This window comes from Massilia sp. UBA6681 (genome assembly GCF_002454935.1).
Classification (GTDB): domain Bacteria; phylum Pseudomonadota; class Gammaproteobacteria; order Burkholderiales; family Burkholderiaceae_D; genus Telluria; species Telluria varians.
On sequence record NZ_DKJX01000069.1, the window covers coordinates 57672 to 112994 of the forward strand.

The window sequence follows — 55323 nt, forward strand, 5'->3', positions numbered from 1 at the left end:
CGGTGACGAGGACCTCGGTGCCGTTCGCGAAGCGCCGCACCGAGAAGGCGGTGCCGACCGCCTTGATGCGCGCCGCGCCGGCTTCGACCACGAAGGGCTTCGTCTTGTCCTTGGCGACCTCGAACCAGGCTTCTCCCTTGCGCAGGTTGACGGTGCGCTGCTTGTCGGTGAAGGCGACCTCGATCTGGCTGCCGCTGTTGATGGTGGCGACCGACTTGTCCTGCAGCGGCACCTTGCGGAATTCGCCCTTGGCCGTGGTGAGGACGCGCTCCTCGCGCAGGACCTGCAGGCTGACGGTTCCCACCGCCGCCACCAGGCAGGCGGCCATGGCGCCCACCCTGAACCAGGCGCGCCGGCTGCGGCGCTGCCGCCGCGCCATGGAGAGCTCGGGCGACAGCGATTGCGGCGCGCTGGCGAGATTGATCGCATTGTAGATGGCCATGGCGCGCACGTAGGCGCCCTGGTGCCGCACATCGGCGGCATACCATGCGTCGAATTGCGCGCTCTCGTGAGCGCTCAGGCCGCGTGCGAGCTTGCGCGCCACCCACTCGAAGGCTTCGTTATCGATCGTTGACATTCTGTTTCTTGCTGACGCGTTTCTTTGCGGGGGACGGGATGGCGCCGGTTTCCTGGTTCATGCCGTGACTGGCAATCATCTCCGACATCAAGCGCATCCCTTTCATCATTTCGTGTTCGACGACACCGTCGGTCAGGCCCAGGCTCTGCGCTGTTTCGTGCTGCGACAGGCCGTGTATCCGGCGCGCCCGGAACACCGCCTTGCAGCGGTCGGGCAGCTGCGAGACGAGCCCGATCACCCATTTCAGTTCCGCGCGGGCGAACACCACGCGCTCGGGCGAGGGCGCCGAGTCGGCGATGTCGAGGTCTTCCAGGTTGGCCATGGCTTCGATCCTGACCACCGCGTCGCGCTTGATGCGGTCGAGGACCAGGTTCTTGGCCGTGCGGAAGACGAAGGGCTTGGGATCGCGGATGCCGTCCAGGCTGGCCATCGACAGGATCCGGTAACAGGTCTCCTGCACCACGTCGTCGATTTCGGCCGGGCTGCTGCAGACGCGACGCAGCATCCTGCGCAAATCGGCCTCGTGCGGCAGAAAATTTATTGTCAGCCAGTCAACTACTTCAGTGTCCATACGCTCGCCCGTTCGTGCTTCCCCCTTGGTAAGACGAACACGGGAATGTTTTCCTCAAGGTTTTGCTCATTATTTTTCACTCAGTCACGCCAATGAGAATTTGCCGCTGTGAGGCGATGCAGGGCGAGGACGTCTCTTATTATCTGCCGAAACAATGCTGGGGAGACGATTATATGAAGAAGACCTGCATGCCCATCCTGCCGGCTTGGGTGCTGCTGGCGCTCGCGGCGTTCGCCACGGGAGCGCGCGGCGAGCAGGCGCAAGCGTACAAACCGGGCGTCGAGGTGGCGCGTCCGAACCTGGCCGGGCAGGTGGCGCGGCCGCTGCGCTACCGTCCCGAGGGCGAGGACTTCGTCATCGAGAACGGCGGCGAGTTCTTCAACCGCCCCCTGTATGGCGGGACTACCGCCTTCCGTGTCGACAGCGGAGACCGACCCGAGTTTTCGCTCTACCTGCCCGGGCGCGGCGGCAATGTCCGCCTGGGCGTCAAGACGCCCGCCGGCGTGCTCTGGCTGCATGCGGCGCGCCGCATCGTGACGCGCTACCGGCCAGGCGAGCTGCATTACGAGATCGCCGATCCGCTGCTGGGCGAAGCCGGCCGGATCCACCTGGCCGCGATCGCCTATGCGAGCGTGGAAGGACTCGGGCTGAGGGTAGCGGGCCAGTCGCTGCCTGAGGCGGCCGAACTGGTGTTCGCCTTCGCCCCCGGCAATGGCGCCCAGGGGCGCCGCGGCGGCGATATCGGGACCGAATTAGCGCCGATCAGCCGGTATTTCCAGTTCGCGCCGGAATATGCGCGCGGCAGCAGCGTCGAGCTGCATGCCCAGGGATTCACGGTCAGCAACGACAGGGCGGCGATCACGGCGACCGCCTCGCGGCCCCTTGCCGTGCGCCGCGCCGACGCCGCCGCATGGGAGGACCTGGCCGCCTTGCTGGGCCAGGACGCCGGCAAGGATGGCCAGGTCGCGCTCGGCCGGCTGCCATTGGACGGGGAAGCCATCCACCTGGCTTTCCAGGTCACGCGCAGCAAGAAGGCGCCCGAGCTGGAGGTCTACCGCGAGGCCGGCAGCACCCTCGACGCCCGTCCGGCGGCCGCGCGCAGCCGCGCGCCCGCCTTCCGGCCGGAGGAACTGGCGGAACGCTTCGCGCAGGCCGGCGGCCACTTCGCGCGGCTGCGCGGCCAGGTGCAGATCGACACGCCCGACCCTTACATCAACGCCGCGGTGGGGGCATTGAACGTCGCCCTGGATGCCGTATGGGACGAGGAGCAGGGCGCCATCATGCACGGGGCAATCGCCTGGCGCACCAAGCTGCTGGGCTGGCGCGGGCCCTACGCGCTCGACGCCCTGGGCTGGCACGATCGGGCGCGCCGCAACCTCGACGAATGGACGGCGCGCCAGGATACGTCCCCAATCCCGGCGCGCCTGCCGCCGGCCGACCGCGACACCAACCTGGCGCGCAGCGAAGCCGGCCTGCACAGCAACGGCGACATGAGCAAGTCGCACTACGACATGAACATCGGCTTCATCGACGCGCTGCTGCGCCACCTGCTGTGGACCGGCGACCGTGCCTATGCCCTCGCGGTATGGCCGGTGCTGGAGCGCCACCTGGCCTGGGAGCGGCGCCTGTTCCGGCGCGAGTACGGGCCCGACAAGCTGCCGCTGTACGAAGGCTATGCCGCGATCTGGGCCAGCGACGACCTGTACTACAACGGCGGCGGGGCGACGCATACCTCGGCCTACAACGCCTGGCACAACGCGATGGCGGCGCGCATCGCGGCCATGATCGGCAAGGACCCAAGGCCGTACCGGATCGAGGCCGAGCGCATCCGCGCGGGCATGCGGCGCCACCTGTGGATGCCCGAGCGCGGCGCCTTCGGCGAATACCGCGACCTGCTCGGGGCCCGGCTGCTGCACCCCAGCTATGGCCTGTGGAGCTACTACCACGCCCTCGATTCAGGAGTGCCGAACCGGCTGGAAGGCGCGCGCATGGTGCTCGACCTGGCGCGCCAGCGCCGCACGATCCCGGTCGCGGGGCCGGGCGTGCCTGCCGACCGTCCTTATCGCGTGCTGCCGACCACCGACTGGATGCCGTATTCCTGGTCCACCAACAACGTGGTGATGGGCGAGGTGCTGCACACGGCGCTCGCCACCTGGCAGGCCGGGGATGGCGAGCGCGCCTTCGACCTGGCCAAGGGGGCGCTGCTGGCCAGCCTCTACATGGGGATCTCGCCGGGGAATATCGGCAGCATGAACTACCTCGACGTCTACCGCCGCGAAGCCCAGCGCGACTTCGCGGACGGCTCGGGCGTGATGGCGCGCACGCTGGTGGAGGGCTTGTTCGGCGTGCGCCCGGATGCGCTCGACGGGACGCTGCTGGTTCGTCCGGGCTTTCCGCGCGACTGGCGGCATGCGAGCCTGCGCCACCCGGGCGTGGCGCTGGCGTTCCGCCGCGATGGAAGGGAAGAGCGCTGGACGATCGAACAGCCGGCCGCGGTCTTCGCGCGCCTGGTGCTCGAGCTGCCGGCGGCGAGCGATGCCGTGGCCTCGGTCCTCGCCGATGGCAAGCCGGTGCGCTGGCGCGCCGGCAGCGACGACGCCTTCGCGCCGCGCCTGCGGATCGAACTGCCCTTCGGGCGCAAGACCGAGCTCACGATCCGGTGGCGCGGACAGCCGATCGGCGCCGCTGCGCGGGTGCTCGCAAAGACGGCGGCGCACGAGGGCCTGCGGCGCGTGCGCCAGGGTGCGTTTACCTGGTGGAAGGCTGTGGATGCGCCGCAGGATGTTCCACAGGCGGTCTGCGGTCCCCGCGCCGCGTCGTGGACAACGGGGGCGCCGGTGAATCCGCGCCATGTCGACCTGACGCCGCGCTTCAACGACCGGGTCACCGAGCTGTTCAAGCCCGGCAAGTATCTGTCGCCGCGCTCGCCCTTCGTCTCGCTGTCCTTGCCCGCGCAAGGCATCGGCGCCTGGGCCGGGCACGTGAACGCCATGGCCACGGTCGACGACAGCGGCCTGCGTGCCCAGGGCGGCGTCCTGCGCCTGCCCAAGGGCCTGAGCTTCGCCACGCCATCGGGCCCGGGCGCGCGGAACGTGCTGTTCACCTCGCAGTGGGACAACTATCCGAAGCAGGCCAGCGTGCCGCTGCAGGGCCGGGCCGGCCGCGCATTCCTGCTGATGGCCGGCTCCAGCAATGCGATGCAGAGCCGCATCGACAACGGCGAGGTGGTGGTGAGCTACGCGGACGGCAGCCGCAGCCGCCTGGCCCTGCACAATCCCGACAGCTGGTGGCCCATCGAGCAGGACTACTTCATCGACGACTACCAGTTCCCGTACTGCGGATCCGTGCCGGTGCGGGTCGACCTGAAGACGGCCAAAGTGCGGGTGCTGGACCCGGCGACCCTGCCGCAGGACCTGCGCGCGCAGATCGACGGCGGCTCGGCCACCGTGCTCGAGATGCCGCTCGAGCGCGGCAAGGACTTGAAGAGCCTGGAGCTGCGGACCCTGGCCAACGACGTCGTGATCGGGCTGATGGGGGTGACGCTGGACTGAGCGGCCCTGGCGCGGGCGGTACAATCTCGCCTCCGCACCATCAACCCGACCCTGGATGAGCATGACCGGCGACACCACTTTCAAGACCATGGCTTCAATGACACCGGAATGCATCTGGGACGTCGGCGCCCACCTGGGCGAGGGCGCGCTCTGGCACGCCGCCACGCGTTCAGTCTGGTTCGTCGACATCAAGGGCCGGCGCATCCACCGCTGCGCCGCCGATGGCAGCGAGCGGCGCAGCTGGGAGGCGCCCGGCCAGCCCGGCTTCGTGGTCCCGGCATCCGGCGGCGCCATGGTCTGCGCGCTGGAAGACGGTCTGTACCGCTTCGATGACGCCGGCGGCGAATTCGCGCCGCTGCGCAAGGTCGAGGACGACGTGCCGGGCAACCGCTTCAATGATGGCCACGTGGACGTCGGCGGCAACCTCTGGTTCGGTTCGATGGACGACGGCCAGCTCGCGCCGAGCGGCGCACTGTACCGCCTTGGTCGGGATGGCGTCCTGTCGCGCGCCGACGCCGGCTACATCATCACCAACGGCCCGGCCATCAGCCCGGACGGCCAGACCCTGTACCACACGGACACGCCGCTGCGCCGCGTGTACGCCTTCGAGCTGCGCGAGGACGGCAGCCTGGCCGGCAAGCGGGTGTTCCTGCAACTGCCGGAAGGCAGCCGCCCGGACGGCATGGCGGTCGATCGCGAAGGGCACCTGTGGATCGCCCTGTTCGGCGCCGGCCGGATCGAGCGCTACACGGCGGCGGGGCGGCTGGTCGGCAGCGTCGGGTTCCCGTGCACGAACATCACCAAGCTGGCCTTCGGCGGCGCGGACCTGCGCACCGCCTATGTGACCACCGCCTGGAAAGGGCTGACGCCGGCGCAGCGCCGCGAGCAGCCGCTGGCGGGCGGCCTGTTCGCCTTCCGCATCGACACGCCGGGATTGCCGCACACGGTGCTGGCGCTGCCTTGAACCGCTGCCTTACAGGCGGATGGTTATCTCGATCTTCTCGGAAGCTATGCCAAGGGAGTCGGCCAGCTTGCGCTTGGCTTCGGCGATGGCGTTGGTAAAGCTTCCTGCCTTGCTCCGGCCCGGATCGGCGGCGCCGGCGGACAGGACAGGCGCATCGGCCAGCTGTAGCTGGACCGGGCCCGGCTTGGTCATGAAAGGCTTCCAGGCCAGCTCGTCCGGATTCAGCGCCAGCCTGGTGAACAGGTCAGCGGTTTCCATGTAGGCGACAGGAAAACGCTGACCCTTGGCCAGCAGTTGCCAGGCATCGGGGATGTCGAGCAAGGCATAGCTGTCGAATTCAATCGTGATCCTCGCCGCGTGCATCGAAGGCTTGGTGCCGGTAATTTTCGCAATCAGGAAAGCCACGCCATGCTCGTGGTCCATCGCGGCCCATTGCTCGCGGCGGTTGCGTACGCACACCAGGTACTGGGCTGCCTCCACGCGGATCGGGCTGGCGGTCCAATGGCCGCAGCCGCCTTCCTCCCGCATCCGGCGCAAATCCTTCCCTGTGTAGACGATGACACTTTCCATTAGCTTTCCGACATCCTTTGGCTCGACATTACCGCTCCATGGGATTGTATGGAATCAAACGTGGCGGCTCACTGTCTTTGCTCAGGCTTAAGCTTGGTCATCTGCCGTCTGTCTCTTTCCTCCAATCTAAGGACAGGAATCTGGGACCTACCGAGTCCTATTGATACGGCTCAGCTTGGCACCGAGTAGCGGCAACTGCTGAGGAATGGGCTGGTCGAACATGTGCTCGCGGAAAAAGCAACCACGGGAGCATCCTGCGGCTGTCCCACGGCGAGTCATTCCATCTTTTAAAGGAAGCATCATGTTTGACCTCGAAAACCTGACTCAACTTATCTCCCTGATTAACGACAACCATTTTGCAGCAGTCGTCTTGATTGTGATCATCCTGATTAACAAGGGAAATCGGCGCAGATACCTGCGCCGTGCCAGACCCGGCAGTTTTTAACAAGCACTGTGCTTATCACCCATCGGCAATACGATTGTTTCTGAGAACTATCGGCCCGCTGAGCAGCAAGCCCGCTTCGGCGGGTTTTCTTTTTGGCCGCCGGCCCGAAGGTTTGCCGGTGCCGGCGTGCCGGCCTGCAGGGCAAGCAAACAACGGTTATCATCATGATTTACGATTCATTCAACACAGGACTTGAGGCTCATGACGACTTCCAGCTATCCCGATACCCGACTCCTCATCGCCAACGAATGGCAAGACGCCACGGGCGGCAAGACGATCCCGGTCGTGAATCCCGCCACCGGCCAGTCGATCGGCACCGTGGCCCACGCCAGCGTCGCCGACCTGGACCGTGCCCTGGCCGCCGCCAAGTCCGGTTTCGAGACCTGGCGTAACGTTACCGCCGCCGAGCGCGCCGCCACCATGCGCCGCGCCGCGAACCTGCTGCGCGAGCGCGCCGGCGACATCGCCCGCCTGCTGACCCAGGAGCAGGGCAAGCCGCTGGCCGAAGCCAAGATGGAAGCCATGGCCGGCGCCGAGATCATCGACTGGTTCGCGGCCGAAGGCATGCGCGTCTACGGCCGTATCGTGCCGTCGCGCAACCCGGCCGCCCAGCAGCTGGTGCTGAAGGAGCCGGTCGGCCCGGTCGCCGCCTTCACCCCGTGGAACTTCCCGATCAACCAGGTCGTCCGCAAGCTGGCCGCCGCCCTGGCCACCGGCTGCTCCTTCCTGTGCAAGGCGCCGGAAGAGACCCCGGCCTCGCCGGCGGCCCTGTTCCAGTGCTTCGTCGATGCCGGCGTGCCGCCCGGCGTGGTGGGCCTGGTGTTCGGCGACCCGGCCGAGATCTCCGGCTACCTGATCCCGCACCCGATCATCCGCAAGGTCACCTTTACCGGCTCGACCCCGGTCGGCAAGCAGCTGGCCGCCCTGGCCGGCGCCCACATGAAGCGCGTCACCATGGAGCTGGGCGGCCATGCCCCGGTCATCATCGCCGAGGATGCCGACGTGGCCCTCGCCGTCAAGGCGGCCGGTGCGGCCAAGTTCCGCAATGCCGGCCAGGTGTGCATCTCGCCGACCCGCTTCCTGGTGCATAACGCGATCAAGGACGAATTCACGCGCGCGCTGGTAACGCATGCCGAAGGCCTGAAGCTGGGCGACGGCCTGCAAGAAGGCACCACCCTCGGCCCGCTGGCCAATCCGCGCCGCCTGAGCGCCATGGCGCAGTTCGTCGAAGATGCCCGCGCCAGGGGCGCCGTCGTCGCGACCGGCGGCGAGCGCGTCGGCGACGCCGGTAACTTCTTCGCGCCGACCGTGCTGGCCGACGTGCCTTTGGAAGCGAGCGTGTTCAACGACGAGCCGTTCGGCCCGCTGGCTGCGGTGCGCGGTTTCGACAGCCTGGAAGACGCCATCGCGGAAGCGAACCGCCTGCCGTACGGCCTGGCCGGTTACGCCTTCACCCGTTCGATCAAGAACGCCCAGCTGCTGATGAACCGTGTCGCAGTCGGCATGCTGTGGATCAACCAGCCGGCCACCCCGAGCGCCGAGCTGCCTTTCGGCGGCATCAAGGATTCGGGCTATGGCTCCGAGGGTGGTCCGGAAGCCCTGGAGTCCTACCTGAACACCAAGGCCGTTTCGATGGTCGGCGTGTAAGATCCCGAGCGTCCTCCCCGGAATGCCTGCTTCGCAGGCATTTTTTTCGTCCCAGTGTTTTCCATTGCACGGTTCGCCATGGATTCTTCTTGCACACTCCGAGCATGAGAGGGGAAACGACGATGTCCACGATGACGGCGACAGTTGAGCAGGGTATCCAGGCGGCCGGCGTCGGCCGCTTCCAGTACCGGCTGTTCGCCATCTTCGGCCTGGTCTGGATGGCCGACGCCATGCAGGTGCTGTCGATCGGCTTCAGCGCACCGTCGATTGCGCAGACCTTCGGCGTGCCGCTGCCGGAAACGCTGCAGACCGGGACCTGGTTCTTCGTGGGGATGCTGGTCGGCGCCTTCTGCTTCGGCCGCCTCGCGGACCGCATCGGGCGCCGGCCGGTGCTGATGGCGGCGGTGCTGATCGATGCCTGTTTCGGCGTGGCATCAAGCTTCGCGCCCGACCTGGGCTGGCTGCTGGTGCTGCGCTTTTTGACCGGCGTCGGTGTCGGTGGCACCCTGCCGGTGGACTACACGATGATGGCCGAATTCCTGCCCAGCGACCGGCGCGGCCGCTGGCTGGTGCTGCTCGAATCCTTCTGGGCTGTCGGCACCATCCTGCTGGCCATCCTGGCCCTGGTGGCGCAGCAACGGGGTGAGGATGCCTGGCGCCTGATCTTCCTGGTCACCGGCCTGCCGGCGCTCATCGGCGTTGTTCTGCGCCTGTTCGTGCCCGAGTCGCCCATGTACCTCAACCGCAGCGGCAAGGGGCAGCAGGCCCGCGCTGTGCTGGCGCGGGTGGCCGCGGTGAACGGCCGCCAGGTCGAGATTCCGCCGCTGGCGCCGGACACCGGCGGCAAGCAGCCGCTGTCGGCGCTGTTCGCCGGCACGCTGCGGCGCCGCAGCGTCTCGCTGTTCCTGGCGTGGATGCTGATCTCGGTCGCCTACTATGGCGTGTTCGTCTACCTGCCGGTGCGCTTGAGCAGCGAGGGATTCGGCTTCATGCGCGGACAGGAATTCCTGATCCTGCTGGCGCTGGTGCAGCTGCCGGGCTTTGCGCTGTCGGCCTATGGCGTGGAGCGCTGGGGACGCAAGCCGACCCTGGTCGGCTTCCTGCTCCTGAGCGCCGCCGGCTGCATGGCCTACAGCCTGGGCAACGCCACCTGGCTGGTGGTCGGATCCACCCTCCTGATGAGCTTTGCGCTGCTGGGCACCTGGGGCGCGCTGTATGCGTTCACGCCCGAGGTGTACCCGACCGACCTGCGCGCCAGCGGCATGGGCACGGCCGGGGCGATTGCCCGGTTCGGGGGCCTGTTCGCGCCGGCGATCGTCGCGCCGGTAATGGCGACCCATTTCACGCTCGCGCTGGGAATGCTGGCCGGCTTCCTGCTCCTTGCGGCATTGGCGATCCTGTGCGTGGACCTGGAATCACGCAACCGGGCTTTGGAGTAAGGCTGGCGCGCAAGGACGCCTTCAATGTGGTTTTCTGGCGCTGATGGTGACATCTGGATTTCTGGCCACCTGGCGCAAACAGTTTTTTAGAAAACCAGTAGAAATTTTCTTTCGTTCAATGCACTATTGTTGCTCTTCCGAACGCGCGTTTGCAGGCGAACCGGAGTCAACGCGGTACCTATCTTTGCCGCGAGGCGGCCGCGCTCACCTTGACCAAGGCGAGTTGCTGCAGGCAATCCGCAAGAAGATGATCAAGGAAGGAAAGACGTTCTGACATGAAGCCGTTTGCCATCATCGGTCGCGCCATGGCGGCTGCGCTGCTGCTCATCGGAGGCGGCGGGGCCGCGCAGGAAGCAACGAATGCGCGGGAGGCATCCGCCGGCGCCACGCCGCCCAAGCGTATCGCCGGGTTCGACTCCGCCGAGGCGGCTTTGCCGCGCCGCCTGGCGACGCCCGAGGCGGCGCGCGTGTTCCGCCAATACGATGCCGCCGGCAGCCAGCTGATCCAGCAGCACCTGGCCGTCATCTATGCCGCCGTCCCCGAGTTCAGGAGCGATGCCGGCGCCACCGGGCGCCCGCTCGGCGACGGCATCGTCGGTCCGGTGACCCTCAAGTGGCTGGCGCGCTTCTGCCGCGACTACGGCATCGTCGCCACCGGGCCAGCCTTTGATCGGGTGGTGGTGACCTCGCTCGAACGGGTTGCCTCGTTCGCGCGCGCCCACCCAGACTGGCTGCAGATCCTCGGAAGCGAGGATTTCGACGACTGGATCAACGGCCAGCCGACACCGCAGCGTGTGGAAAGCCTCAAGACGCGGCGTGCGGGCGACGCGTCCCAGGTGAACGCGCTGATCGAGCTGTACCTCAAGAGCCGGACGGCACCGTAGTAGGCACTACGCCAGTCACGCCTACATCGGCGGCGAACCGACCGAGGCCTTGCCGTAGACGTTCGCGTGATGCTGGTTCACGAGCTCCGCGATGGTGGCTACCGGGAACTGGCCACTCAGCGGTATTCGCCGTGCTTCGGGTCCTTCGCTTCGTCGTCGGGCTGGTCGGGGTGGCGCGCGGTCGGCAGGTGCCAGCCGAAGCGGATCGCCGCCAGGCGCAGGCCGAAGCACAGCGCGGCGCCGGCGATGGCAGTAGGGGCGGCGGCCCATTGCAGCGCGTCGCCGAGGACGACGACGCTGGCGCCGGCCAGCGCGGCGACCGCGTAGATGTCGGAGCGGAATACTGCCGGTACGTCGTTGAGCAGCACGTCGCGGGCGACGCCGCCGCCGATGCCGGTCAACATGCCGAGCAGGGCGGCCGCCCATGGGTCGGCGCCGAACACCAGCGCCTTTTGCGCCCCGGCCACGCAGAACAGCGCCAGGCCGGCGCCGTCGAAGATCAGCACCGGATTGCGCAGTCGGTTGACGATCGGATACCAGAAGAAGATGACCAGCCCGGCCAGCAAGGACACGGCCATGTAGCGCCAGTCCCGGATCGCGGCCGGCGGGGTCGCGCCGATCAGGAGGTCGCGCACGATGCCGCCCGAGTTGGCGGCAACGAAGGACAGCACCAGCACCCCGAAGATGTCGAGGCGGCGGCGGGCGCCGGCGATGGCGCCGCTGAGGGCGAAGACGAAGGTGCCGAACAGGTCGAGGGTCAGCACCAGGGTCTTGATGGCGGCTCCCACGTCGAGAGCGAGTACGGGTAACACGTGGATCCTTGGTTCGTGATGGCGGGAGAATGCCCGGCATGGTAGCGCAGATTGCGTGCGCCTGTGGCCGAGTCCGCTACCAGATATACTGCCCGGAAACATCCACCATGCCCAGCCTTCCCGCCATGTCGCTTGCCGCCCTGCACATCCGTCCCGCCCTGCCGTCCGACGAGGACTTCTTCCTGGCGCTGTACCGCTCCACCCGCGACGACCTGCTGGGCCTGCTCGCCGATCCGCGCTACATCGACGGCATCGTCGCCATGCAGCGGCAGATGCAGGTGGCCGGCTACCGCAGCAGCTATCCCGAGGCGGTATACGAGGTGCTGGAACTGGACGGCGTGCCGGTGGGCCGCCTGGTGACGGCGAGCGTGCCGGGGGCGGTCCGGGTGGTCGATATCGCCGTCATGCCAGACGCGCGCGGGCGCGGCGTCGCCGGCGAGGCGCTGCGCCGCCTGCAGCGCCGGGCAGCGCAGGAGGGACGCGACCTGATGCTGGCGGTGCGCACCGACAACCTGGGTGCGCGCCGCCTGTACGCGGCGCTGGGCTTTACCGTCGAAACCGAAGAGGAGGTCCGCCTGCAGCTGCGCTGGCGGCCCTGAGCGCGTCCGCGCTATTGAGTTTTCCGTGCGCCAGCGAGCCAGTCGAAGATCGCCGGCCAGATGCGCGCATGGGCGCTGTTCCCGACCAGCACGCCCACGTGCTGCAGGTTGACGCCAACGTCGCCCTCGTAGTGCAGCAGGCACTTGCGCTCGCTCCCCGCGGCCTCGTGGAAGGGACGCATCGAGGCCTCGGGAATCAGCTTGCTGCGCGGGTCGAGCACGCTGAGCAGGGGCGCGCGCAGGTCTTGCGGACCGATACTCCGCGCGCCGATGCGCAGCTTGCCCTGCATGAACTCGTCCTTGCGGTAGAGCTGCTCGACCAGTTCGGTGAACAGCCGGCCCGGCAAGGGGAATTCGTCGTGCGTCCAGCGCTCCACCCGCATGTGGGTGGCAAGCAGTTGGGGGTTGGCGAGCGACAGCCAGCGGTCCATCATGCGCTCGTACTGGAAGGCATGCGGCTCGGCGATGGCGCTCATCATGTTCAGGAATACGCCCGGCACCTGGCGGAAGGCGTCCGCGATCGGGCGCGCATGCGCCGTAGCGTCGATCAGCGGCGTGAAGCAGCAGGATGACTTCTCGACATGCAGGGGCGATTCCAGCAGCACCGTGGCATCGACCCGGTCCGGGTGCAGGCAGCTGTAGATCGCCGCCAGGATGCCGCCCAGCGAATGGCCGGCGATGCTCAAGCTGGCCTTGCCGCTATCAATCTCGATGGCGCGCTGGCAGGCGGCCAGCAGGCGGTCGCCGTAGTCGTCCAGGCCGAAGCCCTCGTCTTCGCCGTCGTCGGGAAGCGGCGTCCACTCGGCCTGGTAGACCTGGTAGCCTCCCTCCATCCAGCGCCGCACGACGCTGATCTCGGGCGCCAGGTCCCAGATGTAGGAACGCTTGATGGGCGCGGGGACGAGCAGCACGGCGGGGCCGTCCGCGCCGGCGCCACCGAAGCGGCGCAGGTTCAGGCCCGGTTCGCTGTGCAGGACCGTGAACGGGGTTTCCTGCGGACCGTAGCCGGCGCGATCCAGCAGCTTGCCGCGCGCCTGGCGGCTGCGGTCCATGTTCTTGAGTAGATTTGCTCCGAGCGAAGCAAACGAGGGCAGGGCAAGGGCTTGCGGAGTCAAGGCGTGCATGGTGTTTTCAATGGGTTCGAAGACCAGCAACTGTACGCCGCCTTGCGCGCGGCTTCAATCGCGCAAGCGTCGAATGGCATGGGGCCTTGCGGCGTATTAAACTGCTCGTCTAGATCGTTTCCTGGAAGACCGTTCAAGCATGGTCTATCGTTTCCTTGCGGATGCGGTGCTGCTGGTGCACCTCGGTTTCATCCTGTTCGTCGTGTTCGGCGCCTTGCTGGTGCTGCGCCGGCCGCGCCTGCTGCCGGTGCACCTGGCGGCCGCCGCCTGGGGCTTCGGCATCGAGGTGCTGGGCGCGGTCTGTCCGCTGACCCATGTGGAGAACCGGATGCGCCTGCTGGCTGGAGAGTCCGGCTACAGCGGCGGGTTCATCGATCATTATCTGTTGCCGCTGATTTATCCGGGGGAAATGACGCGCGGCCTGCAGCTGGGGCTGGCGGCCGGCGTGCTCGTCATCAATGGCTTGCTGTATGCGTGGATCCTGCGCGCGCGGCGCAGGTCCTTGCCGTCCTAGGGTTTACTCGACCCAGGCAAAGCCGTCGCGCGCCAGCAGCGCGAAGGCTTCCGCCGGTCCCCAGGAACCGGCCGCATACGGATGCGGCTTCTCGCCCAGCGTGCTCCAGCCTTCGATGATCGGGTCGGCCCAGGCCCAGGCGGCCTCCAGCTCGTCGCGGCGCATGAAGTGGGTCAGGCGGCCGCGCACCACGTCGATCAGCAGGCGCTCGTAGGCTTCCGCACGGCGCTGTTGAAATGCCGACTGCAGGTCGAGGTTCAGGGCCACCTGCTGCATCTGCATGCCGCTGCCGGGCTGCTTGGCCATGATCTGCAGCTTGATCGCTTCTTCCGGCTGCAGCTCGATCACGAGGCGGTTGGCGACGCCGCCCGGCATGTCGGGGAACAGCGGGAAGGGCGGATTGGCGAATTCCACCACGATCTTCGAGGAGCGGCGCGCCATGCGCTTGCCGGTGCGCAAGTAGAAAGGCACCTTGGACCAGCGCCAGGTGTCGACGTGGGCGCGCAGGGCCACGAAGGTCTCGGTCTTGCTGTCCGCGGGGACGTTCTTTTCCTCGAGATAGCCGCTCACTTCCTGGTTGCCGCTGACGCCGTGCACGTACTGGCCGCGCACCGTGTCGCGCGCGATGTCGGCCAGCGTGAGGCGGCGCAGCGAGCGCAGCACCTTGAGCTTCTCGTCGCGCACCGCGTCCGGCGACAGGGAGGTAGGCGGCTCCATGGCGACGATGCACAGCAGCTGCAGCAGGTGGTTCTGGACCATGTCGCGCATCGCGCCGGTGCTGTCGTAGAAGCCGGCCCGGCTGCCGACGCCGACTTCCTCGGCCACCGTGATCTGCACGCTCGAGATGTTCGGCGCGCGCCACAGCGGTTCCAGGATCGAGTTCCCGAAGCGCAGCACCATCAGGTTCTGCACGGTCTCCTTGCCGAGGTAGTGGTCGATGCGGTAGATCTGCGATTCGGCGAAGTGCTTGCCGACCGCTTCGTTGATCTCGATGGCGGACTCGAGGTCCTGTCCCAGCGGCTTTTCCAGCACCACGCGCGCCTTGGCGTCCACCAGGCCGGCGTCGGCCAGCTTGGCGCAGATGGTGGTGAACAGGGCCGGCGCCGTGGAGAGGTAGAACACGCGCTGCGCGCCCGGGTGGGCCGCCGCCGCCAGGGCGCTGAAGTCGGGGGCGGCCTGGACGTCGAGGCGCACGTATTCGAGCAGCTGCAGGAAGCCGTCCCAGGTCTTCTCGTTGAAGTTGGCTGCTGCGATGAAGGAGCGCGAATTCTCTTCGACGAAGCGGAGATAGGCATCGCGGTCGAACTCCTGGCGCCCGGTCGAGATGATGCGGGTCTGCCCCGGCAGGTTGCCGTGCAGGTAGGCCATGTAGAGCGCGGGAAGCAGTTTGCGCATCGCCAGGTCGCCCATGCCGCCGAAGATGATCATGTCGAGGGGAAGCGCGTTGTCAAGGTCGGTCGAAGAAGTCATAGTGAACAGCCAAATAAGGTGCCGGAAAAGTTAAAGAGGTCGCTGTCGCTCCGGCACCTGGTGCCGGGCTGATGCGCCGCCGCTGCCTTCCTACGGTAGCAGAATGACAGCGGATGCGCACGGGACGTCCCGCTTGTGGCCAGACGGGCGCACCCGGGGCGGTGGATGGGCCGCGGGCGCCGCCAGCGTTCGCGCTGGGCCCTGTAGCTTACATCCTGGGCAACAATAAGGAAATGGCAAAATGGGGATCGCCATTCTCGCGCAGCGTACGGCATGTGCATTTGTTGCCTCTTATGCAAATTTTATTTGCACCCAGGCCGCTATGTGCAAATCTTGTTTGCACTGCCCGGGACGCTTCCGCTACTGCGCCGGAGGCATCCCACGCATTCCCTTATACTCGTCTTTTTCAAGCGTTCACCTCCTTCATGCCCCTGCCAGTCCGCCTTGCCCTGCCGGGCGCCGTCCTTGCCGCCTCCCTGCTTGCAGGCTGTGCGCAAGTCAATCCCTACTATGACGCGAGCAAGCCGCATCACCGGCCCGAGGGCTTCGCCAACAACTACCCGCCGAACCCCGCCTACCAGCGGCCGAAAGTCGGCTTCTTCGAGGGCTGGGCCGGGCGCATCAGGAACTGGACCTCGGACGGCTCGGAACGCCTGCCCCTGGCGCCGGTGCCGACGGTGGCGGCCGACCTGGGCTACATCCATGCGAACAAGACCGAGCCGGCGCTCATCTGGATCGGCCACGCGACTTTCCTGCTGCAGACCGGTAACGGCGTGAACATCCTGCTCGACCCGGTGTTCGACGAGCGCGCTTCGCCCCTGTCCTTCGCCGGGCCGAAGCGCCAGCAGGCGCCGGGCGTGGCCCTCGCGGCGCTGCCGCATATCGATGCGGTGCTGATCAGCCATTCGCACTACGACCACCTGTCGCTGGCATCGCTGCGCGCGCTGTACCGGCAGAAGGGCGGCGCGCCCATGCTGTACGCGCCGCTCGGCGTGGACCTGTGGCTGGCGCGGCACGTGACCGAGGGCGACCGCTCGCGCATCGTCCGCTTCGACTGGTGGGACAAGGCCAGCTTGCGCGGCCTGGAACTGCAGTTCCTGCCGGTCCACCACTGGTCGGCGCGCGGCCTGTACGACCGCAACGAAACCCTGTGGGGCGCCTGGGCCGTGACCCGTCCCGGCTTCTCCTTCTTCTTCTCGGGCGACCTGGGCTATTCGAAGGACATCCAGGACATCGCCGCCCGCTATCCCGAAGGCTTCGACCTGGCCGCGATCGGGATCGGCGCCTACCAGCCGGTGTGGTACCGCAATTCGCACGTCAGCCCCGACGAGGCGGTCCGCATCCACCGCGAGCTGGGCGTGCGGCGCAGCGTGGGCATGCACTGGGGCACCTTCCCGATGGGCCAGGAACGCATCGACCAGGCGCCGCGCGACCTCGCGATCGCGCGCCAGGCCCAGGGCGTGAGCGAGGAAGCCTTCGGCGTGCTGCGCATCGGCGAAACCCTTCGGGTGCCGCCGCAAGCTGCGGCAACGGCGGCTACCAGCCCCTGACCGGCTAGCGCTCGCCCGTTCAGGCCTTCACGGCTTTCTTGTTGGCCTGGGTGATGGTCCAGAAATAGATGGTGCGGCCGTCCACTTCGTCCTTCTTCTCGGGCGGCCATTCCGGTCCCATGTCGAAGGCATGCGACACCACGCGGGTGCCGACCTTGAGCTGCTGCCACAGGCGCGGCCGCAGCTTGACGTTCACCGACGGCAGCAGGTAGAGCGTCACCACGGTGGCCGGCGACACGTCCGCCTGGAACAGGTCGCCCACCTTGAAGTTGACGCGGTCGGCCACGCCGGCGGTCTTCGCATTCTCCTTCGCCTCGGCGATGCGCACCGGATTGAGGTCGATGCCGGTGCCGCGCGCGCCGCGGTTCTTGGCCGCCGTCACGACGATGCGGCCGTCGCCGCAGCCGAGGTCGTACAGCACGTCGCTCTTGCCGACCTTGCCCATCTCGAGCATGCGGTCGACCACTTCCTGGGGCGTGGGCACGTAGGGTACGTCCAGGCGCTCTGGCTCGGCCAGGGCTTGCGCGTGCGCGCGGGTCGGCAGCAGGATGGTGCCCGCGGCGGCGGCGGACAGCAGCAGGGTACGGCGGCGTTCGTCGGTTTGCATGTGGACTCCTTCAGGTGGCTCAGTTACTTGGTCAGGGAACGGATCTTGTCTTGGCAGCGTCAAGGCCATCCTTGCGGTCGAGGAAAAGCAGCAGCAGCGATCCGCTGGCAAGCACGGCCACCCCGATCCAGGCCGCGTTCAGCCCGCCGAGCGACTGGCTGTACACTTAGGACAGGCTGGACCAGAGCATGTAGGCGCAGGTGGCGCAGAACAGCAGGGGCAGCAGGGGATACAGCGGCACCCGGAACGGACGCGGCAGGTCGGGCTCGCGCCGGCGCAGCACGAACAGCGACACGCCGCTGAGCAGGAAGAACAGCCAGAACACCGGCGCGGTGAACTCGACCATGGCCTTGAAGCCGCTGCCGAAGGCGACCCCGATGCCGACCAGCACCAGGGCGGCGGCGCACTGGATCGACATCGCCACCGTCGGGGTGCTGTTGGCGTCGTTCCACCGGCCGAGTTTGCGCAGCGAGCGCCAGTCGCGGCCCATGGCGAAGCCGGTGCGGGCCCCGACGATCATGGTGGCATTGATCGAGGTCAGCGCCGAGATCGCGACCAGGATCGAAATCACTTTTTCCCCGGAGGCGCCGAAGGCGATTCCCATGACGTCGGCCGCCAGTGCCTCGGAGCTGGCCATGCCCTGCATGCCCAGCACCTGCAGGCAGGCCCAGGTGACCATCAGGTAGAGGGTCGTGATGATCAGGATCGACAAGGTGAGGGCGCGCACCATGCTGGCGCCGCCGCCGCGGATCTCGGCGCTGATGTAGGCCGCCTCGTTCCAGCCGCCGTAGGTGAGCAGGACGAAGACCATGGCCATGCCGAACGAGACCGGCGCCGCCGCGTCCGTCGTGGCAAGCGCCGGCGCCGCGGCCGGGGCGCCGTCGGTGAAGAAGGCGGCCGCGGCCACCAATAGCAGGAGGCCTCCGATCTCGGCCAGCGTCAGCCACATCTGGGCGCCGGCGCCGGCACGCAAGCCCTGCAGGTTGAGCAGCGACAGCACGACGATCACCGCGCAGGCGTAGGCGGTGGCGCCCCAGCCCTCGGGCAGGAAGCTGAGCGGCACGGCCTGCTGCATGTAGTCGCCGAACACGAAGGCCAGCAGTGCGATCGACCCGGTGGTGATGACGGCGAAGCGGGCCCAGCCGAACAGGAAGGCGGTGGCGCGGCCGTAGGCGCGGTGCAGGAAATGGTAGTCGCCTCCCGGATGCGGGTAGGCGGTGGTGAGTTCGGAATAGCACAGGGCGCCCACCAGCGAGACCAGGCCGCCCAGGATCCACATGGCGAACATCCAGTCGGCACTGCCGCTGAGGCCGGCAACGATGGAAGGCGACTTGAAGATGCCGGCGCCGATGACCACGCCGACGATCAGGGCAACTGCCTGACGTAAACCCAGCAGCCGGCGCGGCTCGGTGCCGTCGCCGGTCGATGCAAACAAGTCCTCATCTGTGCGGTCCATATGGTGCCGATCAAAGTGATGGAGGGAACTTTGCCGGCGAAGAGCGTACCGGCCCATCGCGCATCGTGCACAGGGCCGCGAATCCAGGCGCGCGGTCCTGCGCCGAGGATTATAGGGACGTGTTTTTGGGCGTGGCGCGCGCCTGAACCATCACTCCGACAGGAACGGCAGCGCCCGCGCCAGCAGCGCATCGGGCGCTTCCTCCGGGATGTAGTGGCCGCAGTCCAGGGCTTCGCCCTCGACCTGCGTCGCCACCTTGCGCCACTCCGGCAGCGGATCGAAGCAGCGCTGCACCACCCCTTGCGCGCCCCACAGGGCCAGCAGCGGCGTCTCGATGCGCCGCCCGGCGGCGCGGTCGGCCCGGTCGTGTTCCAGGTCGATGCCGGCCGCAGCCCGGTAATCCTCGCAGATGCCGTGCGCCGTGCCGGGCAAGGACAGGCAGCGCGCGTACTCGGCCAGCGCGCGCGCATCGAAGGGCGCCAGGCCCGCGCTGCGCCGGCCCATCACGTCGCGCAGGTAGGCGCCCGGGTCGGCCTCGATCAGGCGCTCCGGCAGCGGCGCCGGCTGGATCAGGAAAAACCAGTGCCAGTAGGCGCGCGCGAAGGCCTCCGTGGCGCCTTCGTACATGGCCAGCGTCGGCGCGATGTCCAGCAGCACCGCGCGCTCCACGGCCTGCGGATGGTCCGCGACCAGGCGGTGCGCCACGCGCGCACCGCGGTCGTGCGCCATGACGCGAAAGCGTTCGAAGCCGAGATGGCGCATGCTTGCCAGCATGTCGGCGGCCATGACCCGCTTGCTGTAGTTGGCGTGGTCGGGTGCCCCTTGCGGCTTGGAGGAGTCGCCATAGCCGCGCAGGTCGCAGGCGACCACGGTGAAGTGCTGCGCAAGAAGCGGCGCCACCTTGTGCCAGATCGCGTGGGTCTGCGGGTGGCCGTGCAGCAGCAGGAGCGGCGCACCGGCGCCGCCGCTCACGCCGGCGATCGTGATGCCGTCGTCGGTCACGGCGGTAAAAGGGCGAAAACCGGGAAACAAGAGGTCGTGCATACGCGGATCCTGGCTGGTAAAGATGAAAGTGTAGCAAGCGTAAGGCATCCGGGCCTTACAGCAGCCTGACGCGGGCCGGCTGTTGTAAATATGCTCAACTGCAAGTTTTACGAATTGACATCCTATTGTGTGCCCAGCAGTATCGAACAAGCAATAAGCGGCGCCTGGTCCCGGCGCGGTAAGAACCTATAACAAGAGGAAAACCCAAGATGCAGAAACACGACACCAAAAAGACGGTCCTGGCCCTTGCCATCGCTTCCTTGTTCACCGGCGCCCACGCGCAGGACGCCGCGACGGGAACGCCCGCGGCAAGCGACCCGGCGACTGCCGCCACGGTGGTGGTCACCGGCACCCGCGTGGCCAACCGTACCGCCCTGGATACCGCCGCGCCGGTCGACATCATCTCGTCGGAGACGCTGAAGAACGTCGGCACCACCGAAATGAACCAGGCCCTGTCGATCGCGCTGCCTTCGCTGAACTTCCCGCGTCCGGCCATCACCGACGGCACCGACACCATCCGTCCCGCCACCCTGCGCGGCATGGCGCCCGACCAGACCCTGGTGCTGGTGAACTCGAAGCGCCGCCACGCCTCCTCGCTGGTGAACGTGAACGGCTCGATCGGCCGCGGCTCGGCGGCGGTGGACATGAACACCATTCCGACCGCGATCGTGAAAAGCGTCGAGGTGCTGCGCGACGGCGCCGCCGCCCAGTACGGGTCGGACGCCATCTCGGGCGTGGTCAACCTGCGCCTGCGCACCGACCGCGAAGGCGGCGAAGCGAGCGTCACCTACGGCGCGCGCAAGACCGAATACGAGCTGTGGAACGACGTCGCCCCCGCCGGCGCCACCTGGACCGCGCCCGCCAAACGCGAACGCACCGACGGCCAGACCGGCACCGTCAGCATCTGGAAAGGCCTGGCCCTGGGCGAGACCGGCCACCTCACGCTCGCCGGCGAATACAAGAAGCAGGAGCGCACCGAGCGCAGCGGCTACGACATGCGCCAGCAGTACCCGCGCCTGGCGGGTGGCGCTTTCGATCCGCGCGAACTCACCATCAACCGCTTCAACGCCTGGTACGGCGAGCCGGAGATGGAGCAGGTGACCTTTTTCGCCAATGCCGGCAACGACCTGGGCGGCGGCGTCAAGCTGTACGGCTGGGCGAGCTACCAGAACCGCTTCGCGCGCTCGGGCGGCTTCTTCCGCCCGGCCCAGGATGCGCGCAACATCCCCTCGATCTATCCTGACGGCTTCCTGCCGATCATCGCGCCGACCGTGAACGACTTCTCCGCCCTAGGGGGCGTCACCTGGCAGGCCGGCAGCTGGGACATGGACGCCTCGCTCGGCTACGGCAGGAACAAGATGGAGTACGACATCGAGAACACGCTGAACCGCTCGATCGGCCCGAGCAGCAAGCGTACTTTCTATGCCGGCGGCTATGCCTATGACCAGCTGGTGTTCAACCTGACCGGCGTGCGCACGCTGGAGGTGCCCAGCTTCGCTTCGCCGCTGAACGTCGCGCTCGGCCTTGAAGCGCGCCGCGAAGGTTACGAGCTGTTCGCGGGCGAGCCGGATTCCTGGCGCGCCGGCCCCGAGATCCTGCCGAACGGCACCCCGGCCGCGCCCGGCGCCCAGGTGTTCCCGGGCTTCCGCCCGTCCAACGAGGTCGATGCGCACCGCAGCGCGATCGGCGCTTTCGTCGACCTGGAAGCGAACATCACGCCCCAGTTGCTGGCCTCGGTGGCGGTGCGCGGCGAGCACTACACCGACTTCGGCAACAGCCTGGCCGGCAAGCTCTCCGGCCGCTACGACTTCAGCAAGGCCTTCGCCCTGCGCGGCGCCATCCAGAACGGCTTCCGCGCGCCCTCGCCGCAGCAGCAGAACTTCACCGCGACCTCCACCAACTTCATCAACGGCGTGCCCTTCGAGATCACCACCTTCCGCCCGACCGACCGGGTGGCCGTGGCGCTGGGCGCCAAGCCGCTCGAAGCGGAAAAATCGGTGAACGCTTCGCTGGGCGCGGTGATGCGCTTCGATCCGTTCAGTATCACGATCGACGCCTACCGCATCGACATCGAGGACCGCATCATCCTGTCCGAGAACCTGACCCAGGCGAACGTACGCAACTACATCATCTCGCAGGGGATCACGGGCGTGGGCGGCGGGCGCTTCTTCATCAACGGCGTCGATACCCGCACCCAGGGCGTGGACGTGGTGGTGAGCTGGCCGATGAAGACCGCCAATGCCGGCAACTTCGACTTCACGGTGGCCGGCAACTTCACCGATACGGAGGTGACCAAGGTGCCGGTCACGGCGCAGCTGAGCGCCCTGAACCCGGCGCCGGTGCTGTTCGACCGCCTGAACGTGCTGTCGCTGGAGAAGGGCCAGCCGGAGAACAAGCTGAGCGCGAACGTGAACTGGAAACTGGGCCAGTGGGGCGCGACCTTCCGTGCGACCCGCTACGGCAAGGTGCTGTCGCCGGGGACCACCGCGGCGCTGGACTTCTGGATGGATCCGAAGACCCTGGTGGACATCGAAGCGCGCTACGCGTTCACGCCGAAACTGAGCCTGGCTTTGGGTGCGGACAACCTGTTCGACCAGTATCCGGAGACCCAGCCGCCGGCGCTGAACACCACAGGCAACACCCCGTTCGCGAACTATGCGCCGTTCGGACGGGCAGGGCGCTTCATCTACGCCCGCATGAACTACGGCTTCTGAGCCGTGGCTGGCCGGGCGGCGATGCCGCCCGGCCAATGAGACTGATCAGCCGACCATGGCGCCGGCGCCGGCGCTCAGCATCCAGCCGTTCATCAACAGGAACAGCATCCACAGCGCGAACAGCGTCGACACGCGGCGCATGTCGGCCGGGTTCTCGAACAGCGGTGCGCGCTTGTATGCCACGCCCACGAAATAGGCGCCGAACACGGTCGCCATGTAGTGGACCGCGCCGAACATCTCGCCCAGCTCGCCCTTGCGCGGATGGTCGACCAGCAGGTGCGACAGCGCCACCAGCACCAGGTAGGGCACCGAGGCCGACAGCGGCGGCAGGTACAGGCCCATCTTCTCGACCCAGTCCTGTACGCCCGGCTTGAAGCGCGCCACCAGCGGCAGGATCAGGTTGTGCGTGATGCCGGTGATGAAGATCAGCTTGAGCAGCACGTTCTTGTGCAGGCTGCCGTCGCCCATTGCCAGGTTGTGGATGTTGGTCTCGCCCTGGCGGTTATTCTGCAGGAAGAATTCCGAGGACTGGATGTTCAGGATGCGCTGGAACCAGCTGATCTCTTCCATTGCCGCCAGCGCGCACAGCAGACTCAGGCCGCCCAGGGTCAGCAATTCCATGACGCCGCGGTCGCTGCGCTTGAGGCGTTCGAAGAACGCGAAGCCGAGCAGGCCGGCCAGCGCCATGAAGCACAGGAACTGCATCCATTCGACGATGCCGTCTTCCACCAGAAGGCGGTCCATGCTGGCCGGGTTGCCCGCCAGGGCAACCGCGAGCAGCAGCACGAATGCGTTGATGACGATCCCGGTGGCGATGACGGGATGGAGATACCACTTCTTGTTTGCCACAGACTACTCCTTCATTGATGAAATCGGTTCGGCGCCGGCAGGATGCAGCACCGGCAGCTCCGCTTCCGCGCTGGCCAGCGCTCGGTGCGCGCGGGCGCGCAGCAGGACGCGCAGGGCTGCGCCCAGCAGGGTGACCAGGGCCCAGCCCCACAGCAGCGGGTCGAGCAGCGCATCCCACAGGTTCCCGCTCGGCAGGCGCGCGAACGAGAACAGGGCCAGGGCGCCCAGGATCGCGGCGGTTTGCAGGGGGAAGCGGCCGCGCGTGGCGGCCAGCGCGCAGATGGCGGCCAGCAGCACCGCGCCCAGCGCCGCGCGTCCGCCGAAGCCGGCGTAATAATAGCCGCCCGCTATCAGGCCGAAGGCGTCGAGGTAGAGCAGCAGGCCGGTCACGGCGAGCGCCGCCGCCAGCGGCACCGGCAGCGCGGCCGGGACCGGACCGGAAGCATTGCGCCAGCGCGCATGCAGCTTGAGCAGGCACAGGCCGGCCAGCAGGGCGCTCGGATACTGGAAGGCCAGGCCCAGGTGCCAGGCCGGCGAGGCGGCGCCCGGCAGGGCCATCAGTAGCAGGCAGGCTGCCAGGGTCGCGCCCAGCGCGCGCCGCGGCAGGCGCCAGGACGCGGGCCACAGGCCGACCAGGATGGCGGCCAGCACCAGTGCCCACGCCAGGCGGGCATACACGAATTGCAGCGAAAGATCGGGCAGGGTCACTAGATGGTCTCTCCAATGCTGATCCGGTACCGGTGATGCGCGATCGCCTGGCGCTGGAAGGTATACGTGATGTGCAGTTCGCGGCCGACCTGCTGCATGGTGGGATAGGAAAACTCGTCACCCTTGCCGCCGCTGGCCACGTCGGCCACGGTGCGCCAGGTGTGGCCGTCTTTCGAGAGCGACAGGCGCAGCAGGCTGCGCGAGCCGCCGCCGGGGGCGATATGGTTGTGCAGCATCAGGAATTCGCCGTTGGCCAGGCGCAGCACCGCCATCGAGGTGTTCTCGTTGTTCAGGTCCAGGGCCGGCAGGTCTTCCCAGCTGGCGCCGCCGTCGCGGCTGCGCGCATGCTGCACGCGGCGCTCGTCGCTGGCGTCGCGCATCCAGGCGCGCACCTCGGTAGTGGACACCGGGACGATGGCCGGCTGCAGCGTGGTGGTGCGGGTGCCGATGCGCCCCAGGCCGGTGGGCTCGCCGTCCGGGCCGAAGGCCATCATCATCGGGTACTTGATGCCGATCTCGAAATACACCGGCAGCCACCAGCCGCCGTCGACCAGTCCCACCGCGTTGGTGCGCACCAGCACGCTGGTATTGAACAGAGGCGACATCGGCAGCACGCGCTTCATGGCGAAGCTGGCCCCTTCATCGACGGAGACCAGGTGCGCCACGCGCGACGCCGCCCATCCGCCCAGGCCGGTGGCGACCACGTACAGGTGGATCTGGCCGTCCGGACCGGTCCAGGCCACCGGGTTGCCGATGCGGCGCACGCCGAAGCCGAGGGCCTTGCCGAGCGTTTCGCGGCTGGCGACCATCCAGGGCTCGCCCCATTTGCCGTTCTGCCATTGCGAGGCATAGACCTTGACGTCCGGTCCGCTTTCGCGGCTGCCGGCCCACCAGAAGGTGATCATGCGGTCGCCGGGCAGCGTCGCCATCGCGCTGGCATGGGCCGAGGGCGTATTGCGCGGCATCGGGATCAGGGAGCGCGACAGTTCGGACAGGGCCACCCGTCCCGGCACCACGGCCTGCACCGTGGAAGGGGCGGCGGCGGCCCGGGCGCGGCTCCAGCGCACCGTCTCGGCGCAGGCGATGGCCAGCACCACGGCGGCGCAGGCAATGGCGGTACGGCTGCGCGTCATCTTCATCTTGCGCGCGTGCGGGGATCGTTCCATACACTCCCGGCGAGCCGGGCTGGGCCGGTTCGCGACACTGGTTATCGTATTGATGAGCTGCGGGGTAAAAGCCGGCTGGGCTGTACCGAGCAAAGGCGCTATCCTACAGGAAAGGAGGCGCTGGTGACATATCCCCAGGACCATTTCGCGGGGGGCAGGCGACAATCCGGTCGACCGGCAAGCCGGTTCACGGTATCGAAATGCGGGTTCGTCGCTCCCGTCTTGCCGAGACGGCATCGGCTGGGCAGAATGCTGGTCATCCTGATAACGCATCGAAGCGAGGCCGCATGACCAGCTCCATCCTTTCCCTTGCGCCGGCGCCGGCGGCCCCGCCGGACAGCTTTGGCGCCAGGCTGCTGCGCGACCTCCGGATGGCCGTCGTGTTCGGCGTGCTGGCGGCGGTGATCATCACGCTGGTGGTTGGGCGGCCCGAAACCTTGTACGAACAGCTCGCGTACTCCTGCTTCATCTCGGTGCTGGGCTTTGCCATCGTCGACACGGCGCGCCTGCTGTTCTGGCCGGGGCCATTGCAGGACCGGCGCCAGTGGCTGGCGCTGGCGGGCGTTGCGGCCCTGGCGGCGCCGCTGGCCCACTTCAGCGGCGTGCAGGTGATCGGCCGCCTGCTCGAGCACAATCCTCCCGACCTGGCCGGCTACGCCACGCTGCCGCGCCTGAGCCTGGCCGCCTTGACCTTCCTGCTGCTGTGCGCGGGCATGGTGCTGGCGGCGCACCGCGAGGGGCTGCGGCGGGCCGAGCAGCAACACCACGCGGCGCGCCTGCGTGCCGAAACCGTCGAACGCCAGGCCCTGCAGGCACAGCTGCGCCTGCTGCAGGCCCAGATCGAACCGCACATGCTGTTCAATACGCTGGCCAACCTGCAGGGACTGATCGCGATCGACCCGGACCGCGCCAACACCATGCTCGACCAGCTGATCCAGTACCTGCGCGCCACGCTGGGCGCCGCGCGCTCGGAAAGCACCACGCTGGCCGATGAATTCGCCGCCATGGACGCCTATCTCGGCCTGATGCAGGTGCGCATGGGCGAGCGCCTGTCCTACCGGCTGGAGCTGCCGCCCGCGCTGCGCGCGGCGAAACTGCCGCCGATGCTGCTGCAGCCCCTGGTCGAGAACGCGATCGTGCATGGACTCGAACCGAAGATCGAGGGCGGCGAAGTCCGGATCGCCGCCGAGGCGCGCGACGGCCTGCTCGACCTGCGCATCCTCGATACCGGCCTGGGCCTCGGCCAGTCCAGCCGCGGCGGCGGCGGGGTCGGCGTCGCCACTACTCGCGAACGCCTGCGCGTGCTGTACGGCGAACGCGCAGGCGTCCTGATCACGCCGGCACAGCCGCAAGGCACCCTTGTCCGCCTTACTTTACCTTTGGAGACCGCATGAGCATCCGCGCCCTGATTGCAGAAGACGAACCGATCCTCGCGGCGACCCTGGCCCGCCTCTTGAGCAAGCTGTGGCCCGAACTGGAGATCGTCGCGACCGCCCCGAACGGCGTGGCCGCGGTGGAGCAGGCACTGGCGACCCGGCCCGACGTGCTGTTCATGGACATCAAGATGCCCGGCCAGACCGGCATCGACGCGGCCGAGGAACTGGCCGAGCGCTGGGACGGCTCAGGGCCGTTCCCGCACGTCGTGTTCGTGACCGCCTACGACGATTACGCGGTGCAGGCCTTCGAGCAGGCGGCGGCCGACTATGTGCTGAAACCGGTGAACGAGGCGCGCCTGGCCCGCACGGTCGAGCGCCTGCAGGGCCTGCTGGGGCGACGGCAGGCAGAGGACGGGGGCGATCCGCTCGCCGATCTGGTCGGTCGGCTGCAGGCGCTGATGCCGGCCGCCCCGGCTCCGGAACGCTTGACGATCGTGCGCGCGGCGGTCGGCAACATGGTGCGCATGATTCCGGTGGCCGATGTGGTGTACTTCCAGGCCACCGACAAGTATGTGAACGTGGTCACGGCGGAGAGCGAGGCGCTGATCCGGGTGCCGCTCAAGGAACTGCTGCCTCAGCTCGACCCGGACACCTTCCGCCAGGTCAATCGCAGCACCGTGGTGAACCTGGGCTGCGTGGCCAGCGCCGGGCGCGATTCGATGGGCAAGGTGATGCTCAACCTGCGCAACCGGCCCGAGAAGCCGCGCGTGAGTCCGGTGTACGCCCACCTGTTCCGCCAGATGTAGGGCGGCGCCTGCACGCCCTCAAGGCATGCTCAGGTCCAGGCCGAGCGTCCTGGCAAGGAAGAAGGTGGCCAGGCCCAGGATGAGGAGCAGCACCAGGAACAGGACCGCCAGCTTGCCGGCGGCGCGCAGCACCGCGCGCTTTTCCTGCTGCTTGTCCTGGTTCTTTTCCCCTTGATCGTAATGCCACTTGACGGCGTAGAACATGCCGATGCCTAACACGACAAACTTGAATACATAGAATACTACTGGGGTCCATTCCATATTTTTGAGCGGGTGCATCCGGCGCTTCATTGCCGAATAGTGATGAGAGAGGAGAAAAAAGCGCGGCGACTGCCATGCAAGGATGGTGTTGCGGCACGTTCTGAGGCATTCTACTTAAAAACAATATCCATACATTGAGACAAAATGTCCCAGTTGAGATCCATACAAGATGAAGTTTCGCCATCCTGGCTGCCGCGCCTGGCCGGAAACAAAGGGCCACGTTTCCTGCAGATCGCGGACGCCCTGCAGGCGGCGGTGGCCGATGGATCGTTGAAACCGGGCGACCGTCTGCCTCCCCAGCGCCAGTTGGCGGCGCAGCTGGACATCGACCTGACGACGGTCACGCGCGCCTACGACGAAGCCAGGCGCCGTCACCTGCTGGAAGGACGCGGCGCGCGCGGCACCTATGTCGCAGCGCCGAAAGTCGAACTGACAGCGGTCCTCGACCTGAGCATGAATACCCCGCCGCCGCCCGATGGCGTGGATTTCGGCGAGCTGTTAAAGCAAGGTCTGTCGCAAGTGCTGATGCGGGCGGACAATGCATCGCTGATGACCTACCACCTGGGCGGGGGAAGCGACTCCGACCGCAAGGCTGGCGCCGCATGGCTCGAGCCCATGTTCGGAACGCTGGATTCGGGGCAGCTGGTCGTCTGTCCGGGCGCGCAAGCGGCGATTGCCGCATTGATCCTTGCGCTGACGGAGCCCGGCGATGTCATCCTGGCGGAGCCCATGACCTATCCCGGCCTGCGCGCCGCAGCGACGCAGTTCGGCCGGCGCCTCATTGCGGTGGAAGCGGACCAGCACGGGATGCTGCCCGAGATGCTCGAGGGAGCCTGCCGCCAGCACAAGCCTGGGCTGGTCTACCTCAATCCGACTTTACAGAACCCGACCACCGCCACGATGCCGGAACGCCGGCGCAAGGAGCTCGCCGGCGTCGCGCAACGCTGCAAGCTACGCATCGTCGAGGACGATCCCTACTGGCTGCTCGCCGATGCTCCACCGCCGCCGATCGCCACGCTTGCTCCGGAGCAGGTGGTCTACATCTCGACCCTGTCGAAATGCCTGACGCCCGGCCTGCGTGTCGCTTTCGTGCTGGTACGCGATCGGCAATTGCGGGAACGCTTCCTGGCCGCGCTCAGGTCGTTTGCGCTGATGGTTGCCCCCTTGAGCGCAGCGCTGGCCACCCAGTGGATCCTCGACGGTTCGGCCGACGCATTATTGGCAGGCGTGCACAAGGAAGCGCGCCTGCGCCACCGGATGGCGCGCGATATTCTTGCGGGGCGCTACAGCGGCGCCGGCGACGGCCTGCACGTATGGCTCGAACTGCCGGCGTACTGGAACTCCTCGCAGCTCGCGCGTGCGGCCGACAGCGAGGGCATCGCGGTCACGCCGGCGGAGGCATTTGCAAGCGGCAGCGGACCGGTGAATGCGATCCGGATTTCCCTGGGCAGCATCCAGGACCGTGGACGCCTGCAGGCGGGCCTGCAGCGGCTGTCTCATCTGCTTGCGCGGCGGCCTGAGCCGTTCAGCGCTGCTGTGGTTTAAGCAGTGTGTTGCGGGCATCGATTGAGCTGCAAAACAGGCGATTTTCGGATTTGCCGTCGTTCTCATCGAGACCATTATGCGGCGCACAATACTGATCGGTGCCGAAAGTGACTCGCTCCAGGAGCGTCTGAACCGGCTTGACCAGCAGTTTTGGCAAGACCCTGACGGGATAGAAGGACGAATCAAGGCCTTTGCGCTCAGTCGTGGCCTGGTTCGTTTGACATGACGAGTTCAGAACAGAGCGATGCGGCGCCGTGCCCTTAACTGCAAATGAGCTTGGACTGATGGAAATGAGACGACCCTTCCAGTTTCTTTGTGTGCTCGCGATATTTGTCCTGGCAGGCGTAGCGGGATACCACGGGATTAACGGCGTCCTCGAAGGTACGGTAGCGTTCCCGAAAAAGACAGAATTCTTGCTGATGGTTCGCGCGGCGTCCCCGAAAACATACTGGGCGTGCGTCGCGTTCTGGCTGGCCAGTTGTGTGGGATTCGTTTGGCTGGCGATCGTAAATTTGCTTGAGATGAGTCGCCCGCCCAAGGATCATATCGAGTAGACCAGGGTCTTGAAGGGGTGCTGTCCCACGGTGTCAAGCCTTGTTCGGCAACACATCGGACTAGGGCAGGCCAGCCCCGCGCACCCGCTCGCCGCGCGCCAGCCGCAGCACGGCGCCACACACCAGGTGCACGGCAAACGCGCAGGCCGCGATGACCGAGGCCACCAGCACCGGCAGCACGGCGCCGAAGGTGAGGCTCATGCCCAGCGCGAAACCGAGCACGTATTCGGCACGCCAGGCGCCCGCACACACGGCCGCGGCAAAGGCGCCGAAGAAGATCCAGGTCACGGCCGGGTGCCCGAGCGTGAAGGCCAGCGCCAAGGCCCCGGCCCACAGCAAGGCGACGGCGAAGCGGGCCCGGGCGAGGGTGCGGAAACGCTCCCGGCTCCCCATCTGCAACAGGGTGGCGGCGCGGCGCTGGATGCGTCCCACCAGGAACCAGACCAGCAGTGGCGCGACCAGCAACCCCCACCAGTTGGAGACGGCGGGCAGTTCCGGGTTGTTCAGCAGGTGGTGGGCCGGGACGCCGCCGTGGCTGTATTCCCAGCCGAGGTGGAGGACTTCGGCGGTAAAGGCGGACGTGGTGAGGATGAGGCGGGACTGCAGGTCAGGACGGGCGAACATGGCACGCTTCCTTTGCGGTGGGCCTGGCGATGGACGGAACGTCCGGCCGGTCAGTGTAGCAAGCCTGAGCAGCTTGCCACAATGTCAAACGGGTAGAGTGTGGCTCGGGAGACTCAGTCGAGCAGACGCAGGGCGTCGGCGGTCGTCACGATGCTTGCGTACTCTCCCGCCAGGTTCGCCAGCGACATCGCATGCACCTCGTCGGCGCTGCGCAGCGCACCGGCATGGTCGTGGCGGGCGAAGGTGAAGCAGGCGTCTGCCGCCACGCTCACCTGAAAGCCGAGATTGCCGGCGCTGCGCACGCTGCATTCGACCGAGATGTTGGTGCTGACGCCCGCCACCACCAGGCGCTCGATGCCGCGCACCCGCAGCCAGCGTTCCAGCCCCGTGAGAATGAAGGCGTCCGGGACGTTTTTCTCGACCACGTGCTCGCCCTGGCGCGGCGCGAACACCGGCTGGAAGGCGGCGCCCGGCTGCCCGGGAGCGAAGCCCGAGCCCGGTGTGCGCGAGATGTGGCGCACGTGCACCACCGGTGCCGCGCGTGCGCGCCATGCGTCCAGCAGCGTATCGATGTTGGCCTCGGCCTGCGGGTTATTTCGCGCGCCCGCATCCGGGCTGGCCATGCATTGCTGCATGTCGATGATCAGGAGGGCAGGGTGCTCGTGGCGCATGGGGGACCCGGGTCGATGGCGATGCCATCATGGTAACCCAGCCAATGACGGCCCGGCGGCTTTGGTACACTAACGCTTTTCGATTTACCCAAGGCTTGATGATGGCGCAACCGCTGGAGCTACGCGCATGCGCTCTGCAATCCCTGCTCGAGACCGATCCCGCCGCCAAGAGCGCGGGCGTCGCGGCGATGCGCGCCGCGCACCGGCTTGGCGACTGGCGCGTCGACGCCGACGCCGCCCTGGATGCGCCCGCGGGCATCCCCGGCCGCCCGGCGCGGCCCGAACTGGTGCCGCCGCGGCTGGTCGGCCGCCGCTCGATGGCGACCGTGGAGGGACGCGCCATGCTGATCCATGCGCTTGCCCACATCGAATTCAACGCGGTCAACCTGGCCCTCGACGCGCTGTGGCGCTTCCCGGGCATGCCTCAGGACTACTACACCGACTGGTTGCGCGTGGCGGGCGAAGAAGCGCTGCATTTCGACATGCTGTGCGGCCACCTGGCCAAGCTCGGCTACGGCTACGGCGACTTCCCGGGCCACGACAGCCTGTGGGAGATGGTCGAAAAGACCCGCGACGACGTGCTGGCGCGCATGGCGCTGGTGCCGCGTACGCTGGAAGCGCGCGCGCTCGATGCGATCCCGCCGCTGCGCGCCAAGCTGGCGCAGGCCGGCGACCTGGAGGCCGCCGCCATCCTCGACGTGCTGCTGGATGATGAGGTGGGGCACGTCGAGATCGGCAACCGCTGGTACCTGCACCTGTGCGGACTACGTGGCCTGGAGCCGGTGTCCACCTACGGCGAGCTGACGGTACAGTACAAGGCGCCGGTATTGAAAGGCCCCTTCAACATCGAGGCGCGGCGCCAGGCGGGCTTCAGCGAAGCGGAGCTGGCGCGCTTCAGCTAGCCCCCGGCATGGATTCCACACCTATTCAGGGCTTCCTGCTGACCCGCCACTGGCGCGACCTGGATGCCGGCCTCGAGGTCGAATTCTGGGTCGCTACGGAAGGGGGGGCGCGCCGCGTGCGCCTGGCGCCGCAGACTCCGGTCGCCTTCTTCCCACTGGAACAGCGTGAAGCAGCGGAACTTGCGCTGCACGGCGAAAAGCGCGGCTGGGAACTGCGCGAGCTGTCGCTGTGCGACTTCCACCACCGTCCCGTCCTCGGCCTGTACTGCCGCCAGTACCGCCAGCTGCTGCGGCTGGAAAAGCGGCTGCGCGAGTTCGGGGTCCCCGTCTACGAGGCCGACGTGCGCCCGCCCGAGCGCTACCTGATGGAGCGGTTCATCACGGCGCCGGTGCTGGTGCATGGCACGCCGGATGCGGACGATCCTCTCCTCATCCGCGACGGCCAGCTCAAGCCGGACGGCGATTATCGTCCGCAGCTGCGCATGGTCTCGCTCGACATCGAGACCAACCAGCACGGCGAACTGTACTGCATCGGCCTGGAAGGCTGCGGCCAGCGCCAGGTCTACATGCTGGGCGAGCCCAACGGGGCACCACGGGAAATGGACTTCACACTGGAGTACTGTGTGAGCCGTGCGGAGCTGCTCGACCGTCTCGAAGAATGGATCCGCGTGCACGACCCGGACGCGATCATCGGCTGGAACGTGATCCAGTTCGACCTGCGCATGCTGGTGCAGGCGGCCGAACGCCTGGGACGCCCCTTGCGGCTGGGGCGCGACGGCAGCGCCATCGAGACCCGCGAGCACGGGCGTTCCGAACACTTCTTCGTGTCGATCGCGGGCCGCCTGGTCATCGACGGCATCGAGGCGCTGCGCTCGGCCACTTACAGTTTTCCTTCGTTCAGCCTCGAATCGGTGTCGCAAAGCCTGCTGGGCGAAGGCAAGGCGATCGACAACCCCTACAGCCGGATGGACGAGATCAACCGCATGTTCGCCGAGGACAAGCCGGCGCTGGCCTTCTACAACCTGAAGGACTGCGAACTGGTCACCCGCATCTTCGAGAAGACGGAGCTGGTCCGCTTCCTGCTCGAGCGGGCCAGCGTCACCGGGCTGGCGGTGGACCGCAGCGGCGGCTCGGTGGCCGCCTTCGAGCACCGCTACATGCCACTGATGCACCGCCAGGGTTTCGTGGCCCCCAACATCGGCGACGTGGCGGCGGGGGACAGCCCGGGCGGCTTCGTGATGGATTCGCGCTCTGGCCTGTACGACTCGGTGGTGGTGCTCGACTACAAGAGCCTGTACCCGTCGATCATCCGGACTTTCCTGATCGATCCGGTCGGCCTGGTGGCCGGCCTGGCCGAACCCGAGGAGCGCACCGTGCCGGGTTTTCGCGGCGCCCGCTTCTCGCGCACGCGCCACTGCCTGCCGGGCATCGTGCGCCAGGTGTGGGAAGGGCGCGAAGCGGCCAAGCGCGAGCGCAACGCGCCGCTGTCGCAGTCGCTCAAGATCATCATGAACGCCTTCTACGGCGTGCTCGGGACCACCGCCTGCCGCTTCTTCGATCCGCGCCTGGCCTCCTCGATCACGATGCGCGGGCACGAGATCATGCACCGCACCCGCGCGCTGATCGAGGAACAGGGCTACGGGGTGATCTACGGCGACACCGACTCCACCTTCGTCTGGCTCGGCGGCCCGCACGCGCAGGAGGATGCGGAGCGCATCGGGCGCGCGCTGGTCGATCAGGTCAACGGCTGGTGGCGCGAGCGCTTGCGGGCCGAATATGGCCTCGACTCGCACCTGGAGCTGGAATTCGACACCCACTACGCGCGCTTCCTGATGCCTACCGTGCGCGGCTCCGACGAAGGCAGCAAGAAGCGCTACGCCGGCCTGGTGCTGAACGCCGACGGCAGCGAAGAGGTGGTGTACAAGGGGCTGGAGACGGTGCGTACCGACTGGTCGCCGCTGGCGCAGCAGTTTCAGCAGGAGCTCTACCTGCGCGTGTTCAAGGGCCAGCCTTACGAGGCCTGGGTGGCCGACTACGTGGCGCGCACGCTGCGCGGGGAACTGGACGAACTGCTGGTCTACCGCAAGCGCCTGCGCCGGCCGCTTGACGAATACGAGCGCAACGTCCCTCCGCACGTGCGCGCGGCGCGCATGGCCGACGATTTCCATACCGCCCAGGGGCGGCCGGCGCAATACCGGCGCGGCGGCTGGATCCGCTACGTGATGACCACGGCGGGGCCGGAACCGCTGGAGCTGCGGCGCTCGGCCATCGACTACGAACACTACCTGACGAAGCAGCTCGAGCCGATCGCCGACGCGATCCTGCCTTTTCTGGGCGACAGTTTTGCGCGGCTGACCAGCCCGCAGGGTGCGCTGTTCTGACAAAAAAATGCCGCCCCGAGGGGCGGCATCCGCATCGCTATTTCCTTGCCGTGCTCGCTCGGCGGTACAAGCATGCCGAACGAGCGGGCGCGATGTCGCGCATCGATAAGGTAATCACTCTTCCTGGAACGCTTCCTCGCGCTTCTTGCGCAGCGCCGGCAGCATCACGATGATCAGCGCGATGGCCGCCATGGCCAGCATGGTGGCGCTGATCGGGCTGCGCAGGAAGACCATCGGGTCGCTGTGCGAGAGCAGCAGCGCGCGGCGCAGGTATTCCTCCATCATGGGGCCGATGATGTAGCCGAGCAGCATCGGCGCCGGTTCCGCACCCAGCTTGGCGCAGATGTAGCCGAACAGGCCGAACAGCGCCATGAGCCAGATGTCGAACTCGTTGTTGTTCAGGCTGAACACGCCGATCGCGCAGAACATCAGGATGGCCGGGTACAGGCGGTGGTAGGGGACCAGGATCATCTTGACCCACAGGCCGATCATCGGCAGGTTCAACACCACCAGGAACAGGTTCCCGAACCACATCGACACGATCAGGCCCCAGAACAGCGCCGGCTGCTCGGTCATCACGGCGGGACCCGGCTGGATGCCCTGGATGATCATCGCGCCGATCATCAGCGCCATCACCGGGTTGGACGGGATGCCGAGCGTGAGCATGGGGATGAAGGAGGTCTGGGCGCCGGCATTGTTGGCCGCTTCCGGCGCCGCCACGCCTTCGATCGCGCCCTTGCCGAAGTTCTTGGCATTGGGCGAGACCTTCTTCTCGATCGAGTAGGCCGAGAACGAGGCCAGCATGGCGCCGCCACCCGGCAGGATGCCGAGCGCCGAGCCGAGGAAGGTGCCGCGCAGGACCGGCGCGAGGATGCGCTTGAAGTCGTCCTTGCTCAGCATCAGGCCCTGGACCTTCTTCATCAGCACGTTGCGGTCTTCGCCGTGCTCGAGGTTGCGGATGATCTCGCCGATGCCGAACATGCCCATCGCGACGATCACGAAGTTGATGCCGTCGGCCAGTTCCGGCTTGTCGAAGGTGTAGCGCTGCGCGCCCGAGTTGACGTCGGTGCCGATCAGGCCGAGCAGCAGGCCCAGGATCACCATGCCGATCGCGTTGAGCAGCGAGCCGCTCGCCAGCACCACCGAGGCCACCAGGCCCAGCACCATCAGCGAGAAATACTCGGCCGGGCCGAACTTCAGCGCCAGGTCGGCCAGCGGCGGCGCGAACAGGGCCAGCAGGATGGTGGCGACGGTGCCGGCGAAGAAGGAACCGATCGCCGCGGTGGCCAGCGCCTTGCCGGCCTGGCCGTTGCGCGCCATCTTGTAGCCGTCGAGCGCGGTCACGACCGAGGACGATTCGCCCGGCAGGTTGACCAGGATGGCGGTGGTCGAGCCGCCGTACTGGGCGCCGTAGTAGATACCCGCCAGCATGATCAGGGCCGAGACCGGCGGCAGGCCGAAGGTGGCCGGCAGCAGCATGGCGATGGTGGCGATCGGGCCCAGGCCCGGCAGCACGCCGACCGCGGTGCCCACAAAAACGCCGACCAGGCAGTAGAACAGGTTGGTCAGGGTGAAGGCCGTCTCGAGGCCCAGTCCCAGGTTGGTGAAGATCTCCATGTCTTATGCCCCTCCCAGCCAGGGGCCGACGATCGGCATGGGCAGGCCGAGCAGCTTCACGAACAGCAGCACGGCGAAGATGGCCAGGCCGACGGCGAGCAGCAGCGCGCCTTTCAAACTGAACTGCTTGCTGGCGAAGGAACTCAGCATGACCAGCACGAAGGCGGCGGCGGCCAGGCCGGCGCCGCGCATCAGGATGCCGAACAGGATCACCGCGCCGAGGATGATGACGATGTCCTTGATGTGGAAGGTGCCGATCGCGTCATGCGCGTCAAGGCGGCGGCCGATGAAGGCGCGGATGATGCCGGCCAGGCCGACGACGGACAGCAGGCCGCCCAGGACGGTCGGGAAATAGCCCGGACCCATGCGGCCGGCGCTACCCATCTCGTTGTCCCCGATGAGGGCGATGGCGGCAAGGCCGAAACACAGGAAGATGATGCCGATCCAGAAATTCTTCGGATGGCGGACGATGGAAGCCACTGCGAACCCCTTGTTGCTTGTTGTTGTGTGGTAGCGAACGGGCTGCGCGGGATCGATCCCCGCACAGCCTGCCGCGTTTGCGCTGCGCGATCAGTCGGCGTACTGGCCGGCCTTGGTGATGATCGGGCCCCAGCGGTCGATCTCGGCCTTCAGGTGGGTGCGCAGGGCTTCCGGCGTAGCGCGCTTGTCCGCCACCGGCTCGGTGCCGAGGTCGGCGAAGCGCTGCTTGACGGTCGGGTCTTTCAGGGCGGTGCGCAGGGCGTTCGACAAGGTGTCGACGACCGGCTTCGGGGTGCCCTTCGGTGCGTACATGCCGTGCCACACGGCCACTTCGAAGCCCGGCAGGCCGGCTTCGCTCATGGTCGGCACGTTCGGCATCGAGGCCAGGCGCTGCTTGGTGGTCACGCCGTAGACCTTGACCTTGCCGCTCTTGATCTGGCTGGTGGTGTTGGTGGTCTGGTCGCACATCAGGTCCACCTGGCCGCCCAGCATGTCGTTCATGGCCGGGCCGGTGCCCTTGTACGGGACGGTGGTCAGGTCGACGCCGATGGCGGTCTGGAACAGCATGCCGCACAGGTGCGAGGCCGAACCCAGGCCGGCGTTGGCATAGGTGACCTTGGACTTGTTGGCCTTCACGTAGGCCAGCAGTTCCTTGAAGTCCTTGGCCGGGAAGTCCTTCTTGGCGATCAGGGTCATCGGCACGTCGGTGACCAGGCCGATCGGCTCGAAATCGCCCATCGCGTTGTAGCTCAGCTTGCGGTACAGGGCTGGCGCGGTCGAGTGGCCGATGTGGTGCAGGAAGATGGTGTAGCCGTCAGGCGCGGCCTTGGCCACGCGCGCCGCACCGATGGTGCCGCCGGCGCCGCCGACGTTCTCGATGATGATCTGCTGTTTCAGGGTATTGCCCATCGACTGGGCCACCAGGCGCGCCACGGTATCGGTCGGTCCGCCGGCGGCGAACGGCACGATCATCGTGATGGTCTTGGTGGGGTAGTTCTGGGCTGAAGCGCTGGTGGCGACTGCGGCGCCCAGCAGGGCAATGGCCGCGACGGTGCGCAGGAATGTGGTTTTCATCGGTGTCTTCCTCTAACCTCGGTTTTCTTGGTTTATCAGTATGGGCGACGCAGGAACAGCCACGATGCAGGCCACGACGAATCCAGCCAGCTTGCATGGAGCGCGTGCATACGCAGGACTGGTTTTACCAGTAAATAGATAGATTTGCAACTACGTGGAAACCCGTATGGCGAGTCGGAAAAGATGCTGAACAATGTCGGAAAAACGCCGGAATGCGGCCCTCGCCGCCATGCATGGCGGATGGCAGGAGCCGCCGACCGGCGTCGTGTTGACGAAATACTACGCTTGCCGATGCGCGCGCCCGCCCTGACGGGCGCGGCAGGGAGGTTCTACTGCGCCTGCTTCGGCTCCGGCACCGGAATCTCGTGCTCGCCCAGCAGCACCTTGTCCGGGGTGATCGGCGTGCCGCGCAGGCGCCTGCCGGTGGCGTGAAAGATCGCATTGCTGATCGCCGCCGACACCGACACGAGGCCGATCTCGCCCACGCCCTTGGCGCCGAGCTGCTCGCTGACGATGCGGTCATCCTCGTCGGCGAAGATCACCTCGACTTCGTGCACGTCCGCGTTCACCGCCACGTGGTACTCCGCGTAGTTGTGGTTCATGAAGCGCCCGAAGCGGTGGTCGGTGAAGCTTTCCTCGTGCAGCGCCTGGCTGATGCCCCACACCACGCCGCCGATCACCTGGCTGGCGGCGGTCTTGGCGCTGATGATGCGGCCCGCCGCCACCGCGTTCACGACCCGCGTCACGCGCACGATGCCCAGTTTCTCGTTGACCCGCACCTCGCAGAACACCGCCGAGTGCACGGCGCGGGTGTACTTGCGCTGCTTGAGCATCGAAGGCTTCATGAAGAACTTTTCCTCGACCCGTTCGACGCCGCCGGCCGCCAGCACCTCGCGCAGCTGCATGGCGGTCTCGGGACGGTTGCGCAGGCGCAGCGTGCCGTCGGCGAATTCCAGGTCCTGGGTGCGCGCCCTGGCAAGCGGCGAACCCGGCATGGCCTTCGCCATCTTGATCAGGGTTTTCTTGAGCTTGTCGCAGGCGCCGTGCACGCCGCTGCCCACCGTCGACACGTGCGAGGAGCCGCCCTCGACCGGCGCGAAGGGCAGGGTCGAGTCGCCCAGCTGGAAGGTCACCCGCTCCATGGGCAGGCCCAGCGCTTCTGCCGCGATCATCGACATTACCGTGTAGGTGCCGGTGCCGATGTCCGAGGCCGCGCTGCTCACCACCAGGCGTCCGTCGGCGTGCAGCACGGCGCTCACGCGCGCCAGCATCACCAGGGAGTCCCACATGCCGGTGGCCATGCCCCAGCCGATCAGTTCCTCCCCGTCGCGCATCGAGCGCGGCTCGGTCGGGCGGTCTTGCCAGCCGAAGCGCGCGGCGCCCTTGTCGTAGCACTGGCTCAGCTCCTTGGTGGAGTAGGGCTTGTCGTCCATCGGGTTGCGGTCGGCATAGTTCAGGCGCCGCAGTTCCAGCGGATCCATGCGCAGCTTGTAGGCCAGTTCGTCCATCGCCACTTCCAGCGCGTGCATGCCGTGCGCGGCGCCGGGCGCGCGCATGTCGATCGGCGAATGGCGGTCGTGGGCCACCAGCTTGTAGCCGAGCTTGATGTTGTCGCAGGCATACAGCTGGCCGGACCAGTTGACCACCACCTCGACATAGTCTTCCAGGCGCGAGGTCTCGTGGATGGCCTCGTGCACGATCGCCTGCAGCTTGCCCTCGCTGTTGGCGGCCAGCTTCACCTTCTGCCAGGTCTCGGGGCGGTGGCCGAAGCTGAACATCTGCTGGCGCGTCAGGACCACCCGCACCGAGCATTTCAGCTTGAGCGCCGCCATCACCGCCAGCGGCAGCTGGTACTGCGGGCGCAGGCCGGAACCGAAGGCGCCGCCCACGTAGGGATTGCGCACGGTGACCTTCTCCTTCTTGATGCCGAAGGCGCGCGAGACGTACCAGCGGTTGTTCTGCGAGCTCTGGGTCTTCTCGTAGATCGTCAGGTGGCCGTCGTCGCCGTAGACCACGGTGGTGGCGTACATCTCCATCGGGTTGTGGTGCTCGACGCCGTGGTAGAACTGTGACTCGATCTTCACCTCGGCGGCGTCAAAAGCCTTGTCGGCGTCGCCGGTGGAGCTGGGCGGCGTGAAGCCGGCCTTCAGGGCGCGCGGCTTGTAGGCCTGGTCGAGCGAGGCCAGCAAGTCGGTCTCGTGCGCTTCTTCCTCGTAGCTCACTTCCACCAGCTGGGCCGCGTGGCGCGCCGCCTCGAAGGTCTCGGCCACCACCAGCGCGACCGGCTGGCCGCTGTAGAAGATGCGGTCGCTGAACAGGGGCCGGAACGGCGAGCCGCCCGGCGCCGTCATGTCCTTGTAGGCCAGGTCCCATGAGCGGACCTTGGGCCGGTTGAGGTGGGTGAGCACCTCCACCACGCCGGGCGTGGCCAGGGCGGCGCGGGTATCGATTGACTTGATGCGGCCGCGGGCGACGGTGCCGCTCACCACCACGCCGTAGCGCAGTCCCTCGGCCTCGTGCTCGGCCGCGTACTTCGCTTCGCCGGTCACCTTGGCGCGGCCGTCGATGCGCGACACCGGCATGCCGCTGCGTACCCGGCCGGTGCCGTCGGGCGCGGTCGGGGTGCGCAGTTCTGGAATCAGGTCGGTCATTGTTGCTCTCCTCGGTGTTCACCCTTCGCGTACTCGGTGCCGCGCGTGGCGGTGGTCAAGGCCTGCTCGATGGCGTTGCGCGCCAGCGTGAGCTTGTAGTCGTTCTGGCCGTGGCCCTTGGCGCCGCGCAGGACGATGTCGGCGGCGGCGCCGAAGGCGTCCGGGCCGGGCGCCTTGCCCTCGAGGGAAGCTTCGGCTTCCTCGACCCGCCACGGCTTGTGGGCCACGCCGCCGAGCGCGATGCGGGCGGCGCGGATCCTGCCGCCGTCGAGGTCGAGCGCGGCGGCCACCGACACCAGCGCGAACGCATACGAGAGGCGTTCGCGCACCTTCAGGTAGGTGGAGTGGGCGGCGAAGCGCCCGGCGTCGGGCAGCGCGATGTGGGTGACCAGCTCTCCGGCTTCCAGGGTGTTGTCGAGCTCGGGACGCTCGCCCGGCAGGCGGTGGAAGTCCGCGAACGGGATCGCGCGCGCGCCGCCCTGCGAGCGCACGTGGACCACGGCGTCGAGCGCGCGCAGGGCCACGCACATGTCGGAGGGGTGGGTGGCGATGCAGTGCTCGCTGGTGCCGAGGATCGCATGCAGGCGGTTCAGGCCGTCCTTGGCGGGACAGCCGCTGCCCGGTTCGCGCTTGTTGCAGGGCGTGCCGACGTCGTAGAAGTAGTAGCAGCGGGTGCGCTGCAGCAGGTTGCCGCCGTTGGTGGCCATGTTGCGCAGCTGCGGCGAGGCGCCGGCCAGGATGGCGGCGCTCAGCAGCGGGTAGCGTTCGCGTACAAGGGGGTGGTAGGCGGTATCGGCGTTGCGCGCCAGGGCGCCCAGGCGCAGGCCGCCGCCCGCATCTTCCTCGATCCGGTCGAATCCGAGGCCATTGATGTCCACCAGCTCGCCGGGGTGCGTCACGCCTTCCTTGATCAGGTCGAGCAGGTTGGTCCCACCCGCGATCGGACGCACGCCCGGCATCGCCAGGCGGGCCAGCGCGGCGTCCACGTCGCTGGCCTGGGTAAAGGTGAACGGGTTCATGCGAGCACCGGACCGGTTGTGAAAGGCGTTTCGCCTTCGCCGGGCTTGCCCTCGATGCCCATCACCTGCATCACCGCCTGGGTGATCTGCGGATAGGCGCCGCAGCGGCACAGGTTGCCGCTCATGAGTTCGCGCACGTCGTCGACGCTCTTCGCCTGGCCTTCGGCGATCAGCCCGGCCGCGGAGCACAGCTGCCCGGGTGTGCAGTAGCCGCACTGGAAGGCATCGCAGTCGATGAAGGCCTGCTGCAGCGGATGCAGTTCCTCGCCCTTGGCCAGGCCCTCGACCGTGGTGACCTCATGGCCGTTGTGCATCACCGCCAGGGTGAGGCAGGAATTGATGCGCTTCCCGTCCAGCAACACTGTACAGGCGCCGCACTGGCCGTGGTCGCAGCCTTTCTTGGTGCCGGTGAGGGCCGCGCGTTCGCGCAGCAGGTCGAGCAGCGTCACCCAGGCGCCGACCGCGAACTCGCGGTCTTGCCCGTTGATGCGCAGCCGGATCGGGTATTCCTGGTAGTGGTCCATGGCCGTCCCTTCGTAGAATCCTTGAGCGAGACCACCACCATAACCGCCGGCCCGATCCCGTTCGGTTAGTTCACACACGTACAAGCGTACATGACCACCTCAATCGATGGCCATCGTTCTGGCCTGCGGGTCGACCATGCGAACCATCCGGACCACGGCATCGGTGCTGACCGTGTCGATTTGCCCGGCCATGCGGCGCTCATAAGGGTGGTCGTCGAAGGCCACGTTGGCGCGGAACATGCGGGCGCCCAGGCGCACCGCCGCCGGCACCTCGACCGTGGGCGGCTGGAAGCCGATCGAACGCAGCCATTTCTGGGCCTCGAGCCGGGTCTCGACCTGTCCGGGCGGGGCAGCGGCCGCCGCCAGCGTCTCGAGTACCCACTGGTTCGAGTTCTGGTACTTGGTCGAGTACACATATGACAGCATGCTGTACTTCGGCTCGTGCAGGCGGACCGGCGTGCGGGTGCCGGCCAGCTTCGCCAGTCTGGCCCCCAGCTCGGGGCCGGGAATCACCAGCTGGGCTTCGTGGCGGTACAGGTCGGTGAGGAAGAAGTTCCCCATGCCCTCGTCGTACAGGCCGGAAACGGCGCTGCCGCAGTCGTTGAGCTCGTGCACGACGGTCCAGCGTCCCTTCGGATGGTCGCGCACCGCGATTCCCATGTGCGAGTAGCGCAGGCGGTAGCGGCTCAGGTCCTGGCCCGCGCGAGAAACGAGCGCGACCTGGGCGCCGCTGGCTTCCAGGGCCTGCACCGTGCGCTGGGCCAGGTCCATCGACAGCACGACTTCGTGGGCGGCGAGCGGGCGCTCCTCGCAGGGCTGGCCGGCCCTGGCGGGGACGGCGATGGCCAGGGCCAGCAGGGCGGCGCCGAACAGGCGGCGGTCCATCAGCCTGCCCTCGAATGGTGCAGCAAGGCCTTGCCCGCTTCGTTCGGGAGGAAGGCAATCGCCTTGCCCGACATCACCAGGACGTAGCCGGTCGACGCCGTCACCACTTCCAGCGCGGTGCCGGCGGCGAGCGAGACGCCGGCGGTTGCCCGGCCGGACAGGCGCACCGTGGCGCGGCTGGCGTCGGCGGCGCCCTCGAGCACGACTTCGAGGCCGTCGCCGACCGTCCTGACGCTGGCTACCACGACGCTGCCGGTGGCGGCCAGGGTCAGGAGGGAGCCGCCGACAACCACGCCGGACAGGTTGGCGCTGGCATTCGACAGTTCCGACTGGCCCGCATGGCCGGCCGCATGGGTGGCGCTGCAGGCGAGGCCGAGCAGGGCGACGAAGAGGAGGCGTTTCATATTGATCTCCGTGATGAATGTGGAGGCATCATCGGTAGCAGGCGGGCATCGTGCAAGGACGCCGCGCGAAGTAGCACCGGCTTGCCTTTTCGGTATCGGACTGCGATACCGCAGCCTGCCAACGGGGAATCTGAACGTTGTGCGTCCGTAGCCTGTCCAATCCCCATCGGGGTTCGGGAGACGCGGCGATGGCTGGCGGTAGCGGGGAGGCGGGGCGGGGCGCCCGTATCGGCGCCGAGCTGTGGCAGGTGCTGGGCCGGCACCGCTGGCGCATCGTCGCGGCGGTCGTGCTGCTGCTGTTGGCCAAGCTCGCCACGGTGGCGGTGCCGCTGCTGCTCAAGCGGATCATCGACGCCTTTTCCCAGGCCAGCCTGCCGGGCACGCTGCCGCTCTACCTGTTGGTGGGCTACGCGCTGCTGCGCTTCTCGTCCACCCTGTTCAACGAGTGGCGCGACCTGCTGTTCGTGCGGGTCACGCTCGAGGCCGTCGCGGCCTATGCGCAGAAGACCTTCTCGCACCTGCACGCACTGGGACCGCGTTTCCACGCCCGGCGCAAGCTCGGCAGCCTGCTGCCCGACATCGATCGCGGCACCAGCGGCATCGCCTTCCTGCTCGGGGTCGGCCTGTTCACGATCGTGCCGACCCTGGTCGAGATCGGGCTGGTGCTGGCGATCATGCTGAGCCGCTATGCGGCGGGCTTTGCCGGCATCATCCTGGTGACTTTCCTGGTCTACGCCGGCTTCACGCTGGTGTTCACGGCGCGCCGCGTGGTCTACCAGCGGCGCGTCAACAAGCTCGACTCCACCGCCAAGGGGCGGCTGGCGGACAGCCTGATCAACTACGATACGGTCAAGTACTTCAGCGGCGAGGCGCGCGAGGCCCGGCGCTTCGCCGCCATCATGGGCGACTGGCAGGAGGCCGGCCGGGCCAACCAGCGCGCCCTGTTCACCCTGCACGTGGGGCAGAGCGCCGTCATCGCACTGGGCGTGGCCGCGATCATGGTGCTGGCCGGCCAGGCCGTGCTGGCGCGCAGCATGAGCGTGGGCGACCTGGTCCTGATCAATGCCTACGCGCTGCAGGTCTGCCTGCCGCTGAATGCGCTCGGCTTCGTCTACCGCGAGGCGCGCGACGCCTGGGTGAACGCGGAGCGCCTGTTCGAGCTGCTGCGCGAGCGTCCCGAGATCCTCGATCCGCCCGGGGCGCCGCCCTTGCGTCCGAGCCGGGGCGAGGTCGTGTTCGAGCACGTCAGCTTCCATTAGGAGCCGGCGCGTCCGGTGCTGGTCGACGTCAGCCTGCGCATCGCGCCGGGAACCACGCTGGCCGTGGTCGGGCGCAGCGGCTCGGGCAAGTCGACGCTGGCGCGCCTGCTGCTGCGCTACTACGACCCGGCCAATGGCCGCATCCTGGTGGACGGCCAGGACATTCGCCAGTGCGCAGCCGCCAGCGTGCGCATGGCGATCGGCGTGGTGCCGCAGGAAACGGCGCTGTTCAACGACACGATCGGCAACAACATCGCCTATGGGCGCAGCGGCAGCACGCGCGAGGACGTGGTGGCGGCCTGCCGCGCCGCCCACCTGCACGAGGTGATCGAGTCGCTGCCGGACAAGTACGACACGCCCGTGGGCGAGCGCGGCGTCAACCTGTCGGGCGGCGAGAAGCAGCGCATCGCGATCGCGCGCGCGGTGCTCAAGAACCCGCCGATCCTGATTTTCGACGAAGCCACCTCGGCGCTCGATGCCGACTCGGAACATGCGATCACCCGCGAACTGGACCGGCTGTCGCAGGACCGCACCACCCTGGTGATCGCGCACCGCCTGTCGACCATCGTCAATGCGCACACCATCGTGGTGATGGACCGCGGCCGCATCGTCGAGCAGGGCAGCCATGCCGAACTGCTGCGCCGCAAGGGGACCTACGCCCGCTTGTGGCTGCTGCAGCAGCGCATGCACAAGGACGCGGGGCGCTGAGATACCGATGGAACCAGCCCACGGCAGCAAGACCGTCGCCCCGGCGAAGGCCGGGGCCCAAGTTCTACGTGTGCTATCGCTAGCCGGTGAAGCAATTCGCTGCGCAACTGAATTGGGTCCCGGCCTGCGCCGGGACGACGTGCTACTGCCAACGCTCGAATACGGACCGATTGCAGCTCACGGACCCCGGAAGACGATGGTCTTGTTTCCATGCAGGAAAACCCGGCGCTCGATGTGGAACTTGACCGCCGCGGCCAGCGCCATGCATTCGTTGTCGCGTCCTACCCGCACCAGCTGCTCGGGGCGGAAGTTGTGGTCGACGCGGGTGACCATCTGCTCGATGATCGGGCCTTCGTCCAGGTCCGGGGTCACGTAGTGGGCGGTGGCGCCGATCAGCTTGACGCCGCGGTCGAAGGCCTGGTGGTAGGGCTTGGCGCCCTTGAAGCCGGGCAGGAAGGAGTGGTGGATGTTGATGCAGCGGCCGGCCAGGCGGCGCGCCAGATCGTCCGACAGGATCTGCATGTAGCGCGCCAGAATCACCAGCTCGGCGCGGGTCTCCTCGACGACTTCGAGCAGGCGGGCTTCCTGCTGGGCCTTGTTGTCCTTGGTCACCGGGAGGAAGATGAAGCGGATGCCTTCGCGCTCGACCATCGGGCGCAGGTCGAGGTGGTTCGACACCACCGCCGTGATCGACATGTTCAGTTCGCCGTTACGGCGGCGGTAGAGCAGGTCGTCGAGGCAGTGGTCGTCCTTCGACACCATGATCACGGTCTTGACCGGGACCAAAGGGTCGTGGATCTTCCATTGCATGTCGAGATGGGCGCCGCAGCCTTCGCCGAACTGCTCGCGGATGTTCTCGATGCTGGGGGAGCCGGCCTGCAGCCGGAACACGGCGCGCATGTAGAAGCGTTCGGTGGAATCGTCGTCGAACTGTTCCAGCGCGCAGATGTAGCAGTCGCGTTCGGCCAGGAAGGTGGCGACGGCGGCCACGATGCCGATGCCGGCGCGGCAGCTGGCATTGAGGATGTATTCGGTCGGCGCGTGCGGCGCCCTGGCGCCTTCGTTTGGAGTCGAGTTCGGGGTCATGCGATCGTCCTTGCGTGCGATGAAGCGGTCGTGAGTTGTGGCGCCTGCGCTGTTGCCGGCGGCGTGAAAGACAGTGCGAAGGGTGGCCGCATGCCGGTAGCGCCGCCGTGCAAGCCTCGTGGACGATGCAGACGTTGTTATTCTAACAGCATGGCGGATGCAGCCTGCGCCGTCAAGGAGCGCACGACTGATGCGCGAGGCGCAAACGCGACGAAGCGCAGGCGCCCGCGGCTCAGGATGGCTGGGCAGGCGCCAGCGCCCGCGCCACTGCGTCGACCAGGTCCTGCGGCGGCAAGGGTTTGTTCAGCACCTGCACGTCCGGCGCGGTCACGCCGACTTCGGCGCCGAAGGCGGTCACGACGAGGGCCGGCAGGTCGGGATGCAGTTCGCGCAGGCGGGCGATCAGGTCGGCGCCGGTCATGCCGGGCATGCGGAAATCCGTGACCAGCATGTCGATGCCGCCGGCGCTGCCGATGGCCAGCGCTTCGTTCGGATCGACCACCGCCGTCACCCGGTAGCCGGCCCGCTCCAGGTAGCGCTGGAACACGTAGACGATGGCCTCTTCGTCGTCGACCAGCAGGATGTGCATGGTGTCAGCCCTCGTGGGTGAAGCCGGCTGCCGGATTCACGCGCAGGTCGACCTTCAGGGCCTGGCGGATGCGCTCGCCCAGTTCGTTCAGCCGGTAGGGCTTGGTCAGGATCGGGAAGGATGCGGCCTCGCCCTTGACGGCCGGCAACGCGTCGATGTAGCCGGTGGCCAGCAGCACCGGCACCTCGGGCTGGCGCTCGCGCACCAGTTCGGCCAGGCGCAGGCCGTTCATCCCGCCCGGCATGATGACGTCGGTGAACAGCAGGTCGATGCTGCCGTAGCGCTCGATCATCTCGAGGGCCGCCTCGCCGCTCGGGGCGCCCAGCACCCGGTAGCCGCCGGCGCGCAGGTGGGTCTCGGCCAGTTCGCGCACTTCTTCGCTGTCGTCCACCACCAGCACGGTGCGCTTGCCCAGGATCGCCTCGGGTGTCCACCTGGCGCCGTTGCCGGAGCGCTCGCCCATGATCTCCATGGCCGACTTGGACGCCTGCGGGAACACCATGCGGATGGTCGTGCCTTGCTGGGGCGCGCTTTCGATCTCGAGGCGGCCGTGCGATTGCTGCACGAAACCGTGCACCATCGCCAGTCCCAGGCCGGTGCCCGGGCCCTTGGTGGTGAAGAAGGGCTCGGTGGCGCGCGCCGCGACTTCCGGCGACATGCCTTCGCCCTGGTCGATCACGCAGATCACCACGTAGCGGCCCGGCGCCAGGTGCAGGCGCTCCAGTTTTTCCGGGTCGTCCATGGTCGAGGTGGCGACCGTGACCTTGCCGCCCTCCGGCATGGCGTCGCGCGCGTTGATCAGGACGTTCAGCAGCGCCATCTCCATGTGGGTCGGATCGAGCGTGCAAGAGGGCAGGCCGGGCTTCAGGTCGAGGTGCAGGTCGACCTTGTCGCCCAGCGTGCGCACCAGCATCTCGCTGAATTCCACCACCAGCGAATTCAGGTTCAGGCGCTTCGGTTCGAGGCGCTGCTTGCGCGCGAAGGTCAGGAGCTGCTGGGTGAGCTTGCCGGCCTTTTCGCTGGCCAGGCGCGCGCGGTCGATGGCCTGGCCGACGGTGATTCGGTCGTCGAGATCGGAGGCGGCCAGCTCCAGGTTGCCGGCGACGACCTGCAGCAGGTTGTTGAAATCGTGCGCCAGGCCGGCGGTCAGCTGGCCGATCGCTTCCATCTTCTGGGCCTGCAGGTAGGACTGTTCGGAGACGCGCCGGCGCGTGATGTCCATCTGCGAGGCGAAGTAGTACAGCAGCTTGCCGCCTTCGTCGAACACCGGGCCGATGAACAGGCCGTTCCAGAACGGCCGGCCGTCGGCCTTGTAATTGAGGACGTCGACCGCCACCGCGCGCTGTTCGCGCAAGGCATTGCGGATCTCTTCGACGGTATGCGGGTCGGTCTGCTCGCCCTGCAGGAAGCGGCAGTTGCGGCCGAGGACCTGCTCCTCCTCGTAGCCGGTCAGGTCGAGGAAGGCGCGGTTCACGAACGCGATCGGGTTGTCCGGCTGGTTCGGGTCTGTCACCACCATCGGCATGCGGGTCATCTCGATGGCGGCGAAGAAGATGTTGCCGCGCTCTTCGAAGCCGGGGCGCGAGATCTGGCTGGCCTGCCAGTGGCGCACGCCCGGGTCGCCGAGCGGATTGTAGGCGCTGCCTTCCAGCTGGCCCACGCTGGGCACGCCTTCGCTCTGGCCATGGCTGGACGCGTCGTCGTGCGGGATGCGATCCCGTTCTTCCTTGCTGCTGCCAGTTGCCATGCATCCTCCCGTTCAAAGAGAAGAACGACGCGCAGGCCGGACTCCACCTGTGAATTATATAACAGAGGCAATTTTACAAGTCATGAAATGACGAATTCGCGGATTCTCAATCCCGAAACAGGTGGGTGAAGGTCCGGCTTACCGCCAGTTTCTCGCCGCAGCCGCGCAGCAGCACCTGCATGCGTTCTGCGTCCAGCCGTTCGACCGCCGCGATGGCGCCGACATTGACCAGCGTGGCGCGGTGGATTTGCCAGAAGCGGTCGCGGTCCAGCCCTCCCAGCAGGTCCTTCAGCGGAATCCGCACCAGCGCTTCCGAACCGGGCAGCACCACCCGCGTGTACTTGCTGTCGGACTGGAAGAACAGCACCTCGTCGACGTCGATCAGGCGGATCTGCTTGCCGACGGTGGCCTTGATCCACTTCATCTTCTCGGCGCGCGCGCCGGGCAGGGCGGTCTTCAGGTGGCGTAGCAGCTCGCCCAGGTCGGCCGGCGGCGTGCTGAGTTTCGACCGGATGCGCGCCAACGCGCGCTCCATCCGGTCGAGCTGCACCGGCTTGAGCAGGTAGTCGACCGCGCCGGCGTCGAAGGCCTCGACGGCGTACTGGTCGTAGGCCGTGACGAACACCACGTGGGCGCTGTCGCCGATGCGCTCGGCCACTTCCAGACCGGACAGGCCGGGCATGCGGATGTCCAGGAACACGACCTCGGGTTCGTGCTCGAGGTATCCATCCCAGGCGTCGTTGCCGTTCTCGGCCTGCAGTACCACCTCGGCCTCGGGCCAGCAGGTCGCCAGCATGCCGGCCAGGCGTTCGCGCATCAGCGGTTCGTCTTCGGCGATCAGGACCCGCGTCATGCCGCCTCCTTCTTCGCCGGCACTTGCAACTCCGCGCTCAGGCCCGGCTCGGCTTCGCGCAGCACCAGGCGCGCCGCGTCGCCGTAGGCCAGCTGAAGGCGGCGCCGCACGTTGTCGAGGCCCGCGCCGTTGCCGGGTGTGTCGCTCATGCCGACGCCCCTGTCGCGCACCCAGATGCGGATGCCGGCATCCTGCGCCGCGGCGCCGACGTGGATCTCGCCGCCGCGCAGCGAGGGTTCGATGCCATGCTTGATCGCGTTTTCGACCAGGGTCAGGACGATCATGCTCGGCACCTCGCTCGAAGCCAGCGCATCGGGAAGCGAGATCTCGAAGCGCAGGCGCGCACCCATGCGGGCCTGCATCACGCGCAGGTAGGATTCGATGGTGGCGAACTCGCACTTCAGGCTGACCTGCTCGCAGCGCATGTCGCTGAAGCTGGCGCGCAGGAAGGCGATCAGGTCGGCCGTGAGCGCGGCGGCGCGCGGTGCGCCGTCCGCCGCCAGCTGCTGCACCGCCCCGAGCGTGTTGAACAGGAAGTGCGGTTCGATCTGGGCGCGCAGCATGCGCAGCTGCGATTCGCTCAGCTCGCGCGCCAGGCGCTCGCGCTCGGCATCGCGCTGCAGCTGCTCCATCAGCGCGGCATTCTGGCGGCGGCGGTAGAGCGCCAGGACGATCAAGGGGACGGCGGCCAGGGCGCCGATCAGGGCCACGAAGGGAATCATGCGCATGAGCTTGGGCATCTGCTCCACCAGCGGGCGCCCATCGCCGAGCGCGATGCCGACGAAGGCGCCCAGTACGCCGAGGAGCATACCGACGACGAACCTGCGGGTATTCTTGAACGACTGGGTGGCGTTGAACCAGACGCCGACCCCACCCATCAGCAAGCCGAAGCCCAACAGGTTGGCGACGACGACCGGCGCAATCCAGCTGCCCTTGTCGAGCGCCAGTTCCATCAGGAGGCCGATGCAGGTGAAGGCGAGCGCGAACTTGGCGATCGCCAGCCAGAAGCGCCGTCCGCGATAGGTCAGCGAGAAGTCACGCAATTGCTGGCGCTCGATCGGCGACATCGTCGCCAGGCTGTCCGCCATCTTGCGCCGGTAGCCGGGCGCCACCTGCGCAGCCAGCTCCGGCCGCTCCAGGATGGCCAGGTGTTCACGTTCGAGTTCCTCGTACCAGTCGATGATCTTGCGCCACATGTCGTTCTCCTTGCTGTTCAATATAAGGCAATGTGGCAAGTCTAGGAAAGCCGATCCCGGCGTGAAAGTGCGGCGCGACGAACGACGATGGCGGTGCGACGAACGACGAGGAAGCCGGCAGCGTGCTACCATCCCGCGTTTTTATCTCGCCAGAATCATGCAGTTCGCATATCACCATGGGATCCGCGCCATGCGCCCGGCCGACCTCGACATCCTCCTCGCCGTGCAGGCGGCCTGCTACCCGCCGTCGATGCAGGAAGCGGGCGAGGTGGTGCTGGCGCGCATGGGCGCGGCCAGGGAAAGCTGCATCGTCGCGGAGGATGGGGAGGGGATCTGCGCCTACCTGTTCGCCTACCCGAGCAGGTTGGGCAAGGTAACGCAGCTCGGCGCGCCCTTCGAACCCGCCGTGGATGCCGACACGCTCTACCTGCACGACCTGGCGGTGGCGCCGCGTGCGCATGGCCGCGGGCTGGCGCGCAGGCTGGTCGAGCACCTGCTGGCGCAGGCGCGCGAGCGCGGTTTCACGTCCTCGGCGCTCGTGTCGGTGCAGGATACCGCCGGCTTCTGGGGAGCGCTCGGCTACCAAGTCGGGGCGATGTCCTGCGATACGGCGCGCGCCGCCCTGGCCACTTATCCGGGCGAGGCGCGCTACATGGTGCGCACCCTCGCAGCCTGATTACTGGACCCGGCGCACTTTCGCGGAACTGTTAGTTCCGTCGACCCTCAGGAACAGGGTACCGAACATGTTTCGTTCGATCGTGACCTTCGGGTTGCGCATCGGCGCCAGCACGGCTTCGCTGCCGTCGATGATGCGCCACACCTGGCCGTTGGCGAGGCGGATCTGCGAGGACGGTCCCCAGCCCTGGAAGTCGCCGGCAATGGTCGAGGTGATCGACTGCGGTTCCGCTTCGCGCTGCTTCTTCGCCTCGATGCCGAAGTTCTCCTCCTTGCTGCGCGCCGGTGCGGCCGCGGCGGTCGCCACCTGCGGGCGGGCGCCGACCTGGATGGCGTCGTAGCAGGCCAGGCGGGCGCCGGTGTCGGTCAGGGTGCGGCATTTCAAGATGCCGGCATCGTCGGCCAACGCGGCATGCGAACTCAATGCCAGGGACAGGAACAGGGGCAGTGCTTTCATCGTCATCCTTCGGTGTGGTTACGCAAGCGTGGGATTATATCGGCAAGCCCGCCGCTCACGCCTTTGCCGAAACCGACGATCCGCCGGCCGGCTCGGCCGCATACTGGCGGATGAAGGCCGCGCAATCTTCGACCGCCAGCGGCCGCGAGTAATAGTATCCCTGGATCTGGTCGCAATCGGCCTTGCGCAGGGCCGCCACCTGGTCCGCCGTCTCGACGCCTTCGGCGATCACGGCCAGCTGCAGGCGGTGCGCCATGGCGACGATCGCCTGCACGATGGCGGACGATTCGGCGCTGTGCGCCATGTCCTGCACAAAGGACTTGTCGATCTTGAGCTTGTCGAGCGGCAGGCGGCGCAGGTAGCCGAAACTCGAATAGCCGGTGCCGAAATCGTCGATGCTCAGCATGACGCCGAGATCGCCCAGCCCGCGCATCACGACCACGCTGCGTTCCGGGTCGGCCATCGATACGCTTTCGGTCAGCTCCAGTTCCAGCAGTCCGGGCGCGAGGCCCGATTGCTCCAGCAGTTCGCCCACCATGGCGATCACGTCGCTTTGCAGGAACTGGCGCGCCGACAGGTTGACCGCCACCGGCGCCAGCGGCAAGCCTTGCGCGCGCCAGGCGGCCATCTGCCCCACCGCGCTGCGCAGCACCCACTCGCCGATCGGGACGATCATGCCGCTCTCCTCGGCGATCGGAATGAACTCGTCGGGCGGAATGACGCCATATTCCGGGTGGCGCCAGCGCACCAGGGCCTCGAAGCCGGCCAGGCTGCCGCTGCGCAGGTCGACCTTGGGCTGATATTGCAGGAACAGCTCGTCCTGGGCGATTGCGCGCCGCAAGTGGCTCTCCAGGGTGAGGCGGCGGCCGTGCTCGGTGCGCAGCTCCGGGGTGAAGCGTACGATTGCCCCGCGACCCTGGGCCTTGGCATGGCGCATCGCAGTGACGGCGTTGTTGAGCAGGGCGTCGGCGTCGTCGCCGTCCTGCGGCAGCAGGGTGGTGCCGATGCTGCAGGTGAGGGCGATTTCACCGTCCGGCGTCGGGATGGCGCGGTTGGCCGCCGCCATGATGCGGTCGAACGCGCGTTCCGGTTCCGGGTGCTCGCCGCGCGCATGCAGCAGGAGCAGGAATTCGTCGCTGCCGGCGCGGGCCAGCATGTCGCCTTCGCGCAGCAGGGCCTGCAGGCTGGTGGCGAGGCCCACCAGGATCTCGTCGCCGGCGCGGTGGCCGAGGGTCTCGTTGAAGCGCTTGAAGCGATCGACGTTGATGCAGGCGACCAGGGCCGGTGTGCCGTCGGCACGCCAGCCGGCGATGCTGCCCTGGATGGCGCGCAGCATCGCCTGGCGGTTCGGCAGCCCGGTGAGCAGGTCGTGCGCGACCAGCCAGGCCAGTTCGCCCGAGGCCGGGGAGCCGCCCGGGGCCGGCGCGCAGTCCTGCAGGCGCTCGCTCAGGGATTGCGCCGCCATCGCCAGCTGGCGGTGGTAGACCAGCTGCTCGACCATGCGGGCCAGGTCGCGCAGGGCGTCGAGCTCGCCGGGACCGAGCTGGCGCGGCCTGCTGTCGATCACGCACAAGGTGCCGATCTTCTTGCGGCCCACCGAATATAGCTGCACGCCGGCGTAGAAGCGCAGGTGCATGTCGCCGGTGACCAGCGGATTGTCGACGAAGCGCGCGTCCTGGGCCGCGTCCGGCACCACCAGCGGTTCGTCGCTGAGGATGGCGTGGCCGCAGAAGGAGATGTCGCGCGGGGTTTCGCAGGCATCCAGGCCGGTGCGCGACTTGAACCACTGGCGGTCCTTGTCGATCAGGGACACCAGGGCGATCGGCACGCCCAGCAGGCGCGCGGCGGTGCGGGTGATGCGGTCGAAGGTCTCTTCGGGCGCGCTGCCGAGCAGCCTGGTGGCGTGCAGGGCGGCGAGGCGTTGTGCTTCATCCAGCGGAATACGGGGTCGTTCCATTGTCTCTGCTTTGCTGAACCGATGGGTTCCTTGAACATATTACGCCAGAACCAAAGCCAGTTTGCAATCTTGCCGCAAGCAACATGAACGCGCGCTGGATGCTCAGCCGAGGCCGGCCAACAGGGCCGCCGTATCCTGCGCACCCATGCGCTGCGCCGCCGCCAGCGCGCTGAGGCCGTCGGCGTCCAGCGCATGCGGATCGGCGCCGCGCGCCAGCAGCAGGCGGGAGATCTCGGTGCGGTTGAACATGGCGGCGAACATTAGGGCGTTCTTGCCGTTTGGGCCGGCGCTGGCAACGCTCGCGCCATGGTCCAGCAGCAGGGTAGCCACCGCCAGGTCGCCCTTGAAGGCGGCGCCGGCAAGCGGTGTCTGGCCGGCGTCGTTCATGAGTTCCGCGTCGGCGCCGTGCTCGAGCAGGGTGCGGGCCGTGTCGACGTGGCCATGGTAGCAGGCCAGCATCAAGAGGCTGTCGCCGCGTTCGTTGCGCAGGTTCGGCGGCAGGCCCTGCGCCAGCAGCGTGGCCAGCGCCTCGGTTTCGCCGGCGCGCGCGTGCTGGAAGACGGACCGCACGAAGGCGAGCGTGGCTTCGTCCAGCGTGTTCGGGTCGGGGCGGGCAGTCTGCATCGTCGGCTCCAGGGCTTGTTCTCCTGCGATTAGACCATACGGGGAGAACTCGGGGAGCACGCTCGCCGGGGAGGTTCGAAAATTTCGATGATTCGGCGGTAAATTACTCGTTTTTCAATCCCGATTCAGGCGCGCATAATGGCTCCATCGCATCGAACGGCAGCGGCGCAACGGCTCACAGGAAGCACAACGCCGATGATCAAGGCCTTCGATGGTCACCCAATATACAAGGAGAACACCATGTTGAACGTACGTAAAAGCAATGAACGCGGCGCCGCCAGCTTCGGCTGGCTCAAATCCCAGCACAGCTTCTCGTTTGGCCACTACTACGACTTGAAGCACATGGGTTTTGGCCCGCTGCGCGTCATCAACGAGGACCACGTCTCCCCGAGCCGCGGTTTCGACTCGCACGGCCACCGCAACATGGAAATCATCTCCTATGTCCTGGAAGGCGCGCTCGAGCACAAGGACAGCATGGGCAACGGTTCGGTGCTGCGCTACGGCGACGTGCAGCGCATGAGCGCGGGCAGCGGCGTGGTCCACAGCGAGTACAACCACTCGAAGGATGAGGGCGTGCATTTCCTGCAGATCTGGATCGAGCCGAATACCACCGACGAGCCGCCGGGCTACGAGGAAAAGCATTTCGACGCCGCCTCGAAGCAGGGCCGCCTGCGCCTGATCGCCTCGAACGACGGCCGTGAAGGTTCCGTGTCGATGCGCCAGGATGCCTCGATCTACGCCACGATCATGAACGGCGGCGATGCGCTGAGCCACGCGCTGGCTGCCGGACGCCAGGCCTACGTCCACGTGATCCGCGGCCGCGCCACGGTCAACGGCGTGCAACTGCAGGGCGGCGACGCGCTCAAGATTACCGACGAGGATGCGGTGCGGCTCGAGCAGGCCGAGGCGGCCGAGATCCTGGTGTTCGATCTGCCCAACTGAGCAACAAGGCGCGGACCGCCCGCGCCATTCACGAGACGGGGGAATGCGATGGAAGTGACTGCACAAAAAGGCGAGGGCAAGCTGCAGCAGATGATCACGATCGGCAGGCACCAGCTGCTGAGCGACGCGCCGGAAGCCTTCGGCGGCGAGGACAGCGGGGCCGAACCGCACGACCTGCTGGCCGCGGCGTTGGCC

53 protein-coding genes (2 of these 53 running past the window's edge) are annotated in these 55323 nt (G+C 67.4%); 20 read left to right on the top strand and 33 right to left on the bottom strand.

Features of this window, described 5'->3' with window-relative positions:
• Together B2R83_RS11140 and B2R83_RS11145 are read right to left on the bottom strand one after the other, a co-directional pair.
• A protein-coding gene (locus tag B2R83_RS11140; RefSeq protein ID WP_292041136.1) for a FecR family protein crosses the window boundary here: on the bottom strand, positions 1-577 show its 5' portion. It extends 395 nt beyond the left edge of the window; only the first 577 of its 972 coding nucleotides appear in the window; the start codon lies at positions 575-577; its stop codon lies off the left edge, out of view.
• Complete coding sequence (locus B2R83_RS11145) at positions 561-1148, bottom strand: RNA polymerase sigma factor (RefSeq protein WP_292041138.1); 588 nt, start codon at positions 1146-1148, stop codon at positions 561-563. Before B2R83_RS11145 ends, B2R83_RS11140 begins: the two co-directional genes overlap by 17 nt.
• A gap of 188 nt (positions 1149-1336) precedes the next feature.
• On the opposite strand from B2R83_RS11145, the gene B2R83_RS11150 reads away from it, so the two are divergent.
• Positions 1337-4699 (top strand): DUF4450 domain-containing protein, encoded by a 3363-nt coding sequence (locus tag B2R83_RS11150; RefSeq protein WP_292041141.1) that lies wholly within the window; start codon positions 1337-1339, stop codon positions 4697-4699.
• 88 nt (positions 4700-4787) lie between these two features.
• Positions 4788-5663 carry an SMP-30/gluconolactonase/LRE family protein gene (locus B2R83_RS11155; protein WP_292041247.1) on the top strand — a complete coding sequence of 292 codons (876 nt, stop codon included), beginning with the start codon at positions 4788-4790 and terminating at the stop codon, positions 5661-5663.
• A 9-nt stretch (positions 5664-5672) separates the two neighbouring features.
• Here B2R83_RS11155 and B2R83_RS11160 read toward each other — a convergent pair whose 3' ends face one another.
• A complete protein-coding gene (locus B2R83_RS11160; RefSeq protein WP_292041143.1) occupies positions 5673-6233 on the bottom strand; it encodes a hypothetical protein in 561 nt (186 codons plus the stop codon).
• Positions 6234-6534: 301 nt separating this feature from the next.
• Here B2R83_RS11160 and B2R83_RS11165 point away from each other — a divergent pair, with 301 nt between their 5' ends.
• The 4 genes from B2R83_RS11165 (at position 6535) to B2R83_RS11180 (ending at position 10648) form a co-directional block, all read left to right on the top strand.
• Entirely contained in the window at positions 6535-6678 is a 144-nt protein-coding gene (locus tag B2R83_RS11165; protein ID WP_292041145.1) for a hypothetical protein, read from the top strand.
• A 201-nt stretch (positions 6679-6879) separates the two neighbouring features.
• The gene (locus B2R83_RS11170) at positions 6880-8325 is read left to right on the top strand and encodes an NAD-dependent succinate-semialdehyde dehydrogenase (protein WP_292041147.1); all 1446 of its coding nucleotides are present in this window, start codon (positions 6880-6882) and stop codon (positions 8323-8325) included.
• A 122-nt stretch (positions 8326-8447) separates the two neighbouring features.
• Positions 8448-9764, top strand: coding sequence for an MFS transporter (locus B2R83_RS11175; protein WP_292041149.1), 1317 nt, complete (start codon positions 8448-8450; stop codon positions 9762-9764).
• Between the two features lie 275 nt (positions 9765-10039).
• Positions 10040-10648, top strand: coding sequence for a hypothetical protein (locus B2R83_RS11180; protein ID WP_292041152.1), 609 nt, complete (start codon positions 10040-10042; stop codon positions 10646-10648).
• A 21-nt stretch (positions 10649-10669) separates the two neighbouring features.
• On the opposite strand, the gene B2R83_RS23980 is transcribed toward B2R83_RS11180, so the two are convergent.
• Complete coding sequence (locus B2R83_RS23980; RefSeq protein ID WP_292041249.1) at positions 10670-10729, bottom strand: malate:quinone oxidoreductase; 60 nt, start codon at positions 10727-10729, stop codon at positions 10670-10672.
• A 35-nt stretch (positions 10730-10764) separates the two neighbouring features.
• A complete protein-coding gene (locus tag B2R83_RS11190) occupies positions 10765-11460 on the bottom strand; it encodes a trimeric intracellular cation channel family protein (protein WP_292041154.1) in 696 nt (231 codons plus the stop codon).
• 107 nt (positions 11461-11567) lie between these two features.
• On the opposite strand from B2R83_RS11190, the gene B2R83_RS11195 reads away from it, so the two are divergent.
• A complete protein-coding gene (locus B2R83_RS11195) occupies positions 11568-12059 on the top strand; it encodes a GNAT family N-acetyltransferase (RefSeq protein ID WP_292041156.1) in 492 nt (163 codons plus the stop codon).
• A gap of 11 nt (positions 12060-12070) precedes the next feature.
• Here B2R83_RS11195 and B2R83_RS11200 read toward each other — a convergent pair whose 3' ends face one another.
• Positions 12071-13183, bottom strand: a complete 1113-nt coding sequence (locus B2R83_RS11200; protein ID WP_292041158.1) for an alpha/beta fold hydrolase — start codon at positions 13181-13183, stop codon at positions 12071-12073.
• A 139-nt stretch (positions 13184-13322) separates the two neighbouring features.
• Here B2R83_RS11200 and B2R83_RS11205 point away from each other — a divergent pair, with 139 nt between their 5' ends.
• Positions 13323-13697, top strand: a complete 375-nt coding sequence (locus tag B2R83_RS11205) for a DUF2784 domain-containing protein (protein ID WP_292041160.1) — start codon at positions 13323-13325, stop codon at positions 13695-13697.
• Between the two features lie 3 nt (positions 13698-13700).
• Here the strand turns inward: B2R83_RS11205 and zwf are convergent, their stop codons facing one another.
• Positions 13701-15167, bottom strand: coding sequence for a glucose-6-phosphate dehydrogenase (gene zwf, locus B2R83_RS11210; protein WP_292041162.1), 1467 nt, complete (start codon positions 15165-15167; stop codon positions 13701-13703).
• Between the two features lie 425 nt (positions 15168-15592).
• Between zwf and B2R83_RS11215 the strand changes: the two genes are divergently transcribed.
• Entirely contained in the window at positions 15593-16717 is a 1125-nt protein-coding gene (locus B2R83_RS11215) for an MBL fold metallo-hydrolase (protein WP_292041164.1), read from the top strand.
• A gap of 19 nt (positions 16718-16736) precedes the next feature.
• Here the strand turns inward: B2R83_RS11215 and B2R83_RS11220 are convergent, their stop codons facing one another.
• The 3 genes from B2R83_RS11220 to B2R83_RS11230 all read right to left on the bottom strand — a co-directional run bounded on the left by B2R83_RS11220 (position 16737) and on the right by B2R83_RS11230 (position 19824).
• The gene (locus B2R83_RS11220) at positions 16737-17324 is read right to left on the bottom strand and encodes an SAM-dependent methyltransferase (RefSeq protein ID WP_292041167.1); all 588 of its coding nucleotides are present in this window, start codon (positions 17322-17324) and stop codon (positions 16737-16739) included.
• 166 nt (positions 17325-17490) lie between these two features.
• On the bottom strand, positions 17491-18780 hold the full coding sequence (locus B2R83_RS11225; RefSeq protein ID WP_292041170.1) for an APC family permease: 1290 nt from the start codon (positions 18778-18780) through the stop codon (positions 17491-17493).
• Positions 18781-18930: 150 nt separating this feature from the next.
• On the bottom strand, positions 18931-19824 hold the full coding sequence (locus B2R83_RS11230; RefSeq protein WP_292041172.1) for an alpha/beta fold hydrolase: 894 nt from the start codon (positions 19822-19824) through the stop codon (positions 18931-18933).
• A gap of 209 nt (positions 19825-20033) precedes the next feature.
• On the opposite strand from B2R83_RS11230, the gene B2R83_RS11235 reads away from it, so the two are divergent.
• A complete protein-coding gene (locus B2R83_RS11235; protein ID WP_292041174.1) occupies positions 20034-22538 on the top strand; it encodes a TonB-dependent receptor plug domain-containing protein in 2505 nt (834 codons plus the stop codon).
• Positions 22539-22583: 45 nt separating this feature from the next.
• On the opposite strand, the gene B2R83_RS11240 is transcribed toward B2R83_RS11235, so the two are convergent.
• Genes B2R83_RS11240 through B2R83_RS11250 form a run of 3 tightly spaced genes read right to left on the bottom strand, consistent with a single transcriptional unit; the run spans position 22584 to position 25261 of the window.
• The gene (locus B2R83_RS11240) at positions 22584-23387 is read right to left on the bottom strand and encodes a hypothetical protein (RefSeq protein WP_209586514.1); all 804 of its coding nucleotides are present in this window, start codon (positions 23385-23387) and stop codon (positions 22584-22586) included.
• A 3-nt stretch (positions 23388-23390) separates the two neighbouring features.
• A complete protein-coding gene (locus B2R83_RS11245; RefSeq protein WP_292041177.1) occupies positions 23391-24095 on the bottom strand; it encodes a hypothetical protein in 705 nt (234 codons plus the stop codon).
• Positions 24095-25261, bottom strand: coding sequence for an exo-alpha-sialidase (locus tag B2R83_RS11250; RefSeq protein WP_292041179.1), 1167 nt, complete (start codon positions 25259-25261; stop codon positions 24095-24097). The genes B2R83_RS11245 and B2R83_RS11250 overlap by 1 nt, the downstream gene beginning before the upstream one ends.
• A gap of 287 nt (positions 25262-25548) precedes the next feature.
• Between B2R83_RS11250 and B2R83_RS11255 the strand changes: the two genes are divergently transcribed.
• Together B2R83_RS11255 and B2R83_RS11260 are read left to right on the top strand one after the other, a co-directional pair.
• Complete coding sequence (locus tag B2R83_RS11255) at positions 25549-26655, top strand: sensor histidine kinase (protein ID WP_292041181.1); 1107 nt, start codon at positions 25549-25551, stop codon at positions 26653-26655.
• Positions 26652-27443 carry a LytR/AlgR family response regulator transcription factor gene (locus B2R83_RS11260; RefSeq protein WP_292041183.1) on the top strand — a complete coding sequence of 264 codons (792 nt, stop codon included), beginning with the start codon at positions 26652-26654 and terminating at the stop codon, positions 27441-27443. The genes B2R83_RS11255 and B2R83_RS11260 overlap by 4 nt, the downstream gene beginning before the upstream one ends.
• A gap of 18 nt (positions 27444-27461) precedes the next feature.
• Here B2R83_RS11260 and B2R83_RS11265 read toward each other — a convergent pair whose 3' ends face one another.
• Entirely contained in the window at positions 27462-27647 is a 186-nt protein-coding gene (locus B2R83_RS11265) for a hypothetical protein (protein ID WP_307189241.1), read from the bottom strand.
• A 201-nt stretch (positions 27648-27848) separates the two neighbouring features.
• On the opposite strand from B2R83_RS11265, the gene B2R83_RS11270 reads away from it, so the two are divergent.
• Entirely contained in the window at positions 27849-29249 is a 1401-nt protein-coding gene (locus B2R83_RS11270; RefSeq protein WP_292041184.1) for a PLP-dependent aminotransferase family protein, read from the top strand.
• Here B2R83_RS11270 and B2R83_RS11275 read toward each other — a convergent pair.
• The 3 genes from B2R83_RS11275 to B2R83_RS11285 all read right to left on the bottom strand — a co-directional run bounded on the left by B2R83_RS11275 (position 29230) and on the right by B2R83_RS11285 (position 31098).
• A complete protein-coding gene (locus B2R83_RS11275) occupies positions 29230-29787 on the bottom strand; it encodes a hypothetical protein (protein ID WP_292041186.1) in 558 nt (185 codons plus the stop codon). The genes B2R83_RS11270 and B2R83_RS11275 overlap by 20 nt on opposite strands.
• A 76-nt stretch (positions 29788-29863) precedes the next feature.
• Entirely contained in the window at positions 29864-30427 is a 564-nt protein-coding gene (locus B2R83_RS11280; RefSeq protein WP_292041188.1) for a hypothetical protein, read from the bottom strand.
• 113 nt (positions 30428-30540) lie between these two features.
• Positions 30541-31098 (bottom strand): cysteine hydrolase family protein, encoded by a 558-nt coding sequence (locus B2R83_RS11285; protein ID WP_292041190.1) that lies wholly within the window; start codon positions 31096-31098, stop codon positions 30541-30543.
• Between the two features lie 101 nt (positions 31099-31199).
• Here B2R83_RS11285 and B2R83_RS11290 point away from each other — a divergent pair, with 101 nt between their 5' ends.
• Both B2R83_RS11290 and B2R83_RS11295 read left to right on the top strand, forming a co-directional pair.
• Entirely contained in the window at positions 31200-32000 is an 801-nt protein-coding gene (locus B2R83_RS11290) for a ferritin-like domain-containing protein (protein ID WP_292041193.1), read from the top strand.
• Between the two features lie 8 nt (positions 32001-32008).
• Positions 32009-34381: a DNA polymerase II gene (locus B2R83_RS11295; protein ID WP_292041195.1), complete on the top strand. Its 2373-nt coding sequence runs from the start codon at positions 32009-32011 to the stop codon at positions 34379-34381.
• Positions 34382-34495: 114 nt separating this feature from the next.
• On the opposite strand, the gene B2R83_RS11300 is transcribed toward B2R83_RS11295, so the two are convergent.
• The 8 genes from B2R83_RS11300 to B2R83_RS11335 all read right to left on the bottom strand — a co-directional run bounded on the left by B2R83_RS11300 (position 34496) and on the right by B2R83_RS11335 (position 43035).
• Positions 34496-35998: a tripartite tricarboxylate transporter permease gene (locus tag B2R83_RS11300; protein WP_036217630.1), complete on the bottom strand. Its 1503-nt coding sequence runs from the start codon at positions 35996-35998 to the stop codon at positions 34496-34498.
• A 3-nt stretch (positions 35999-36001) separates the two neighbouring features.
• Positions 36002-36478, bottom strand: a complete 477-nt coding sequence (locus tag B2R83_RS11305; protein ID WP_292041198.1) for a tripartite tricarboxylate transporter TctB family protein — start codon at positions 36476-36478, stop codon at positions 36002-36004.
• A gap of 90 nt (positions 36479-36568) precedes the next feature.
• Positions 36569-37552, bottom strand: a complete 984-nt coding sequence (locus B2R83_RS11310; protein WP_292041200.1) for a tripartite tricarboxylate transporter substrate binding protein BugD — start codon at positions 37550-37552, stop codon at positions 36569-36571.
• 329 nt (positions 37553-37881) lie between these two features.
• Positions 37882-40203, bottom strand: coding sequence for a xanthine dehydrogenase family protein molybdopterin-binding subunit (locus B2R83_RS11315; RefSeq protein WP_292041202.1), 2322 nt, complete (start codon positions 40201-40203; stop codon positions 37882-37884).
• On the bottom strand, positions 40200-41222 hold the full coding sequence (locus B2R83_RS11320) for an FAD binding domain-containing protein (protein WP_292041204.1): 1023 nt from the start codon (positions 41220-41222) through the stop codon (positions 40200-40202). Before B2R83_RS11320 ends, B2R83_RS11315 begins: the two co-directional genes overlap by 4 nt.
• A complete protein-coding gene (locus tag B2R83_RS11325; RefSeq protein WP_292041205.1) occupies positions 41219-41746 on the bottom strand; it encodes a (2Fe-2S)-binding protein in 528 nt (175 codons plus the stop codon). Before B2R83_RS11325 ends, B2R83_RS11320 begins: the two co-directional genes overlap by 4 nt.
• Positions 41747-41845: 99 nt before the next feature.
• Entirely contained in the window at positions 41846-42631 is a 786-nt protein-coding gene (locus tag B2R83_RS11330) for a DUF2145 domain-containing protein (protein WP_292041207.1), read from the bottom strand.
• The gene (locus B2R83_RS11335; protein WP_292041209.1) at positions 42631-43035 is read right to left on the bottom strand and encodes a hypothetical protein; all 405 of its coding nucleotides are present in this window, start codon (positions 43033-43035) and stop codon (positions 42631-42633) included. Before B2R83_RS11335 ends, B2R83_RS11330 begins: the two co-directional genes overlap by 1 nt.
• 188 nt (positions 43036-43223) lie before the next feature.
• Here B2R83_RS11335 and B2R83_RS11340 point away from each other — a divergent pair, with 188 nt between their 5' ends.
• Together B2R83_RS11340 and B2R83_RS11345 are read left to right on the top strand one after the other, a co-directional pair.
• Positions 43224-44294, top strand: a complete 1071-nt coding sequence (locus B2R83_RS11340) for an ABC transporter transmembrane domain-containing protein (RefSeq protein WP_292041211.1) — start codon at positions 43224-43226, stop codon at positions 44292-44294.
• Between the two features lie 15 nt (positions 44295-44309).
• Entirely contained in the window at positions 44310-45002 is a 693-nt protein-coding gene (locus B2R83_RS11345; RefSeq protein ID WP_292041213.1) for an ATP-binding cassette domain-containing protein, read from the top strand.
• Between the two features lie 177 nt (positions 45003-45179).
• Here B2R83_RS11345 and purU read toward each other — a convergent pair whose 3' ends face one another.
• The 5 genes from purU to B2R83_RS11370 form a co-directional block, all read right to left on the bottom strand.
• A complete protein-coding gene (gene purU, locus B2R83_RS11350; protein WP_292041215.1) occupies positions 45180-46088 on the bottom strand; it encodes a formyltetrahydrofolate deformylase in 909 nt (302 codons plus the stop codon).
• A gap of 232 nt (positions 46089-46320) precedes the next feature.
• The gene (locus tag B2R83_RS11355; protein ID WP_292041217.1) at positions 46321-46677 is read right to left on the bottom strand and encodes a response regulator; all 357 of its coding nucleotides are present in this window, start codon (positions 46675-46677) and stop codon (positions 46321-46323) included.
• Positions 46678-46681: 4 nt separating this feature from the next.
• Positions 46682-48424, bottom strand: coding sequence for a histidine kinase famiy protein (locus B2R83_RS11360; protein ID WP_292041219.1), 1743 nt, complete (start codon positions 48422-48424; stop codon positions 46682-46684).
• 106 nt (positions 48425-48530) lie between these two features.
• A complete protein-coding gene (locus B2R83_RS11365) occupies positions 48531-49277 on the bottom strand; it encodes a LytR/AlgR family response regulator transcription factor (protein WP_292041221.1) in 747 nt (248 codons plus the stop codon).
• Positions 49274-50473 carry a sensor histidine kinase gene (locus tag B2R83_RS11370; RefSeq protein ID WP_292041223.1) on the bottom strand — a complete coding sequence of 400 codons (1200 nt, stop codon included), beginning with the start codon at positions 50471-50473 and terminating at the stop codon, positions 49274-49276. Before B2R83_RS11370 ends, B2R83_RS11365 begins: the two co-directional genes overlap by 4 nt.
• A 157-nt stretch (positions 50474-50630) precedes the next feature.
• Here B2R83_RS11370 and B2R83_RS11375 point away from each other — a divergent pair, with 157 nt between their 5' ends.
• Positions 50631-51149, top strand: a complete 519-nt coding sequence (locus tag B2R83_RS11375) for a GNAT family N-acetyltransferase (RefSeq protein ID WP_292041225.1) — start codon at positions 50631-50633, stop codon at positions 51147-51149.
• Here B2R83_RS11375 and B2R83_RS11380 read toward each other — a convergent pair whose 3' ends face one another.
• The 3 genes from B2R83_RS11380 to B2R83_RS11390 all read right to left on the bottom strand — a co-directional run bounded on the left by B2R83_RS11380 (position 51150) and on the right by B2R83_RS11390 (position 54186).
• Positions 51150-51605 carry a hypothetical protein gene (locus B2R83_RS11380; protein WP_292041227.1) on the bottom strand — a complete coding sequence of 152 codons (456 nt, stop codon included), beginning with the start codon at positions 51603-51605 and terminating at the stop codon, positions 51150-51152.
• Positions 51606-51660: 55 nt separating this feature from the next.
• On the bottom strand, positions 51661-53562 hold the full coding sequence (locus tag B2R83_RS11385; RefSeq protein WP_292041229.1) for a putative bifunctional diguanylate cyclase/phosphodiesterase: 1902 nt from the start codon (positions 53560-53562) through the stop codon (positions 51661-51663).
• 102 nt (positions 53563-53664) lie between these two features.
• Complete coding sequence (locus B2R83_RS11390) at positions 53665-54186, bottom strand: ankyrin repeat domain-containing protein (protein WP_292041231.1); 522 nt, start codon at positions 54184-54186, stop codon at positions 53665-53667.
• Positions 54187-54426: 240 nt separating this feature from the next.
• Between B2R83_RS11390 and B2R83_RS11395 the strand changes: the two genes are divergently transcribed.
• Together B2R83_RS11395 and B2R83_RS11400 are read left to right on the top strand one after the other, a co-directional pair.
• Positions 54427-55128: a pirin family protein gene (locus B2R83_RS11395; protein ID WP_292041233.1), complete on the top strand. Its 702-nt coding sequence runs from the start codon at positions 54427-54429 to the stop codon at positions 55126-55128.
• Between the two features lie 48 nt (positions 55129-55176).
• Positions 55177-55323, top strand: partial view of an OsmC family protein gene (locus B2R83_RS11400; protein WP_292041235.1) — the beginning only. The gene runs 237 nt beyond the window's last position; the window shows 147 of its 384 coding nt (coding positions 1-147); its start codon is at positions 55177-55179; its stop codon lies off the right edge, out of view.

Excerpts from the sequence above, each read along its gene's own strand:
- B2R83_RS11145 (WP_292041138.1), bottom strand. The coding sequence starts at position 1,148 with ATGGACACTGAAGTAGTTGACTGGCTGACAATAAATTTTCTGCCGCAC.
- B2R83_RS11150 (WP_292041141.1), top strand. The coding sequence starts at position 1,337 with ATGCCCATCCTGCCGGCTTGGGTGCTGCTGGCGCTCGCGGCGTTCGCC.
- B2R83_RS11155 (WP_292041247.1), top strand. The coding sequence starts at position 4,788 with ATGGCTTCAATGACACCGGAATGCATCTGGGACGTCGGCGCCCACCTG.
- B2R83_RS11160 (WP_292041143.1), bottom strand. The coding sequence starts at position 6,233 with ATGGAAAGTGTCATCGTCTACACAGGGAAGGATTTGCGCCGGATGCGG.
- B2R83_RS11165 (WP_292041145.1), top strand. The coding sequence starts at position 6,535 with ATGTTTGACCTCGAAAACCTGACTCAACTTATCTCCCTGATTAACGAC.
- B2R83_RS11170 (WP_292041147.1), top strand. The coding sequence starts at position 6,880 with ATGACGACTTCCAGCTATCCCGATACCCGACTCCTCATCGCCAACGAA.
- B2R83_RS11175 (WP_292041149.1), top strand. The coding sequence starts at position 8,448 with ATGTCCACGATGACGGCGACAGTTGAGCAGGGTATCCAGGCGGCCGGC.
- B2R83_RS11180 (WP_292041152.1), top strand. The coding sequence starts at position 10,040 with ATGAAGCCGTTTGCCATCATCGGTCGCGCCATGGCGGCTGCGCTGCTG.
- B2R83_RS11195 (WP_292041156.1), top strand. The coding sequence starts at position 11,568 with ATGCCCAGCCTTCCCGCCATGTCGCTTGCCGCCCTGCACATCCGTCCC.
- B2R83_RS11200 (WP_292041158.1), bottom strand. The coding sequence starts at position 13,183 with ATGCACGCCTTGACTCCGCAAGCCCTTGCCCTGCCCTCGTTTGCTTCG.
- B2R83_RS11205 (WP_292041160.1), top strand. The coding sequence starts at position 13,323 with ATGGTCTATCGTTTCCTTGCGGATGCGGTGCTGCTGGTGCACCTCGGT.
- zwf (WP_292041162.1), bottom strand. The coding sequence starts at position 15,167 with ATGACTTCTTCGACCGACCTTGACAACGCGCTTCCCCTCGACATGATC.
- B2R83_RS11215 (WP_292041164.1), top strand. The coding sequence starts at position 15,593 with ATGCCCCTGCCAGTCCGCCTTGCCCTGCCGGGCGCCGTCCTTGCCGCC.
- B2R83_RS11220 (WP_292041167.1), bottom strand. The coding sequence starts at position 17,324 with ATGCAAACCGACGAACGCCGCCGTACCCTGCTGCTGTCCGCCGCCGCC.
- B2R83_RS11225 (WP_292041170.1), bottom strand. The coding sequence starts at position 18,780 with ATGGACCGCACAGATGAGGACTTGTTTGCATCGACCGGCGACGGCACC.
- B2R83_RS11230 (WP_292041172.1), bottom strand. The coding sequence starts at position 19,824 with ATGCACGACCTCTTGTTTCCCGGTTTTCGCCCTTTTACCGCCGTGACC.
- B2R83_RS11235 (WP_292041174.1), top strand. The coding sequence starts at position 20,034 with ATGCAGAAACACGACACCAAAAAGACGGTCCTGGCCCTTGCCATCGCT.
- B2R83_RS11250 (WP_292041179.1), bottom strand. The coding sequence starts at position 25,261 with ATGGAACGATCCCCGCACGCGCGCAAGATGAAGATGACGCGCAGCCGT.
- B2R83_RS11255 (WP_292041181.1), top strand. The coding sequence starts at position 25,549 with ATGACCAGCTCCATCCTTTCCCTTGCGCCGGCGCCGGCGGCCCCGCCG.
- B2R83_RS11260 (WP_292041183.1), top strand. The coding sequence starts at position 26,652 with ATGAGCATCCGCGCCCTGATTGCAGAAGACGAACCGATCCTCGCGGCG.
- B2R83_RS11265 (WP_307189241.1), bottom strand. The coding sequence starts at position 27,647 with ATGTTCTACGCCGTCAAGTGGCATTACGATCAAGGGGAAAAGAACCAG.
- B2R83_RS11270 (WP_292041184.1), top strand. The coding sequence starts at position 27,849 with ATGTCCCAGTTGAGATCCATACAAGATGAAGTTTCGCCATCCTGGCTG.
- B2R83_RS11280 (WP_292041188.1), bottom strand. The coding sequence starts at position 30,427 with ATGTTCGCCCGTCCTGACCTGCAGTCCCGCCTCATCCTCACCACGTCC.
- B2R83_RS11285 (WP_292041190.1), bottom strand. The coding sequence starts at position 31,098 with ATGCGCCACGAGCACCCTGCCCTCCTGATCATCGACATGCAGCAATGC.
- B2R83_RS11290 (WP_292041193.1), top strand. The coding sequence starts at position 31,200 with ATGGCGCAACCGCTGGAGCTACGCGCATGCGCTCTGCAATCCCTGCTC.
- B2R83_RS11295 (WP_292041195.1), top strand. The coding sequence starts at position 32,009 with ATGGATTCCACACCTATTCAGGGCTTCCTGCTGACCCGCCACTGGCGC.
- B2R83_RS11300 (WP_036217630.1), bottom strand. The coding sequence starts at position 35,998 with ATGGAGATCTTCACCAACCTGGGACTGGGCCTCGAGACGGCCTTCACC.
- B2R83_RS11310 (WP_292041200.1), bottom strand. The coding sequence starts at position 37,552 with ATGAAAACCACATTCCTGCGCACCGTCGCGGCCATTGCCCTGCTGGGC.
- B2R83_RS11315 (WP_292041202.1), bottom strand. The coding sequence starts at position 40,203 with ATGACCGACCTGATTCCAGAACTGCGCACCCCGACCGCGCCCGACGGC.
- B2R83_RS11320 (WP_292041204.1), bottom strand. The coding sequence starts at position 41,222 with ATGAACCCGTTCACCTTTACCCAGGCCAGCGACGTGGACGCCGCGCTG.
- B2R83_RS11325 (WP_292041205.1), bottom strand. The coding sequence starts at position 41,746 with ATGGACCACTACCAGGAATACCCGATCCGGCTGCGCATCAACGGGCAA.
- B2R83_RS11330 (WP_292041207.1), bottom strand. The coding sequence starts at position 42,631 with ATGGACCGCCGCCTGTTCGGCGCCGCCCTGCTGGCCCTGGCCATCGCC.
- B2R83_RS11335 (WP_292041209.1), bottom strand. The coding sequence starts at position 43,035 with ATGAAACGCCTCCTCTTCGTCGCCCTGCTCGGCCTCGCCTGCAGCGCC.
- B2R83_RS11340 (WP_292041211.1), top strand. The coding sequence starts at position 43,224 with ATGGCTGGCGGTAGCGGGGAGGCGGGGCGGGGCGCCCGTATCGGCGCC.
- purU (WP_292041215.1), bottom strand. The coding sequence starts at position 46,088 with ATGACCCCGAACTCGACTCCAAACGAAGGCGCCAGGGCGCCGCACGCG.
- B2R83_RS11355 (WP_292041217.1), bottom strand. The coding sequence starts at position 46,677 with ATGCACATCCTGCTGGTCGACGACGAAGAGGCCATCGTCTACGTGTTC.
- B2R83_RS11360 (WP_292041219.1), bottom strand. The coding sequence starts at position 48,424 with ATGGCAACTGGCAGCAGCAAGGAAGAACGGGATCGCATCCCGCACGAC.
- B2R83_RS11365 (WP_292041221.1), bottom strand. The coding sequence starts at position 49,277 with ATGACGCGGGTCCTGATCGCCGAAGACGAACCGCTGATGCGCGAACGC.
- B2R83_RS11370 (WP_292041223.1), bottom strand. The coding sequence starts at position 50,473 with ATGTGGCGCAAGATCATCGACTGGTACGAGGAACTCGAACGTGAACAC.
- B2R83_RS11375 (WP_292041225.1), top strand. The coding sequence starts at position 50,631 with ATGCAGTTCGCATATCACCATGGGATCCGCGCCATGCGCCCGGCCGAC.
- B2R83_RS11380 (WP_292041227.1), bottom strand. The coding sequence starts at position 51,605 with ATGAAAGCACTGCCCCTGTTCCTGTCCCTGGCATTGAGTTCGCATGCC.
- B2R83_RS11385 (WP_292041229.1), bottom strand. The coding sequence starts at position 53,562 with ATGGAACGACCCCGTATTCCGCTGGATGAAGCACAACGCCTCGCCGCC.
- B2R83_RS11390 (WP_292041231.1), bottom strand. The coding sequence starts at position 54,186 with ATGCAGACTGCCCGCCCCGACCCGAACACGCTGGACGAAGCCACGCTC.
- B2R83_RS11395 (WP_292041233.1), top strand. The coding sequence starts at position 54,427 with ATGTTGAACGTACGTAAAAGCAATGAACGCGGCGCCGCCAGCTTCGGC.